The organism is Pedobacter hiemivivus (assembly GCF_004331685.1).
Classification (GTDB): domain Bacteria; phylum Bacteroidota; class Bacteroidia; order Sphingobacteriales; family Sphingobacteriaceae; genus Pedobacter; species Pedobacter hiemivivus.
This window is the reverse complement of record NZ_SJSM01000002.1, coordinates 576,713-634,383: the sequence shown is the minus strand read 5'-3', so window position 1 is coordinate 634,383 and position 57,671 is coordinate 576,713. Positions and strand designations below refer to the sequence as shown.

Genomic DNA, 57,671 nt, shown 5'->3' with positions numbered 1-57,671 from the left:
GTATCGATTCCCACCAGGATTATGATCTGTTGTATGGCCCTAATGGGGAGTATTCCGTAGTGATCAATCTGAATAACCCGGTACAGCAATATTCCGGGGCATCTGAAGCTTACGATGAATTCCACAGCATTTACAGCAATATTATAAAGATCCTGGGTGGCGGGTACCTGATCCAGAAGCAGGACATCATCAGTAAGTCTGCTTATCCCTACATTCCGGCAGAAGAATACCTGCAGGATAAATATAACCGGCATTTTGCAGGCAGGAAAGCCTTAAAGATCCGTACCTGTCTTTCCCTGACAAGACTGGTCAAAAACAGTTCCCTTTATGTCCATGATGCCGGGCAGCTCAGGGATTTCATGCAGAAAGTTGACAAGGTACTGGAGGTGCTCAGGTCCGCAGGAACCAGTCCGAAAGTACTGCCGGAAAAAGAGATCAATCACCTAATCAAGCAGATCCTGTCAATGGATTTTTCTGAAGGCCCGGTAGTACTCAACAACTATATGCCGACAGATACCCAGGTGAACATGGGCAGTGTTTCCATCCGAAGTCTCAACCTGATAGACATAGACAGTATTGACCTGCCCCAGAATTTGTCAACCCACCGGGAACTCAGCGACAACGAATCGGTTAAAGGATTCCCGATTGACCTGTTTTCCTTCTTGCTTAAAGTTCCTGAATTCCAGAGTATCCTGTTTAACCAGGTGATCGAGATTCCCAATCAGGCATATACATTAAGGAAGCTCGCGCTGAAAAGAAAGCGGCACTCGGGAATCCCCGATCCGGCCAATGACCTTTGTGTGGAGGACATCGACCTGCTGCTCAAAGATGTTGCACGCAACAACCAGGTGTTGGTCAATGCCCATTACAACATCATTATTGCGGCGGAAAAAGAGCAGCTCCAAAAATCCTGCAATTTTGTGGAAAGCGCATTGTTCCATCTTGGAATTACCCCCTGCAAAAGTGCTTACAACCAATTAGAACTGTTCAGGACAGCACTTCCCGGCAATGGGATAGAGCTTCAGGATTACGACTGGTTCCTGACCACATCTGACGCAGCGATCTGTCTGATGTTCAAAGAATCGCTCCCGGTAGATGATCCATCCGATTTCCTGATCCGCTTTACCGACCGGCAGGGCATTCCTCTTGGGATTGACCTGTCCGATTTGCCGCTGGCACAAAACCGCATGAGTAACCGTTCACGCTTTGTACTTGGAGGCTCAGGAACAGGAAAATCGTTCTTCATGAATTCGGTCATCGAGCAATACATGCTGTACAACATGGATGTTGTGATCATTGATACCGGGCACAGCTATTCAGGGCTTTGCAGTTATTACAATGGCAAATACATCACCTATTCGGAGAAGGAACCGATCACGATGAACCCTTTTGCCATTACGCCCGAAGAATACAACATCGAGAAGAAGGATTTCCTGGTTACACTCATCACCCTGCTCTGGAAGGGAACCGGGGGATCGGTCAGCCAGATTGAATCTGATGTCATCACACAACTGATTTCCACCTACTACACGCAGTATTTTTACGGAAGACCGCTGTTCGATGGCCATTCCGCAAAAGCAATCCCTGAACTCAGCTTCAACTCATTTTATGAGTATGCCCTGGCCACCATTCCGCTGATCAAAGAGGCCGAACAGATCCCTTTCAATCTGGAGGAATTCCGCTATGTACTGAAGAAATTTTATAAGGGCGGTGAATATGACCGGATGCTCAATCAAAACGTGGATCAATCGCTTTTCGACGAACCCTTTATTGTATTTGAAATTGACAACATCAAGGAGTCAAACCTGTTTCCCATCGTTACGCTGATCATTATGGACGTTTTCCTGCAGAAAATGCGGCACCGTTCAGACCGCAGAAAAGCCTTGATCTGTGAGGAAGCCTGGAAGGCTATCGCCAGCCCGATCATGGCCTCATACCTTCTTTATTTATATAAAACCGTTAGAAAGTTCTGGGGCGAGGCAATTGTGGTTACGCAGGAACTGGCTGACATCCTGGGCAATCCGATTGTAAAAGACAGCATCATCGGCAATTCCGGAACCATCTGCCTGCTGGATCAGAGCAACTTTAAGGACAACTATGATGAGATCGCCAAGCTGCTCTCTATAAGTGATACAGAGAGGAAAAAGATCTTTACGGTCAACCAGCTGGACAACAAGGAAGGCAGGTCCCGCTTCAAGGAAGTCTATATCCGCCGGGGCATGACCGGTGAAGTCTATGGCGTAGAAGTTTCCGCTGCGCAATACCTTACCTATACCACAGAAAAACCGGAAAAATCTGCCGTGGAACGGTACACCAGGCATTTTGGGACTTACCCGGCCGGTGTTGACGCATTTCTATCAGACCTGGACAAAAGCGGGCTCAGTCTTGGCCGTTTCGTCACACAGGTCAACAGTAAAGAAATATTCAATCTACAAAATTCTTAAACATGCTTAGAAAAACAATGTTTGTGATGCTGTTCCCGTGGTTCAGCAGCGCATACTCCCAGACTTTATACGTTGACCCCGTCACCTCGGCGGCAATGTACAGTTCGAGATCGGCACTGGACGGACAGCTGAACCGGACCAACAATAACCTGAGTTTGATCCAGCGCGGACAGCTTGCAGTCACAGGACAGCTGGTCATTGTAAACGATCTGCAGGACAGGATCTACAAGGGATTAAGTGAGGTATCGGGTGTGATCCATAGTTTAACTACCATCAAAGAGATCGCTGATGTCGGAACCGACATTATAGGTGATGTACAGGAAACGATCAGAATCGCCACTTCAAGCCCGGTACTGCTTCTTTTCGCTGAAGAAGGTGCCCGGGAATTCAAAACAAGGGCGACCAGTCTGGCGGTTGAGGTTGGCGCATTTGTACTTAAGGCCGGAAAAGACAACCTGATGGATTCGGGAGAAAGGGCAAAACTGCTGAACCATATCGCCAGCGAAATGCGCATCCTCAGGGGAATCGCCTACGGGATGCACAGGGCCATGTACTGGGCGAGAATGAACGGGATATGGAGCTCCCTGAATCCCTGGGACAGCTGGATCAGCATGGATGAAAAGATCGCAAATGATGTGCTCACCCAGGCTAAATACCTGAAGAAATGAAGCCGCTGATCATCACTTCCTTCCTCTGGCTGATGGCTCTCGCAGGGTTCAGTCAGCAGAAAGCGCTCAATATCCCCGGGATCCACCAGCTGGTTGCTGATTCCAAATCAGAAAATGAACTGCAAAAGTCAGCACGGGACAAACAGGCGGTCACCACTGCAAATGAACAGGCCAACCGGACCATGCTGGCCAGGCTGAAAGTCAAATACCGGCAGCTTCAGGATCGCTTTCACACCATCGGACTTATCATTGACGCCGCAAATATAGGCATACAGGCCAGTCCTATGGTTGACAGGATCATTCAGAACCAGGCCGGGATCTACAGGATAGCTGCAGAGCAGCCTTTATTCATCGGCATTGCCTACCAGACCGAACTCGAATTCGTATCAAAGTCCCGGGCACTGGTCAATTACCTGATCGGTCTTAGCGCAAGTATCGGGGCTGTGAACCAGATGAAAGCCTCGGACCGGAAGATTCTGTTTGATTATGTCCTTTTCCAGCTGAGTACCATTCAGGAACTTTCAACGGGTCTGTTCAATTCCATGCAATACAGCCAGGCAATCGGCTTGAAAAGATCATTGAATCCCTTCCAGGATTATATCGATCAGGATCAAGCCATCATCGGGGACATCTTCCAGAACGCTAAATATTAAAAACAATGAAATTTATGCAAACCTCTCTATATGTGCTGCTCATGGGTGCAGGCTTAATGAATGCAGCTGATGCCCAGCGGATCGTTCACGACCGCAAGCACCTGCAGGCCGTAGCGGAAAATGCCGTTGTCCGGCAGGCAGCAGAATTCAGCCATACCCAATACCTGGAGAAGATCGATCAGAACCTTCAAAACATCAACCTCAATATCGGCTCAGTGGTTATTGCCCAGAACATGATCTACAACGGGCTGGCCAATGTCAATTCAGCTTTAAAAAACGGGATTGCCGTCAGGGATATGGGACTGATCATCTCAGACCTGATCAGCTATAGCCGTCAGATGCTGGAAATGGCAAAAGGAGAACCTTACCTGCTGCTGTTCGCTGAAGATTTCGGTCAGCAGATGAAAGCCCGTTCTGCAAGGCTGGTTACAGATGTCTCTGCCTCCATCCTTAAAGAAGGGAACAATATGCTGGCAGATTACAACAGCCGTGACCAGCTGCTACGGACGGTGACCCAGGAACTCCAGCTGCTGTCATCACTGATTTACGGTGCATGGAAAGCAATGTTCTGGGCAAAGCAGCGCGGCATTTTCAGAAGTATCAACCCATTTGAGGCCTGGATCAGTAATGACCGCATCTATGTGGAAGACATCATCAGAAACGCAAAATATCTCAAATTATGAAAAAATTACTCATCGCATTTACCATGTGCTGCCTTATACAGGCAGCCTACGCCCAGAAACTTATTGTGGATGAAAGCATCCGTTACCAGCAGGAACGGATGGTCTTTAAGCAATGGGACAAAAACAAGTTTACCCCTACCAGTGGATTTTTGGGACTCAATCCCTATTACTGGCTGACCTGGGGGCTTCATCCCAATTATAAGAAAACAGACATCAGGCCGCTTTCCCCAGCAGGACCACAAACCCAGCGCTTAGCCCTGACGGCTGCAATGACAGCTGCTAGTAATGCCTACAGCCTGGAATCTGATACCCTGCGCAATACGTCCCTGCTTGAAATCGCAAACCAGAGCGGGGCCTTGTCGGCTGCTGACCCGCTCTGGCTACTGTATTATAAAAAAGAACTCAGTCCGGTATTGGAGTATTCAGATAATTCTATCCTGGCACCGCTTCCCCAAGCGGTTCGCAGCAAAGTAATATCGGAGGGATTGCTCAGCTGGTATAAAAATGAACTGTCCATGCTGAAAGAACGCATCGAAGGTGCGCGGAACGCAGATATGGACAGGGGCTCAAGAATTCTTACCTACCACAGGATGTTGCTGGAGTACCGGGCACTAGAAGCGACATGGGAGACCCGGACTGCTACAGCCAAGAAGAATATCAATAATTCCGGTGCACAGGAGAAAATAAAGTCCGATCCTGCCATGAGTAAAACCTGGACACCGGAAACAGATGAACAGATCGCCCGGGAAATTCTAAAAAACAGAAAATACTAACCTTATGAAAAAGAAAAATCTGATACTGCTGATCCTGGTATTTTGCAGTATCTCTGTATTTGCCCAGGCTCCGCCTATTAACCCCGATTACAAGAATTCCTTAGAATTCCTGCAAGGGAATGGCGTTTATGAATCGGGTATGATGGTATTCCTGAAAGGCCTGAAAGATTCCGTCTGGACACATTTCGCGATGTTCATCACTGATGCCAAGGCCCTGGCCGCAATTTTTATGATTATATTTTTTGCCATTAAATCTTATGAGATGATGGCCGGTGACAAGAAACTGGAGGTAATGCCTTTACTCAGACCCTTCGGACTAGTCATGGTCATTTTATGGTGGGGAGTATTTGTGAAGGTCATTGCCTTTCCGACTGATCTTGTTACTGTCAGAACCGAGGAGATGTTCAAAAGCGAGCAGACCAACGTCAATAACCTGCGTTACACCAGGGCAAATCTGATGATCCAGGTGGCCAATAGCCTTTACTCCCTGCAGGCTGAGACGGAGGTCGCACAAAAAGAATCCGAAACATGGTACGATCGTGCCTGGGATGCGATCCCCAGTTCAGTAAAAGAAGGGTTTACAACTGTAATTTCGCCCATTCTTGAATTAAAGAACAGGCTTTCCATTCAGCTGCAGCTGATGATGACACAGCTTCTGGAGCTCCTGGCCCTATGGTTACTGCGGATTGCCGTTTACGTCATATTTATCATCCAGATCATTTACTCCACCATCCTGATCATTCTTGGTCCCTTTGCGGTAGCGGCAAGTATCCTGCCCGCGTTCCGGGACAGCTTCAGTACATGGATCGCCCGGTTTGTAGCAGTTAACCTTTATACAGGCATTGCTTATCTGATCATGTATATCATGGCACTGATGCAAAAGTATGCCATGACCTCTGAGATCAGTAAGTACAAGGAACTTGTAGGTGCGGAAGGTGTTGCGCCCAATATGACGAAGTTTTTGCTGCTCAGCGGAAATGGAGTAATCTCCTTCGGAACGGTAATCATTGTATTTGTAATCGGTGCAGTATGCATGTTCACTGTTCCAAGTATTTCCACCTGGATCGTCTCAACATCCGGTATCAGTTCTGCTACTTCAAGCTTCGGCCGGGGTTCAGTCACCATGATGAACGCCGCAAGGAAGGTCTCGGGCAAATTATTCTAACCAATTACCCCAAATTTATGATTATCAAAAGTATTGAAGGAAAGATCCGGCTGGCTACTGTTGTAGCCATCGGAAGCCTGATCTGCTCCTTACTGATCTCTGCTGTGGTCAGCTTTTTCGCTTGGAAGCAGGTTGTGAATGCCCGGCAGAGCGTATACATCCTGGCTGGTAACATCCCGATCCTGGCCCGGCAGACTGATGTCCAGATGAACCGGCCAGCAGAATATAAGGCGCACATTGACCTGTTCCATTCTATTTTTTTCTCTGTTACCCCTGATGATAAATACATAGAATACCAGATGAAAAAGGCTATGTATCTGGTTGATGAATCGGGTATGCAGCAACTGAACAACCTCAAGGAGCGCGGCTATTTTACCTCCATCTTATCTTCCAGTTCAGTACTCACCCTTCAGACGGATTCCATTTTCATCGATCCGGAAAGACAGTACTTCAGGTATTACGGCAAGCTCAAGATAGACCGCAGGAGCAGTACAATTATGCGCTCGCTGATCACAGAAGGATACCTCAAAGATATACCCAGAAGTGAGAATAACCCACATGGCCTGCTCATCACGGGCTGGAAAACATTAGAAAATAAAGACCTCGAAAATGTTCAGAAAAATACATTCTAACAGGGATCCTTCGGTGACCCTGTTTGGCGAACTGCGAAAAGAATTCGCCATCTATTACAACAAAGGAATGGAAAAATTCCAATCGCTGTTAAAGGCGTATCCTTACCATTGCTATGTAGTTATGCTCATCCTCATCCCTTTGTCCTGTGTTTACGTCTTTATCCTGACTCCACAACCGCGTTCTGCCCATCCCCCTCGGCAAACGGTAAAAACCCAGCCGGTCTCAGACAGCTTCAGCGGGATGATGCGTGCGGGAAGTTCCCTTGCCAGGACAATTTCACTGAAAAAAGAAATTGAAGCTATAGTGGCCAAGGATTCCCTCACAGCCAAAGACGGGCTCAGGCTTGAATCTGCGTTGGCTGAACTTGAACAGATTGATCAATCCTTAAAACAAAAGCCATGAACATCAATTTCAAACAACCAAAATACGTAATCCCCTTACTCATCCTGCCCTTTCTGTTTCTTTTTTTTATGGTGTACAAGTCCAGCACAGAAGACAATCCCAAGGAAGTCAAGTCAGCAGCCGGAATGCAGGGAAACATTGGTGAAGCTTCTGCCGAAGTCCAAAAGGGCCATCTATCGAATAAACTCGATGCCTACCGCAACCAGTATAAAGAAGGTGACGGCAATACAGCCATCAACCCGATTGCTGAAGAACGCGGACTGGACTCCATAGATCAGGCGATGAGAAAACGCTTCCTCTCCGGCAATCCCGGAATGCCGGGATCAACAGTACCTCTAGTTTCCGGAGGAATGCCCTATGCCGACCAGGGAGTGCAAAAGACCGTCATGACCGATCAGGACAGGGCATTGGCTACTGCACTATCTAACCTGAACGGTTACCAGCAATCTACTTCTGTCAGGAATCCTGTTGTACAGCCGAAGGAAAAAGATCCTATGGAGATTTTTAAGGCTCAGATGTCTTACATGGACAGCATCAGTAAAGCTGCTGATCCCGAATACCAGCAGCAGAAGAAACAGACAGAAGAACTCCAGAAGTTAGAAATGCTTAAAAAGCAGCAGAAAAAACTAGAAGTTACCAAGGCTGATGATCCCTCCCTGATTTTCAATACAGTAATGCCACAGCGAAGGGAGAATTTTATAACTGCGATCATTGATGAGAACCTGACCGGATATGCCGGATCAAGAATTCGCTTACGTTTGCTCGAGGATATCAAAGCCGGAAACTTTCTGGTAAAAAAAGGCACTTACCTGTATGCAGAGATCAATGGCTTTGGTGGTCAACGGGTTACTTTAAGCATACAGTCTATCCTGTTCGGGGGTAAAATCCTGCCTGTTAACCTGGACCTGTACGATATGGACGGACTTAAAGGGCTTTATGTCCCTGAATCCGCATTCCGGGATTTCACTAAGGACCTGGGCGGCAATTCCATGCAGGGGGTCAATCTGCAGGGCTCCTCCCAGAATCAGAGCCAGTTCCTGATGAGCACGATTGACAAAATGTTCCAAAGCACCTCCTCTGCAATTGCCAGCCTGATCCGCAAAAACAAGGCAAAACTCAAATACAGCTCCTACCTGTACCTGATCGATTCCCAGGCATTGCAGGCGCAACAGCAAAATTATTAATCCTAACCCAATCCTCATGAGAACCTTCATCATTTCCATTGCCATACTACTCCTAAAGGCATTGACTGTCTCAGCGCAGCTCCCAATAGTTTACCTTCCTCCAAATGCCTCTGTCCATTTCAGGTCACCTGAACCTGTGCAATACGTAGACATCTCCTCCTGCAGCATTGCTGGTGACATCCCGTTAAAGAATGTTGTCAGGCTCAAATACATTCCGGACTCATTAAGCAAAGACAAAGCGGGTTTTCCAAAAAATGCAGTGGTGACCATTGCTGGCGAAAGTTTCCTGGCTCAGTACCTGATCGTATATATGCCAAATCCAGAAACACAAACACAAACCAATATTGAGATCCTTCCAGAACATACCACTCCCGTTGACATCGGTGGCATATCACTTTCTCAGCATAAATTAAAGGATTATGCCCTGCAGTTCATTGGTGATAAACCTAAGGGGCATTTTGCAAAAAGTAAAGCTTTTGGCCTGGAAGGCAGGGTCAGCCAGATAGCAACACTTGGGGATTATATCTTTCTCGACGTTTCATGGGCAAACCGCACCAATTTAAAATACGACATCGATGAGATCCGATTTAAGATCAGGGACAAAAAGGTAAACAAGGCCAGTAATGTTCAGGAAGTAGAGATCAGGCCAGAATTCTCTTTATATAAGTCCCCTGGCTTTCAAAAACACTATCGAAACGTCTTTGTCTTTAAGAAGTTTAGCTTTCCGGGTAACAAAATGCTGGATATAGAAATGACCGAGAAACAGATCTCTGGTAGGTACATCACACTTTCGCTCAAATACGCAGCAATCCTGAATGCGGATACCATGTGAGAATACATTGAATAATTAGCTGTATTTTTGTACAAACAATGCTGAAATATGGTTAACGACCTCAATATCAAAGAAATTCACGAAGTTTTGAATGAACTTAGGAATCTGGACCTAAAAAATATAAAAGCTGAATGGATAAAGGAATTGCTTGGAAAATTATACAAGCATATTGGCGTCCAGCATAAAGTCGAAAAGGGACGTTTTGTTCAGAGAACAGTATTGTTGGATGGTGAACAAGAAGATTTTTTCCCAAAAGATATACAGCGTATTTCTTATAATCCTAATGGCTCAGCAATGGGTCGCTGTAATTTTGACGGTGAATCGATCTTCTATGGTTGTATAGCGTCAGAAATAATTGAAGCCTATAATTGTTCTGGCATGGAAACCCTACCCCTGGGACTTGGAGGATTGCGTCAGCACCGTTTCGTTACTGGCAATTGGTTGCTTGCAGAGGATACAGAATTTCTATTTCTGGGAGGAGCCAAAAATCTGACATACCTTAGTAATGCAGGCAAAGACCGCCATAATACCTTCCACCGAATCCTTGGCAGTTATAAAGAGTATATTTTACCATTGTATGCAATTGACAATTTTATCTGCGAACAATTTAGTAAGGAGGTCCATGTTGATGAACCATGGCAGTACAATATATCTGCCGCTTATGTTCAGCTTTTAAAAGAATCCGGTGCTAAGGGCCTGATCTATCCTAGCGTGAAGTCCGGTGGAGCAGGGACAAATTTGATTCTTTTTAAGGATCAGGTGGATAATGGTTTGATTACTTTCGACAGTTGTGTTTATGGAATTTATTATATGAGAGATGACGAAACCGTAAATGAATATTTAATGAATGCAACAGAAATCGATGGAAAACTGGTTTGGAAAGATGTTTACATTGGCAGAATACCCAGAGTTGTTCGCGATTATTATCTTGGTCGGACTGATACCAACCCTTTAGCTGGAAGAGTGCCTATTATCGATTTCGGAAGTCCAAAAGTTTAAGCTACAATTGCAAAATCAATATCTTTAAATCATGAAAGCTAAGAACAATATTAAAGCCAAAACGTTTCCCGATGTAATGATGAAACGCTGGGAAAATTCCGATGGAATTGATTTTGCAATCGCCTTGGCGCGATTAACTGGCTGGATGTTACAAGTGGATTGGTTAACTACAGAACAACATGCTGATGTGGAGAATATGACACCTGTTCGGGTTTATGTTGAAACAAACAGGGATGTTGTATTTGATTTTACCGGCAAAAAAGGCATTATGGCTTTTAATAAGTATGTAATTCAGCCCATTGCTGGAAAACGTACAAGAACCCCTACAGCGTATATTGACACGCGTTGTTATAGCGAACAAGCTCTAAGAGAATTGCCATTGAGAGTTAAAGCAAACGATACTGAAATCGAAAAGGCTACCTCAGCGATATCGGCACATCCAACTTTTTTGGATACTATTCCAAAAAGGCAAAATCCAGAAATTCCGGCATATTTAGCCTCTAAGTTTTCTCACGGAAATTGTGTGCCGTTTGCCGATGCATTGATGAATCTTACAGGATTACCAGCAGCAGGTATTGATGTGATGAAGTATGCGGATGAATGTGGCAGTCGCTTAGGTTTTTGCCACGCAATAATCATTCATCCTGATGGCCAGGTCGAAGATGCATGGGGCAAGCAGCCGCTTTCTGAAGTCCTTGAACGATTTTACATAAAAGAATATACAATGTCTGCTACCATCTTCGAAGAACGTAAGGCAATTCAGTCCCGCGAATATCCTGACAGGTATCAGGACGCTTATAAATTGGCAATTTCATTTCTGAAAGATCATAGCTTGGTTTTAACAAATAAATAAATCCGCAATAGTGTTATATATAACAAAAGGCGTCACTCTGAACGCCTTTTGTTGTTTCAGCTTAAAAGAAGCCGCTGGAATTATTTTGTTCTTCGTCATAATTTAAATCATCAACAGGATAAATCTGCTCATATTCATGGTGTTGAACGCAGACCATGCGATACAAATCATTATCATTTGGGATAACATAGCCCATTTCCCATGTGGCTCTCACAACTACAAAATTTAACATTTGGAATTTTATCCAGATCGATCTTAATCTTCTACGATTTGCAGCGACTGCTACAACATAAATATAAGGAAGATCTGAATGCAAAGCAAATCACTGATCTTCTTAGCATTAAGAGCCAAAAACTACACAACAAGCTTTTATAGAATAACAATGCTTATGGATGAAACCAGGGAAATGCAAAAGCTGCACGGCTTTTTGCGCTGTACAATATATGGAATGGTCGCCTTAGAGGCGGCCATTTTTATTTACCGTGACCTTCCAATGTGGGGAATCTTTCATCCCGTAATTTATAAGCTCAGCACAATAGCTGTCTACAAAACTTTACTGAACAGCAAGCTGGCTACCCTAATCCTGATCTGCCTGGTGAGTATCGGGACGCTTGCCAGAAAGAAGACAAACCTTGATCCAAAAAAGCATATTATTTACCCGCTCAGCGCTGGATTACTCCTTTTCTTTGGAAGCATATTCCTGTTTGGCCGCCCATCCGGCTATGCATTCGCCAACACCACCTGGTTTAATTTCGGCTATATGTTCTGCTCCTTCCTCGGCACACTGACCATCAGTTTATCCCTGGACAATGTTTCCAAAATGATCCGTTCAGGACTGGGTAAAGACAAATGGAATACTGAAGGTGAAAGCTTCATGCAATCCCTTCAAAAGTTAACCGGAGATGGGGTAATTAATATCCCGATGCAGTTCTACTACAAAGCTAAGGTATGGAACGGATGGCTCAATCTGCCCAATTTAGCCAGATCATGCCTGATAGTCGGTGTACCCGGATCAGGTAAGACATTCGGGTTATTCAATCCCATCCTGAAGCAACTAATTGCCTTTGAACAAAGTCTTGCCGTATACGACCTGAAGCACCCGAATCTGGGTAAACTGGTGTACTTTCATTATCTTCTAGCCCGGCAGAATGGCAAGTACAAAAAACATAAGTTCCATGTACTGAACCTTGTAGAACCAGAAAAAAGCAGGAGGATCAATCCATTCCGGCCTGATTACCTGCGCACGCTTGCTGATGCCAGTGAAACCGCGGAAGCACTAGTAGAAGCGATGAAAAAAGGTGATCGCAGTGGCGGTAGTGACCAGTTTTTTACCCAATCCTCTATCAACTTCCTCGCTGCCTGTATCTATTTCTTCAGCAAGTTCCAGAAAGGCCGATATTCTACCCTGCCCCATGTACTGGCTTTTCTTAACTGTAGCTATGCGGAGATATTCAGGGCACTTTTCTCTGAACCCGAACTGGTTTCTCTGCTCGCCCCCTTCAAAAGTGCTTACCAGTTAAAAGCATTTGATCAGCTGGAGGGACAGATCGGTACATTGCGGGTCTATATAGGCAGACTAGCGACGAAGGAAACTTTCTGGGTCTTTTCAGGTGATGATTTTAACCTTAAGCTTTCAGACCCAAAAGATCCCGGGGTGCTTGTACTTGCAAATGACCCCTCCACACAGAACATTAATTCTGCCTGTTATGCCGTGGTACTTAACCGGATGACACGGCTGATGAACAGCATGGGCAACCTACCCAGTGCGCTGGTCGTAGATGAAGCTTCATCGGTTTACTTGCACAGGATTGAGTCTACGATCCAGAGTGCCCGTGAAATGAAATTTTCAGTAATTCTAGGATTGCAGGAAATCCCTATCCTCAAACAGCAGTATGGCAAGGATGCTGCCGCTGTGATCACCTCGATTGTTGGAAACGTACTTTCCGGCGCAGTCCGCAATAAGGAGACACTGGAATGGCTGGAACGTCTGTTCGGGAAGGTGAAGCAGATGAACGAAAGTCTTTCTATTGACAGGAACAAGACTTCGACCTCGCTTAGCGAGAAACTGGAACCTTTAATCCCGGCAGGCAAGATCGCCTCCCTAAAAGCAGGGGAAATTGTCGGCCTAGTGGCAGCGGAAACACGCCCCCAGTACACCGGGACTTATGAGACCACTGCTGTGAACTGCCGGATCAATTTAGACCTTAAAGCGATTAAAAAGGAGGAAGCACAATACCGGGACATGCCGCTATACTATGACTTTGAGGGCAAATCAGAAGAAGTGCTCCGCAACAACTTCCTCAGTATTATTAACGATGTACAGGAAATCGTAAACGAATTCAAAAACCAAATCCATACACCATGAACAGAAAACTTTTTAAGGCTGAAGCTTTACCATTACCCCTGCTGGAAAAAATAGGACTGGCATCCGACGGCAGGATACTATTAATTAAGGAAGACTTCCTGGCACTGCTCAGCGGCGTCAGAACGCAGGTGGTCAAGCTCCATGGGATCAGTGACGGGGGCCAGACCCTGGATGAAGTCCATGCTAAAATCTCCCTGCAAAAGACCAACGAGGGAGAACTGGACGTCATGTTCCATCCCATTTATAAACAGTCTGAGGATGTCCGTCCTCAATACGTTTCCAAAGAAGAGGCTGCACAGCTTCAAGATGGAACGGTCAATGTGATCTGGAAACAGGTAAATGATCCCATCATCGGAAAAAAGGAAGTAGTTATTGAATTTGATCAGGAAACCCATGAGTTTGTCACCACAGACACCAAGAAAATACTCGTTCCTGACCTGGTCAACAATGAAGAACTCACTCCTGCCCAAAAGGAAGCATACCGGAAAGGCAAGGAAGTTGAGCTTTCTGATGGCACAGTGTTCCGGTATACCGGGACTCAGCGCGAAGGAATATTATCCAACAGGGTAGCTATTATTGCTTCTATAATTCTCGATGGAGGAATAAGCTACTTGCTGTTCGAAGGGCTTAAATCTTTGTCCGGCAAGTTGCACACTTATAATGCTGAAAACAGAAAATTCAGCGAAGGTTATGACAACGCTTTGCAAGAACTAAAGGAACAGTACTCCAAACAGAATTTAGATGCCTCGCTGGATGACTCGATTGAACACCTGCAGAGGAAGAATAAAACTGGGTTGTCCAGGTAATGAATGATCAATTAATCAGGATCGGTATCAGACCTGAAGTGGTTTCATTCTTTGAGAATACATTTTCGGTAGATCAGCAAGGGAACCTGGTGTTTTCTTATGGAACCGATCAGGAATGTTTTGGTGACGATTTTCACATTACCCCCGTTAGTAAATCAATTTGGAGGGCAGGACAGGAAAATCCTGCCCTTATCAGGAAATTATTTGTTTGCCAGTCCGCAATGGAAGCCATATGCTTTCTTCATCTGAACTACACTGCTTTCCCTGAGCCGAATCTTTTACTCTTTCTTGCCATCGGCCACATACCCCATGACAGCCATATTGAAGTACTACGAGGGCTATCTAAGAGCAAGAAAATTGGCCTGTTAATGGGTTCAGGGATATTCGGCCACCTGGCAGACTTGAAAATGGCGACAGGAATTAAAGGCAGAACTTGTAACATCCAGTACATTGAACCGGAAACAATTCGTGTAAGCTACAGGGATAAAGTATATGAATTCCTCGGGACTAAAATCTCATTAAATGCTTTTGAAATAGCTTCCGGATTACGTTCAGGAATGCGTACTTATAAACCAAAATTATACGAAAGTTATACAGCCCAGATTTTGCAGGAGTGCAAATACTGAATTATCTGCGGTTATTGTATTGATTGCTGCGCATGTGTTGTTCGAACATTCTTTCGCGAAATTTCCGTTCAGCCATTTTTTTTGAATGCCTAGAGTAAGACCAGAAGAAAAGCACCCATACACCAAAAGCGACAACAAATCCCATCCATGGGCCGTCCTTTGCGTTCATTGCAGCAAACAAAGCTCCAGTGGAGATGATCATAGTAACAAGAAATCTTAATACAATTTTCATACCCTAAAAATACTAATAAAATTAGCCTAGAACAAAAAGATTATGGGGAAAAATTTAAAAAACAACCTTAAATTACGAAGGCAGGGGCAATCATTTAAAAATTACGTCGCACAAATCAAAGCCAAAAGAATGGCTGACAAAATGTATATCGATAATTTGATAATGCAACTAGCCCATGCTAAGGCAGTCTCTTTGCCACCATCTAATGATCTAATAGAGATTAAGGAAATGATGAAAACATTAACAGTGGATCTAAAACCCACGATCAAATTCTTTGCACAACCAGCTATCGAACCAAAACAGCGTATCAGTAAAAAGGAAAGGGAACGGTTAGATTTTGAGGCTTACGAAAAACGATTAGAGCTGAAGGCCCTTACTTATATAAAAAATGGGGGTAAATAACCCCCACTGTATTTAGAAGTTTGCCTTCTCTCGCTTCTCTTTGAATAATAAATTATGATTTCTTAAATAATTTTCTGTTTCGCTGAATGAACTGTGTCTAGCCTGTGCTTGCATTTTTAAGATAACTTCAGCAGGGGTTAAATCCTTTCTTTTAATTAGGGCATGAAAATATGCAGATAGTCCATTATGTTTAAGAGCATATATATTTTTCATGAACAAACCTTCATATTCTCTTCGTAGGTTACCCCTAAATGTATTCCAATGTGTATTAAAAGTATAATAATCAGTTGGTAGCCATGTTTTCAATTTGTGGGGAAATAGAAAACTTTCACCATTATAGCCATCAGGATAACGAGCATTAACCCATTTTTTTAATGAAGGTAGCAAAGAATCTGGCATATCAATATTTATCAATTCATTAGCATTTTTATATTTTCTAGCTGATTTGGTAAATTTTGCTGGGATTGAAAAGCATTCATTTTCAAAATCTACCATATTCATAGTTACCCTAAATAATTCAGATTTACGAATGGCACTGTAGTAGATACATTTACCAATGTTTGAAAAATACAAACGGTTTATATCATCTGAATCTGAAAAGAAAATATCCATTTCCTCTTGTGTCCAAAGTTCAAACACATCTTTTACTTCATCATCTTCATCTAAGATATTTTTTTCCGAATCGCTTTTAACTTTTACACCAAAACATGGGTTGACAGCTATAATATCTTTATCAACCAGAACACTAAACATAGATGACACACTAGCTTTTCCGCTTAAGCAAGATTTTGAAGACCATTCACCAAACATTGGTTTACCATCTTTGCGCACGTGCTCACCAGTGTAATTAAAATGTATATCAATCCAATATTTTATATCAGATTTTGTTACTGCTCTAATGTCTTTTTCTTTTCCGATTAATTGTAAGAAACGTCTGAAATTGTTTTTATATAAACTTAAATAGTGCGTGGCGGTTATCTCCTTCCCCTTTGCTATCCTTATCCCGCTATAACCTTTAGACTCTTTCAACAATTTTATCGCATCATCTAAACTAACTTTAGATTCTTCGACTTTCTTTGCTTCTTCAATTTTTGCTTTTTCTGCTGCAACGGTATGAGCGAATTTATATTTTGGGTCTATGCCTTCAGCTAAATCCTTATTGATTTTTTTTAAAAGGAGCTGTTCATTTCTTCGTTGATCATCTTCATCACCGCGGACCAAGGAAATATCATAGTTTTTTAAACCATTCTCCTTTCGATAGTGGCTTAACTTTCCTTCAAAAGGTTCATCAAAAGAGATTGCGTAATAAACATATTTTTTAATACCAATCTCTTTCTTGTCCTTATCTCTTACAATTTCTGTCTTAATTGATGGTTCTGTAATGACTTTGAATGTGGCCATGATATTTTCCCTTTTTTTTCCCTTTATTTCATAATACAGGTCTAATATAGGTTAAATCAAGAACATTACATAGTTATCCATAAGATTGTAATTGTTTGTTATTGTATACCAGCTTTACTTTACCGGTTAATTTTTTATTTAGTAGTGGCGAATTTGCCGACTTAGAAAAGTTGTTCTCTGAGTTATACAACCACTCCTCAGTGGCATTATAAAGGGTAAAATTAGCTTCTGCATCTTTTTCAATCACCGGAACAGCTAAACCTAGCAGGGTGCGCGGGTTTACTGAAAGTTTCTCGGCAATCTGCCCTGCATCCAGTCCTGCTTTAAGCAATAACGGCAATACAGTCTGCAAAGCAATAATGCCATAAGCAGCGATTTCAAACTCTACATCTTTAAACTCAATTTCATGTGGACGATGTTGTGAGCTTACCGCATCAATTGTTCCGTCTTTTAAACCACTTATTAAAGCTTTAATATCAGTTTTACCACGCAAAGGAGGTTTCACCTTATAATTGCTATCAAAATCGTTTAAGAGCTCTTCTGTAAACACCAGCTGATGTGCTGCCACATCGCAAGTGATTTTAACCCCGTCTTTTTTAGCTTTTTTAATTAGTGCAACAGAACCCGCAGTAGAAATATTGCTGATGTGTACTGGCGCATCGTGATAAGTTGCTAAAAATATATCTCTGCTGATGTGCATTTCTTCTGCCAAAGCAGGCAGACCTTTCATACCCAACAGCACACTGTTCTTACTTTCGTTGATTTGTGATTTACCAGCTATGGATTTGTTTTCAGGATATACCATCAGCAAACCATTTAGCCCTTTTGCATATTGCAGCGCACGACTCATAAAGCCATCATCGCTGATTGCTTTTGTACCATCAGAAAATGCAACTGCACCGGCCAGTTTCATGTCGTACATCTCGGCAAGTTCTTTGCCTTCCAAATCCTGACTCACCGCCCCCACCGGTAATACATCTACTAAATTACCTTTCGCCTTATTAATGATATAAGCAATTTCACCCTTAGATTGAACCACCGGTTTGGTATGTGGCAAAACAGCCAATCCAGTAAACCCTCCAGCAGCCGCAGCTGCTGTTGCGGTATAGATGTCTTCTTTAGTTTCAATTCCGGGGTCACCGATAGCACAGTTCAAATCAAAGAAACCCGGTGAAAGTACCGAGCCCGAACCATCAAAAATGGTTTCACCTTTCGTCGCTGTCAAGGTGCCCAATTTGCTTTCTACAGCAGTAATTTTGCCATGCTCTATACGTACATCACATTTCTGCTGGTTAAATTGACTGTTGGGATCGGCAATGGTTACGCCTGTGATGAGAAGATTCATGTTGTTTGTATATTTTTTGTAGGATTAAAAAATCTGATCAATAGGATTTCAATGGCTAAGAAAACAACAGCCAAAATTAGACAAAGTTTCCATAACTCGCTGCTGTTATTTTTCATCTCTATATTCATAGATAATGCGTCTTTCTTAGAATTATAAAACATTATATTTTGCTTGTTAAACAAGGCTTTAATTTCATTTTTGTCAGCATAATGCATATCGGACTCTGTCCTATCATCATTAAATGCCACAACAGATAATACAGAATCTGCCTTCTTCAACTCATAAAAGCCCGATTTCTTCACCTGGTCTGCCACATATAAAAGCGTTTTCCCCGGTGTTTGTCTAACCTCAGGGATCACCTCAAAGCCAGACGAAACCAGTTTTAAAGATTGGTTGCCAGTTAAATTGATCTTTGCGCTTTCCAGCACATTGCTTTTTCCAGTTACATAGTAAAATGGCTGCTCCCTGCTACTGGCAAAAGCTATTTTAAACATTAGTGGAACAAAAACGGGGTGTCTGGCCATGTTGCCATCCTTCGCATCTAGAGAACTTGCAGACAAATACACTTTGCCAGCCCCCAGATTATACCTTGCAAAAAGAAATTTATTAAGAGGCAGTTTAAGGATGTTCTCCTTGTTGCTGGTATTTTGCTCTGCGTAACTAAAATACCTGTTCACAACCGGCAAATCAATATTTTCTGGAACCTGCTCAAATACATCTTTAAATACAGAATTCTTAAGATCGATGGTACTGGCTATTGCCGGACCAACATTTAACTGCTGCACAGCGGGTAGTGACAAGCCAGTTAAAAATGGAGTATATATTGCAGCATTGGCGTCCAAATCAGGAAATACAATAACTGAACCACCATTTTCTATATACAGCTTTAGCTGCTGGGCCAATCCTGATGAAGGCTCTTTCAATCCATCCAATACAATCAGGCTATACTCAGGGAAAGCCGAATATCTGATATTAGACTCTGGCATTTCTGTAAGCTTAAAATAAGCATCGGCCGAAAAAAGCGAACGGATATATTTATCTGCGGGGTTACCACTAATGCTCAACACCTTCAAATCCTCCGCTACCTTGAAAGTAAAATTCAATTCATCATCAAAGGTCAACGGAAAATCCTTGATACTTAATGTGCCTTTTTGCCATCCGCCCTTAAGGCCGCTAAAAGATAGTGTGTCTTTTAAAGATTTCCCGGCTGGAATATTCACATTGCCAATCGCCTTTTGCTGCTTATTGATGCTTAACTTTAAAGGTACATCTACAGCATCCTCATCACCATAATTTTGAAGTTGCACCACAAATTGTTCTATTTGGTTGGGCAAATGAACTGGCGAGATGCTCCAAATGCTATCTGCTGATATGTTGGGCAGACTATTTGCATTTAACTTTATAAATGAATAGCTGATATCCTTATTCGTTTTAAGGGGCTGCGTACCCACAAAGTTTTTCTGAAAATCGGAAAGCAAATAAGCCTGCTCGTTTTTATTTGCAGCTTGATCAGTCTCCAAACGATTGATCACCTGTAGTAAAGATCTGCTGGTTGCCGAAATTTTTATGCCATCCAGCAAACTCATAAATTCTTCTTTATTTACTGCCCGCTGGTGCTTACCCTCAAAATCATTCGTTACCAGTTTAAACTGATCCGTCATCGCGTAAGCCCTTGCAATTTCCTTCGCTTTACGCTTGGCTTCTTCCAGTAGATTTCCTTCCTTATTCAGGCTTTCCATACTGTAAGAATTATCAATATAAATGCTGATCAGATTACCCGCCGCATTTATATTATTTAGATTTGATGAAGGGATAAAAGGTCTGGCAAAAGCCAACACCAGGAAAATAATGGCCAATACCCTGCATAGCAGAACCAGTAAATTCTTCAGCTTTTCTTTAGATGAATTTTGCTCCTGAACAGCCGTAAGAAACTGTACATTACTGAAATAGATCTTTTTAAATTTCCGGAAATTGAATAAATGAATTACAATAGGGATGGCTATTGCCAGTAGTGCTAAAAGAAAACCTGGGTATAGGAAATTCATTAAAAACCAAAGTTAATACTTTTACATGAATTTCTTCATAGCTGCATATAAAGTTTCGTCTAATCCGTAAACATCTTCCCTAAATTGTATGACTCCGTTTTGTGGCCATGCAGTAATGTAATTGATGATCAATGGTATCGGCTTTTTGGTTCCAAACCATTTAGGTTTTAACTTGAATATATTTAATGTATCAGCCTTCTTTGCCATTTTTTTATGGAACACCTCCATTTTTGTGGTATCAATTGGCGGCAAGTTTACTTCCATCCGCAGCTGATCGTACTGATATTTATCTTTAACCATCATTTCGGCAAACTCTAAAGGTTTTTCTACCCGCACACAACCATGACTAATAGCTCTATTGCCCCGAGAAAATCCACTTTTATTATTGGTGTCATGTAGGTAAATGCTCGACCCATTGTCGAATATAAATTTGAATTTACCTAAGGCATTCCCCTCACCTGATCCTTGTTTAAACTGATATGGCAACTTTTCTCTTGGGTACCTGCTCCATTGTATAGTATCCGGATCATTAACCTGCTTTCCTTTGTAATAAACCTTAATGTTGTTATTAGAAAGATAATACGGGTCTTTAACCGCTTGCCAGTAAATTTCATTCCTGGCAATACTTACCGGAATATTCCATATTGGGTTTACCTGAATAGAGTTTAGCTTACTGTACAATATTGGCGTTTCATGATTTTTTGGCTTATCATCCAGATTGCCAGATTTAGTATATAACTTTATTTTTTCAGCGTAGTCCTTTTCACGTGCTTCGCCCACACATACTTTCATGTGGCTTAACGTATCTTCCTTGCTAAACCAGGTCAAAGAAAAATCAGGAATATTCACTTCAACATACTCTTCCCCAAGATCGGGCAATTTCCACCTCAATCTTTCCATATTCACTTGTATGGTTTTTAAAGTCTGATTATCTTTATTCCCTTTTTTCTCCAGCTTTAACATTGCTTGCTGCAATTCGCGATACTTCTCCGAACTCGGCTGAATGGAAATAAGTAATTTTTGCAGGTCATCAGTACCCAGCACAGCCGTCATACTTGCACTATCAGGTCTTTTTACTGGCACATAATAGCGCGAAAGTAATTTACGTGGGTTTACACTGCCATAGTAAACAAAATTATTGTACTTAATCAGACTCTCTGCCGCGTTCAATTCTAAATCTGCAACGACAGGGTAAACCTCTGCAATGGAGTTAAACTTATTATCGGCCAACATTTCTAGTAGTGCTTTTAATTTCTTATATCCAAATACTTCTGGATTAAAACCGTGTTCTTCGCTTCTGCTGATATAATTTTGAAGGGAGTCTAATGCGCCACTCACAAAATACTTAGTAACCAGGCGTGGCTCACTATTATTACGGATGTAATACGTTTTAAGCGTATTCGGATTAGAAAAATTGCCCTGCAAAGAATCAAAATGTCTTTTAAAAACGACGTTATATTCAGCAGTATCAAATTTTTTATAGAGCTTATTGTCAAAATGCTTAGCCAGAACCAAACCGACTTCCGGTGTATCCTTAAACCAGTTACAGGCATTTAGTAATAAACAAATTGGGATTAGTAAAAATAGGGTTTTCTTCAAAATGGTGATATTGACTGCAAAAATAATGTTTATTTGCAATTACAATGCCATTAATCAAATTAAGCTACTTAATACCCTGCTTTTTCAGTTCCTTTTTAGTCAGTTCCTTTTTTAGTACTTCAACTGGCAGAGCAGCAATATATGTCTTTCTAGCTTCCAGAATAACATTTGGATCTTCCTGGGTAGAAAAGCGTGGCGTGATGAAGCCATATAGACTTTTGGAGTTTTGAAGGGTTCTTGTCCGATCAATTTCTTTTGATTTCAGATAGCTCAGCATAAGTGAAATATGGAAATCACTCTTTGGATTAGTTTTAGCATTCAGCCCAAGCACGGTGCCTGGAAAAACAGTCTGACCAACTTCGACCACAAAACTACCTTTTTTAAATCCTTTGTAGGTAGCAAGTGTACCATCAGCATGCTCTATAATCATACTGTTACTTTTACTACTGTAAACCAAATTACCAGAATTTTCACTTTCATGCAGATCCTTGATATCTACGACAACCCCTTTTCTTACCGCTGTCACGGTATCCTGAACCTTACTGTAAAAATTATAAACCTTCCAATCTGCAGGTGTCGTATTTCCAAAATATTTAGCACCTACAAACTCCGCCTCAGCAATCCTAATCTTAGTCCCCGATTTATAAGGCAAGACGTAAATAAAATTCACATCATATTTTGGCTCGAACTTGCCTCTGATGTAAGTCGAAGTATAAGAATATCCAATGCCTTGCTCTGCGTTTCGAGGTTTCAGGGTAAGTAAATTTCCGGAATACCCCTTGATGGTAACATCCTGCTCGTTTGAGCCATCAGCATTGGTCAGATCCCCAAAATTAACAAGAACGGTATAGGTACCAGGATCTTGTTTTTCAAAGGATATATCGACACTTCTATCCGTATTTATTTTAGATGAAATCTTAATGGGACTATCCTGTGCACTTACTTTTAATACACCAAGAGAGAAAGAAAAAACTAGAGCTGCTAATTTTATTTTACTGATCATTTGAAAGGGATAAATTCAATGCAAAGTACAAAAATTCCAACAAGTTACGTAAAAAATATATTGAATAAAGATAACTATTGAGAAAGCGGACAGATTAGCGTCCTAAAATTTTCCTTACAGTTAACTCTAAGCAACCGATCTGCGAGCGCTATATACCCGGACGTTACCCGGACATTACTCGGACATTACTCGGACACTACTTGGCTGGAGTCGAGTAGTGTCCGGTTAATGTCCGTTAATTAAGCGGGAAATAAGTTGCCATTAAGTAAACTCATCATGAATTCTTAGGCCATTCAGGAATAAACTCCGTAAAACTAAAAATCGATAGAGACCTTTAGAAATAGTGTTTTTATAATTTAATCTGGGGAAGTTCGCTGCAAGCAAGCAAAACACCAATGAAAGAAGGCAAGAGAAACACCGAAATAAAAAAAGGATTGCTTAGCGGCATACTTAAACAATCAGATATTAAAACAGATAAAAGATGAAGAAGCCAAAAGTAACGATGACAGTTATTAAAGAGGAAACTGGATTTAGTGCTAGTATCAACTTAAACAACTCCTTCATCGGAACACAAGCAGAAGATATAGAAGAATTAAAGGCTAATATTCTCGATGCACTTAATTTAACATTTACTGAGGAGGACTTCTCCTTTGAAATGGATGATATTATACTAAAGCCTGATCTGGCAAGTTTCTTTGAATTTTATAAGGTAATTAATGCTAAAGCATTAAGTGAACGCATCGGAATGAGCCAAAGCCTATTGTCTCAATATATTAATGGAATTAAAAAGCCATCAGAAAATCAAACCAAACGGATATTAAAAGGCGTGCAGAGATTAGGCAAAGAGCTAACCGCAATACAGTTTTTATTATAGCCCGCCCCTATTTCACTTTTTAACTACTAAAATTGTATAATTAATTTGGTATTGCCATTTCAATCCATATATTTGCAGCTCCTCATAATGCTAGTCATTGTTGATAAGGAACTTAAGATATTATATGAAACACCTTTTGAACCATCATTTACATTTGCACCATCGCCAATTGGCGATGTATATGTAATGTTTTGTACTTCAAAACTTGTTTCCGAAAATATTTTCTTGTTCAATCAATAATTCTAAAAGCATACAGTGAAAACACTTAAAATAGCTATCCAGAAATCGGGTAGATTAAACGAAAAATCAGTAGAGATCCTTAAAAATTGTGGTTTATCCTTCGAGAACTACAAAAGTTCACTAATATCAACTGTTACGAACTTCCCTTTAGAAATCCTTTTCCTAAGAGATGATGACATTCCTGAATATGTACAAGATGGAATTGCAGACCTGGGCATTGTTGGCGAAAACGTAATTGTTGAAGCTGGTGCCGAAGTTACCTACCTACAAAAACTAGGTTTTGGTAAATGTACTTTAAAAATTGCCATTCCTAACGAAAGTCAAATTACCGAGATTGCGCAATTAAGTGGTAAAGCCATCGCAACATCTTACCCGGTTATCCTTGAAAAATACCTAAAAGAAAATCATGTAAATGCAGAAGTTCGGACGATTTCCGGATCAGTTGAAATCGGTCCAGGACTTGGATTGAGTGATGCCATTTGCGACATCGTTTCTACAGGCGGAACTTTAAAAAGCAACGGACTAAAACCTTTCTCGGAAGTGATGAAATCTGAAGCGATTCTGATTGGAAAAGCAGGATCAGATTTACTACCTGAAGTTCAAGAATTGCTACAAAGAATCCGGTCGGTACTGCGTGCAAAAGAGACCAAATATGTGGTGCTTAACGTAGCAAAAACTAACCTTAAAAAAGTCGTGGATTTATTACCAGGTGTAAAAAGTCCGACCGTTGTTCCCTTGTTTGATGATGAATGGGTTGCTGTGCATTCGGTAATTGCTGAACACGATTTCTGGGAAAAGATCAATAGCCTGAAAGCCGCCGGTGCCCAAGGAATTGTAGTGATGCCTATTGAGAAAATCATTGCTTAAATGATAGCCTAAGGGCTAAAACAAGCATTAACTAATAGTTAAACCAAAAACATAAAACATTGAAAATCTATAGTTATAAAGATTTAACTAAACAGGAAGTTGAATCCATCTGTTTGCGACAGCTGGAAGATGATGTTACCATTCTTGAAAGGGTTGAAAGCATTGTTGACCGGGTTAAAACAGAAGGAGATCAAGCCTTGTTTGATTATGCACTGGCTTTCGACAAGGTGCAGCTTCAGCAGCTTTTTATAGAAAAAGAAGAGATCAACAGCATTGCCGCTACCATACCAACTGAGGCTAAAGCAGCAATAGACACGGCTTACAGAAACATCAAAGCCTTTCACGCTTCGCAGTCGTACAGGGAGGATAAAATAGAGACCATGCCAGGTGTTACCTGCTGGCGCGAAACCAGAGCAATAGAACGTGTGGGACTTTATATCCCTGGAGGAACAGCAGTTTTACCAAGCACTTTTTTAATGCTTGGGATACCTGCAATCCTTGCTGGCTGTAAAGAAATAGTGGTTTGTTCTCCGCCTCAAAAAGATGGTAAAACCAATTGTTATCTGGCTTATGTAGCCGTATTGCTGGGCATCGAAAAGATATACCTTGTAGGCGGAGCGCAAGCAGTTGCAGCTATGGCTTATGGAACAGAAAGCGTACCGAAGGTTTACAAGATCTTTGGACCGGGCAACCGCTATGTAACTCAAGCTAAGCAATTGGTACAATCTGCGGCTGGCACAGCTATCGATATGCCAGCGGGCCCCTCAGAGGTTTTAGTACTCGCGGATGAGACTGCCAATTCGTCATACATCGCTTCAGACCTACTTGCCCAAGCTGAGCATGGGGTTGATAGTCAGACCATTCTAGTAGCTACGTCAAGTAAAATCATAACCGATACATTAGCACAGATTGAATTGCAATTAAAGGAACTACCAAGGCAAGATATAGCTGCTCAGGCCATCGAAAATTCGTATGCAGTGCTGGTTGACAACCTTGAAGAAGGTCTGGCATTTAGCAATATCTACGCCCCTGAACACTTAATCCTTTCTACAGATAAGTTTGAACAACTTATTCCACTCATCAGCAATGCAGGCTCCGTTTTCCTCGGAAATTTAACCCCTGAAAGCGCTGGCGATTATGCCTCTGGAACGAATCACACCTTGCCTACGAGTGGCTTCGCAAAAGCTTATTCAGGCGTATCATTAGATTCCTTTGTGAAGAAAATCACCTTCCAGCACATTACGCCAAGGGGATTAAGGAACATCGGAAACACTGTGGAAGTTCTTGCTGAAGCAGAAGGACTAATTGCACACAAGAATGCCGTAAGCATTCGTTTAAAATCGCTTTAAAATGGATATCAATAAATTACAAAGAGAAAACATAAAAAACCTTCGCCCCTACTCTACCGCGAGGGACGAATATAAAGGTCAAGCCAACATATTTCTGGATGCTAACGAGAACAGTTATGGTTCGCCACTTTCAGAAAATTACAACCGTTACCCAGATCCGCTACAGCTGGATTTGAAAGATGCGATTAGCAAAATAAAGGGAGTACCGATTGAAAACACTTTTCTGGGAAATGGAAGCGATGAAGCCATCGATCTTTTGTTCAGAGCCTTTTGTGAACCCAAACAAGACAATGTGGTTATCCTGCCTCCTACCTATGGCATGTACGAGGTTTCAGCAGGTATCAACAACGTAGAAATACGCAAGGTAAACCTGCTTCCAAACTTTCAGTTAGACCTGGATGGCATTGCTGAAGCTGTTGACGAGAACACGAAACTCATCTTCATTTGCTCGCCAAATAACCCTACTGGAAATTCAATTGTACGCACTGATATTGAAACCGTATTGGCCAATTTTAAAGGCTTGGTGGTGATTGACGAGGCTTACATCAATTACGCCAAACAACGGACTTTTATTAAGGAACTAACAGAATATCCTAATCTGGTTGTGTTACAAACTTTTTCGAAAGCATGGGGACTAGCTGCACTTCGCTTAGGAATGGCCTTTGCTGCCCGCCCGGTAATTGATGTATTGAACAAAGTAAAACCACCTTACAACATCAACCAGGCTACACAAGACCTAGCGTTAAAAGCTTTGGAAAACATTGAGCAGGTAAACGAATGGATCAAAATTACTGTTGCAGAAAGAGAAAGCTTGAGTAAAGATCTAGCCGCACTTGCTATGGTTAAAAAGGTGTATCCTTCGGATGCTAATTTTATACTAATTGAAGTGGAGAATGCGTTAAATACGTACAACGCATTGGTAACTGAAGGCATCATCATCAGAGACCGCTCTAAAGTGACGCTGTGCGAAGGATGTCTGCGCATCACGATCGGAACACAGGAAGAAAACAAAACGCTCTTAGAAGCGCTTAAAAACATCAACTAAATCAACCAACCTAAACCATGAAGAAAGTATTATTTATAGATAGAGACGGAACCCTGATTACTGAACCTGAGGATGAGCAGATAGATTCCTTTGCCAAACTGGAGTTTTACCCTAAAGCCATTCAATACCTTGCGAAAATTGCAAAGGAATTGGATTATGATTTGGTGATGGTGACCAATCAGGATGGCTTAGGAACAAATTCACATCCTGAAGAAAACTTCTGGCCTGTCCATAACTTCATTTTAAAAACTCTTGCCAGTGAAGGTGTTGAATTTAGTGAGGTAATTATTGACAAGACTTTTGCCCATGAAAATGCCCCTACCCGTAAACCAAACACAGGTTTACTACAACATTTTTTAGCCGAAGGTTACGACCTTAAAAACTCTTTTGTAATTGGCGACCGCATCAATGACGTGATTCTGGCTAAGAACTTAGGTGCTAAAGCCATCTGGATCCGCAACAACGATCTATTGGGCGCCAATGAAGTATTAGACAAAGCGGATACCCTAGGTGATGTGATTGCATTGCAAACACAGGACTGGGTAGATATTTATACTTTTTTACGAGCCGGAAGTCGTGTAGTAGCACACGAGCGTAACACCAATGAAACCAAGATCAGCATCAATATTGATCTGGATGGAACTGGCAAGGCCGATATTCATACGGGATTAAACTTCTTTGACCATATGCTGGATCAGATTGCGCGTCATGGTAGTATTGATTTAAAAATCAAAACAGTAGGCGATTTGCATATCGATGAACATCATACCATTGAAGATACCGGAATCGCTTTAGGTGAGGCTTTTGCCAAGGCTATTGGCAACAAACTGGGCTTGGAACGTTATGGTTTTTGCTTACCGATGGACGATTGTCTGGCACAGGCAGCCATCGATTTTGGCGGTCGCGCCTGGATCGTTTGGGATGCTGAATTTAAACGTGAAAAAGTAGGTGATATGCCAACAGAAATGTTCTATCACTTTTTCAAATCGTTTAGCGATGCAGCCAAATGCAACTTGAACATTAAAGCCGAAGGTGATAACGAACATCATAAAATTGAAGCTATATTTAAAGCTTTTGCAAAAGCAATAAAGGTGGCGATTAAACGCGACCCGGATAAGTTAGTCTTACCAAGCACCAAAGGGATATTATAATGATTGGAATTGTAAATTATGGGGCTGGAAATATCTTTTCGCTGACATCAGCATTGGAAAGATTGAGCATTCCTTTTGGAATGGTGAATACAGAAGCTGATTTGGATCTGTACACACACATCATCATTCCCGGTGTAGGACATGCCGGCGCGGCCATGAAAAAGCTGGAACAAACCGGATTAGTTGCCCCCATTAAAGCACTAAAAAAACCAGTACTAGGCATCTGTGTTGGTATGCAACTCTTAACCGAACATTCGGAAGAGGGAAATGCCGACTTAATGGGCATCGTACCTATACAAACAAGGTTATTCGATAAGCATCAAGGGATTAAAATCCCACATATGGGCTGGAATAATATCAGCCATCAAAACAATTTACTATTTGAAGGTGTTGAAAGTGACACACAATTTTATTTCGTGCATTCGTACTTTATTGAATATAACGCTACTTTTGACATCGCAACTGCTGACTATGGGATGCCATTTTCGGCAGCAATACAAAAAAATAATTTCTACGGTGTTCAGTTCCACCCAGAGAAATCTGGTATCGCCGGAGAGCGTTTATTAATGAATTTTTCAAACTTAAAACAATAAAATGTACATTATTCCTGCAATTGATATTTTAGATGGAAAGGTTGTCCGACTAACAGAAGGCGACTACAATCAGAAAACAGTTTACGATGTTTCCATCGCTGAAATGATAGAGACCTACCGGTCTAATGGTACAGAATTTATACATATCATTGACTTAAATGGCGCTAAAGGTGACTTTAGTAACCAGGCTGCCTTATTTGAAGTGATTCAAAAAACTGATATGCGCGTGCAATATGGTGGCGGTATCCGTACCATTAAGCAAGTAACCGATTTATTGGACGCTGGTATTCACCGTGTAATTGTAGGTACTCAGGCCATTACCAATCCTGACTTTTTACAAGAACTAAGTACTGAAGTTGGCAAGAAATACGATTATGCAAACCGTATTGTTATTGCGATTGACGTACTTGATGAGGTGATCAAATATTCGGGATGGATGGAAAGCTCCCCTATAAAACTAATGGACTACGTTGATAAATGTCTGCAATTAGGCTTTTTCCGCTTCTTGTGTACCGACATCAATAAAGATGGCAAATTAGGTGGCGCAGCAATGGATTTATACAGAAAACTGTTGGATCATTCTCCATTCATTAAACTAATTGCCTCTGGTGGTGTAAGCTCTATGGCTGACATTGAAGAATTGGCAACCCTTGACATTCGCTCTGTAGTAGTTGGTAAAGCCATCTATGAAAACAGAATTTCCATTGATGAGATTAAACAGTGGAATTTAAAGCAAATGACTTCTTTATAACCCGATGCTGAGTAAACGTATTATTCCGTGTCTGGATGTAAAAGACGGGCGAACGGTTAAAGGAGTAAATTTTGTGGACCTAAAAGATGCTGGGGATCCAGTAGAACTGGCTTGGCAATATGCACAGCAAGGTGCCGACGAGCTGGTCTTTCTAGACATTACAGCTACCCACGAACGCAGAGGTACAACCATTGAAATGGTGAAATCTGTGGCCAGACAATTGAACATCCCTTTTACCATTGGAGGGGGGATTACCTCGGTTGCCGATGCCGAAGCGCTTTTAAACTCTGGTGCTGATAAAATCAGCATCAACTCGGCTGCAGTTAGAAATCCTCAATTAATTGAGGACTTAGCAAAAGCCTTTGGAGTGCAGTTTGTGGTGCTTGCAGTCGACACTAAGTTGGTTGATGGTCGTAACATGGTTCATCTAAATGGTGGCCGCTTAATTACCGAACTGGAAACGGAAGACTGGATCCTTAAAGCTGAAAGTCTGGGCGCTGGAGAGATATTATTAACTTCAATGGATCACGATGGGACAAAGAATGGCTTTGATTGTCTCCTGCTGGATAAAGTAGCCCGCGCTATCAACATTCCTGTTATCGCCTCTGGCGGTGCCGGAAAAGTTGAGCATTTTACAGAGGTATTTTTACAAACCGGCGTAGATGCTGCACTGGCGGCCTCAGTTTTTCACTTCGGTGAAATTCCTATCCCATTTTTAAAAGAAGAATTAAAAAAACACAACATACCGGTAAGGTTATGAAAATAGATTTCGAAAAAACACAGGGTTTGGTACCTGTAATTATACAGGACGAGCAAACACTGGAGGTTTTAATGCTAGGTTATATGAACCAGGAAGCTTGGGATAAAACCCAGGCCGAGGGTAAGGTGACCTTCTTTTCTCGCACTAAAAACCGACTGTGGACTAAAGGTGAAGAAAGTGGCAACTTCCTTTTTGTAAAGGAAACACATATTGATTGCGATAATGATACGATATTGATTAAAGCTACACCTGTTGGACCTACTTGTCATACTGGCTCCCGCAGCTGCTTTAAAACTAACTATAACCAGAACTTCATTTTTGAGCTCGAGCAGATCATTAAAGACAGGTACGAAAACCCTTCTGATGAATCTTATGTCAATACACTACGCAAAAAAGGGCTAAACAAAATAGCACAAAAAGTTGGCGAAGAAGGTGTAGAAACTGTTATTGCTGCACTAAATGAAACTGATGTTGATTTTGTAAATGAAAGCTCTGACCTGATTTTCCACCTCTTGGTATTGTTAAGGGAAAAAGGAAAAACCCTTGCAGATATTGGTTTAAATCTAGAAGGCAGACACAAGAAATAGTACCAATGATTACACACCTCCACACCCTTAGCGGACACCAGAACCCAATTTATGCCTTGGCCAACTCTAATCAGAAAGATACTTTCTTTAGTGCGGGTAATGATAAGGGAGTAGTGGAATGGTCGTTGAATACCATGTCCTTTGTAAAAGTAATCTTGCCGGTACAAAGCTCAGTATACGCTTTACATACCTATCAAGACTTACTGTTTGTTGCACAAAGAAGTGGGCTAATCCTGGTATTCGACCTGTTGGAGCAAAAAGTAATAGCCACATTAAGCCATCACCAAAAAGGTGTGTTTGATGTAAAAACCATTGCCCATAAAAACGAAATTATAAGTACCGGAGAAGATGGCACCGTGGCGGTATGGTCTTTAAAAGACTTTACGTTGCTGTACAATTTTCCGGTACTACAAAATACCGTGCGGACAATTGCCTTGAGCAATGATGCAAAAGAAGTAGCCTTGGGTTGTAAGGATGGCATCATCAGAATATATAACTCTGATGATTACACGCTTATTAAAGAGCTTGAAGGGCACAAATTTGCAGTAACCGCTTTACAGTACGCACCAAATGGCACTTACTTGATTTCGGGCAGCAGAGATGCTCAGCTGAAGATATGGAGCCTGCCTGACTATACACTCAGCAATAGTGTTCCGGCACATATGTTTAGCGTTTACTCCATCGTTTTCCACCCTACTCTACCCTATTTTGCTACCTGTAGTCAGGACAAGAGCATTAAACTATGGGACAGCGAGACTTTTAAACTCTATAAAATACTCAGTTTAGAGAAAAACACTCCAGGCCACTTTCACTCTATTAATAAAATGATCTGGAGTACTGATGGCAAATATCTGATTTCGACAGGTGATGACAGGCAAGTCATGATTTGGGAGTTTACTTTATAGTCACTCTTTTCATCCCTTCTCTTCCATAAAACACAGGAAAGTACATCATTTCGGCTTTAGCTGGATTTAGGATATAATTACCTGAATACCTTGGCATCAACTGTACGGTAAAAGTATAAGTACCTTTTTTCAATTTGGTACAGAAAATTGAGGTCTTGTGTTTAAAGTATTCTCTGTGTGTTTCTACTCCCCAAAAGCTTTGCACTTTATTCTCGTAAGAACAGCCAGCGGGGATAGGAATTTCAATCATGACATAATCTGCATCAGCACGCACATCCACATTAACTTTTAAAGTGGTTAAAGCACCTGCCTTTAGCTTTTGAACGGATTCTCCATTTTGCTCAAAATATGTTTTTACGGCAAAGTCTTTACTTACTTTTTCTGGTTTAGGATTATTGAATTGTTGATAAGCCGTGAAATAAACCGGAGCATCTCCTTTTTTACTCAATTTTAATGTCGCTGGATCAATCACCTTATGGAATGGAAAAACATTAACCTGCTCTGTTTGGTTCAAAACAATACTGGCTGGTTGAAACTTTTTGCCCGAAACATTAATCAACTCTGGCAATATGGTTTCTAATATTAAAGAGGACTCAAAAGTATTACGCCACTGCCCTGTTTTTCTCTGCTCCAGGAAATACCGGGTAATCCGATCTATCTCATCTCTGTAACTACCATTCGTTTTTAAAATCTGGTAGGCTAACAAAGTATTCTGAATGCTATTGTCCCAGAAATAACGCCCCTCTTCACCCCAATAGCAATTCCCAAACATCGTTTCCTTTTTCAAGCCCAACAGCCATTTCATATCAATAGGCATTCCAGTCTTTTGTTTCAATTGCATCAATTGAAGTTTTTCGTATAATGGTTGTTCAGCTAATTTTGGAACATCTGAATTTGCTTTTCTTTCCCGAACATTCTTTTCTTCCAGTTCAGCCCTCTGTTTTTCCATCGCTATGATCCAGTCATTGCTATAATACTTTTCATTCAACAAACTCAATAAGCGTATCCCGTAAATCTGATCAAAATAGTTCTCGTTAGCCATTTTATTAGTCAGGTAGTTGTATAATTTATCCTTATCCAATACCACAGGATAACCTTGCTTTTGGGCTTCCAATAAGGCTTCAACAACATGTAAGCTAATCCACAGTTCCTCACTACTGTTTTGCCACCATCCCCAGGTGCCTTCCGGGCGCTTGTTGTTTTGTAGTTTTTTAAGAATTTCTTTGATATTTTTTTCTTCCTTAAATGGTTCACTAAGGTACTTCCTAACAGTTTTTTCTAACAGTAAGGCCTTTAGCTTAGAAGCCAGCTGTTCATTGCACAAGTATTCATAACTGCGCAGTTTATCTATTTCATCTAATAGCGTAGGAAATAAAGAAGCTTCGGCCCTAAGTGTAACCTTACCTAAGGTCGCATCGAAGTTATAGTTAACCGTAGTATCGCGTGTAAATGCATTAAAATAGCCTTTAGTTTCCGTCACACCAGCTTGTAGCAATGGAATTTTACGAACCTCGCCATCAAAATAGCCATTGTCCTGCTTCATGGAGTATTCAAACCTCAAACTATCTACCACATTCACATGATCTGCATGAACTTTAAAGCCCCCACCTTTAGCAACGATACTCAGGGTATCAATCTTTGCATTTTTAAATGTTACTGCGCTGTTTAACACCTCAGCACCATTATAACTGAACTTTCTAGTTACGATTTCATCGGCATTGCTGTAATTCATCAATTTCCCGATTACCTTAATGCTATCACCTGCCAACGCAAATGAAGGAGATACAAAATTGGCGCTTAATGTTTTAAATGACTTGATATTTGTCTCGGCAATACCACTTTGTTTACGACCATTCATGGCGATTAACCTGGTTGTCCAATTGGTAATGTCATCCGGAAATTTAACGGTAAAGCTCGCTTTCCCTTCCTCATCCGTAACCAATTTTGGCTGCCAGATGGCATAATCAGAAAAATTAGTACGCATGGTTTGTTCCTGTTGCACCAATTCGCCCGCTGCATTGACAGCCGTATTCCCACCCTTTGTTTTGACAATAATTACTCCTCCGGCTGCTCTGGCACCATAAATTGCGGTTGCATCAGCATCTTTCAAAATATCTATAGATATAATTTCACTTGCATTCACAGTACTTAGCTCGCCGCTATAGGGTATACCATCTACAATAATTAATGGCTTTTGCTCGTCAAAATTGCCCAGTTGACCTATCCCTCTGATTGCGATCATCAATTCCTCCTTCGAAAACTTTTCACCAGGTTTTGTCCTAATATCCCTTAGAACTACACGATCATTACTACCAAAATTATAGACGCTAGCATCTCCAACAACAGAACTAATTGCCCCCGTCATATTTTGTTTTTTCTGTACACCATAGCCAACTACAACCACTTCACTTAAAGAGTTTAGACTTTCATCAAGTGTAATATCACCTGCATTTCCACTTTTTACTGGAACTTCTTGAGACTCATACCCAAGGGCAACTACAATGATTTTTCCACGTTCAGGCACTTTAATCTCAAAGCTCCCATCTGCTCTGGTAGTGGTTGTCGCATAATTTGAACCTTTTACCCTAATACTGACTCCTGGAATTGCTGCTTTAGTTGCAGCATCAATTACCCTTCCCAGCATTTTCCCAGTAAATATGGCTGGATCTAAATACTTATCATTGATTAGTCTAAGGATATTTTGTTGCACTTCTGATGTATTCCATCCTTTTTTACCAATGCCAACAGATTTAATTTGCAGATCTATTTGCGAGCTCAATTTATCCTCAGGCATCATTTTCACACCTTTCCACAAATAGTAGTTTATACCTCTTGCTTCAACCCTTACGTCCTTGGCAACGAAATAACGATTGTCTTTAAACAAATAAGTAACACGATACACTCCACTTTCGAGTGAAATAAGATCTCTTGCATTGCCGGGGTAAACCATTAAAAAATCTGGCTCATCATATTTACAAATGATGATACTCTTTAAATAAGGCATCCCCTTCATCACACTCGAATCAACCTTCATCAACAACCGACCATAATTTTTTCCGTAGTAATACCTGTTTCCAAACAATGTCATTGTGCTACTTCTTAAATCAAGATAATCACTCCAGATGCTATCCACTTCGCCCTTTTTAACAGGATATTGTTTATAATCTTCAGCACCATTAACCGAGGATAAAAGTCTATTTAAGCCATTAGGAGTTTCATATGATTTCTGCTTAAGTAACCCTGGTAGAAAAGTATAAGTGTAACCGGGTTCTTTAACAAACGTTTCGTAAAGTCCTCCCGATCTAAAATGTAAGTAATTTTGAGTGAAAGGACCTACCAGCAGGCTAGCTTTTTCAGCATTCCTTCCTCTCAACAACGAACTATATACATCGGTTGGAGTTGGATTAGAGTTGGAAAAATTCAATAAATATGGAATACTGTCCGTTGCAATTGTACTTTTCTCGCCTTCAAAATTATCCACTATCCGGATCATATACTGACTTATTTGAGTTGCTTCACCATCAGTAAGCTCCTTTGTAACCGCCGTAACTCCAGCCTTAATATTGTGTTCATCTGCAGCCACACTCAAAATTGTTTTTTTACCCTTTACAAATTCATAATCATTCAGTGAAACCACATGGCTTGCTGTACGCATACGAATGTTATGCTTACCTGGTTTAACAGAAAACGCATAACGCTTAAGCTGATTAGCCTGACTAAAATAAACAGGAACATCATCAATAAAAACAATATGTACAGGTTCAATAGCTCCATTTTTAACGACAAAAGGGGCTACTACAGCCATCAGCGAATCAACACCTTCTTCTGCTATAGCATATAGATCCTTAGTCTGACTAAATTTATAATATTCAATGGTATCCAAGTTCAACTCTTTACGCCATTTATCCCATGTAAGTCGCATTTGGCCTGTTAAACTCAATTCAGTCCCTATAAATTGGGAGTTTAATTTGCGCGCATGGAACACTTTCCCAAAACTCGGCAAAGCGACCCGATACCCATTCTTAAATTTAGAAGTATAAGCATAAGCTGTAACATCTGTAGCTGCAACTGGCCGATCGTTAAAATCGGTAACCTTAACTTGCATATTTACCGTTTGTCCCGGATAAACCAAAGCAGGCGATAAAAGCTTTACATTTAATCCATTTGGATTATAGAAAGTACTCGTTTCTGTACTCAACTCCCTGCCACCCCATAAATAGTTTAATTTTATATGAGCGGCTTTTGCACCGGAATGCCTTATAATGGTATCCAAATGAGTCGTAAATCCTTTTGAAAGAACTTTATCCTCAGAAAAAACAGTGTACCAAAACGGTATTTTATGAGGGTTATTCACAAAAACACGAACCGAATCCTTACCTTGATTAGCATTTGTACCGATTCCAGCGTTTAAACTCTGCAAATTGATATTATCATTAAATCCATTAGCGGTTTTCAATCGATACTCAGTCACCCGATAGTCCATTTTAATCGCTCCAGGAAGATTCACTTGAATAGAATCTCGCACATCAGTGTAAGGATACCAAAGGTAAACGGTTGCCTTTTGCGGAGTTGATTTCCCCTGCACAAGGTAGTCAAGATGCAAACTATCATTTTTCAAATCAAACTTTACATCTGAGCTATTTATGGTATATTTTAGATCCTTACGAGCAGTTCTGCGCTCATTATTGCTATTTAAGAAGCTGAATGACATGGAAAAATTAAAATCTGCTCGCGGGAAAATACTATCTGGCAATACCATTTTAGTTTCTCCAACCGGATCAAGTACTATATTCGTTTTCCATAAGGAATCTTTTAGAAAAACTCGGTCATCATAATAGTTAGTTGCATAGCTGCTCAACACAGCAACCTCCACTCTACCGTCAGGCACAGCCAGGTCATTTTCATCAACAGCTTTCAAAAATACGGTAACAGGGTTGCCGGGGCTGTATTCATTCTTATCCGATCTCACAGAAAAGTTAACAGATTTCAACTCATAATCTTCATAACGGAAATTACTTTGAAAAACTTCTATCCAGCCTTCTTTGGTCTCCTCCTTTAACACAATCTTATAATTCCTGTCCAACTTTAACTGCAGACTATCAGCCAATACAAAACTATACTCATAGCCACCTTCCCGATAAGGATTTAGTGTAGTAAGCACTGTTCCAGGCCCCTCCCATTCCTTATAAAGCTCGACTCTTAAAGGTTTATCTTTTAATGCTATCCCCTTGGCAGTTACCAGATACGCCTTAAATTTGACGGTATCCAGAGGTTTATACATGGGCTTATTAAACACCATATAACCGGTATATTTCGGTTTCTTTAGCTCAACTGTTCCATGTATTCCATTAACCGCATTATACAATCGCTTCTCCTTTGCTTGTTTTTGTGGCGAAATACGCGGCTTATAATTCCCTTCTTCCTTGTATGTAAAATAATTACTTATCCCATCATGGCGGACTGTAATTACAGGTAGCTTCTCTGCCTTACTGATATATAATCCCGCTTTATCATTATATTTTATCGTTTTACGTTTACCTACTTTTACCTGAGCATCCTTAATCACATTCCCCTTCAAATCGGTAATGACAAATTGGAAGTCCTTTCTATTGTTTATAAACTGGAGATTCACATTATTCTCTGGCATCAGCTTATAAAGCAATTCATTTTTCACGGGGTTAACCTGTACATAATTGCCATAAGGAAGCTTTTTCAGATAATTACTGTTTTTAACATTATAAAATGAATCGACGAGGGTATGTAAAAAGCCATCATTAAGCGCCTGATTGGTTACCGAGGCAAGGGAAAAGGCTTCCTTATCTGTTAATTTGTAGATGTAGGTGTAAGCCCCAGCAGTGCGGCTATTGGTTAATTTCTTCTGAGCGAAAAGAGATGTTGTAGCACAGATGATCAGGAAGGTAGAGCGTAAAAGATGCTTCATAATATAGTATTTGTAATATGGATGCAACAAATCGTTAATTCCATAAAACTAGTACAATTAAATTAGCAACACTATGTCACGAAAGTTAAACTAAGTTAAAAACAGCTTAAATAAAGCGCTTTACGATTCTTAGATTATGGGTATATCTGCCCAATTCGGCATTGTAAATTCCCTGATTGTCCATCGGATCTATCCGCACTTTTCCGGAAGCATGGATGATTTCGCCTGAATTTAGCATCATCCCGACATGAGTAATGCGTCCCTCGGCATTGTCAAAAAAAGCCAAATCTCCGGTCTTTACTTCCGGCAAAAAATCTACCACGGTGCCTTGTTCTGCTTGTTGCCATGCATCGCGGAATAACTTGATACCATTTAGTTTAAATACATTTTGGACAAAACCAGAGCAATCTACCCCAAATACGGTTCGGCCGCCCCATAAATAAGGTGCATTCTGAAAGAACAGGGCCGTATCGACAAGTTCATCAACAGAAGTATTGGATTTGATCAGCTTAGGCGAAAAGGAAATTTCGAATTTCTCATCTCCAAGATAGCAACATCCACCCGCATAAGCTGGTAAATTACTACCTGCCGCAAGGAAATACTTACTACCATCGGCTGCAACAACGGCATTAGCAAGCTGTGCAGGTGCCAGGTGATCACAGTCTTGATTTTTAACAAACTGCTCATGGTTAAGGCTACCGAGTTGTTTATAATCCATCCAACCTTCATAGCCATCGTAGCCATTGCGTACCAGCCACCACTTATCGGTTTTTTCAAGTATTTCGACATGGTCGCCAAACAATAGCTGAGATGCAATCTCGGCTTTATCCGAAGTCCCGGCTCTTAAAGGTGCTACAGCTACTCTGCAAATCCCAAACTCTTGTTCCATAATGATAAAATCAATGGCATAAATTTAAACTTTTATGGGGTTAATTTGTTATTTTCATACACATCATTTATTTTTTGTTGAAATGATTGATTCAAATGATGAGCTAATATTAACCTTTTAAGATAAACACCATGAACCTCAAAAAGATTTTAATTGCCGTAGATAATAGTACCTGCTCAGAAAAAGCAGCCAAGACGGGTTATGAGTTGGCAAAAACCTTTGGTGCAGAGGTTGCATTGGTCAACATCATAGAACCTATACCGGCAAACATTAATCCAGATTTAACGTTGGCTCCTGTATTTTTAGAAACCTACGACAACAGCGAAGAGAATAGCCATCTATTATTAAAAGAAATAGAAAACAAATTTAGTCATGGCGTATCAACCACGTATTTTAGTGTAATTGATAATGCTGCGCATGGGATTATTAAGCAGTCTGACGACTGGGGATCTGATCTAATTGTGATTGGAACTTACGGACGTACAGGCATCTATCATTTTTTAATGGGGAGCGTTGCGGAGCACGTAGCCAGAAAATCGGCCTGCCCAGTTTTGATCATTCCGAATAAATACGAAGAGAAGGACTAAGAGACAACCAGTCTATAATTCCGCGGGCCTTTCCGGGGCATTGCTGGGGTGTTGGTGGGGCCTTGCTGGGGCCATAGTCGCAGCAAAGCCCTAAGAACGATATAGCAACACATGCAAAGGGCCAACTCTTTATAGGAGTTGGCCCTTTTTATTAGCTTGTAGGCTTAGTTTTCCTGATGTAACCAGGCTTTTTTGGCCAAAAGTTCTTCTTCAGTTTCACGTACATCTTCATCATCAACACAACAGTCTACAGGGCATACCGCTGCGCACTGAGGCTCGTCATGAAAGCCTTTGCATTCTGTACATTTATCGGAAACGATATAATAAACTTCGTCAGATACTGCTTCTTGAGCACTCTCTGCGTCCATTTCTTTGCCTCCAAAATCAATAATACCATTTAAATTGGTACCATCTGAAAATCTCCAGGCTGTGCCTGCATCGTAAATTGCATTATTTGGGCATTCAGGCTCACATGCTCCGCAGTTAATGCATTCGTCTGTTATTTTAATAGCCATGTCTTCGTCTATATCTATTGCTAAGTTTACCTTTGCAACAGCAAATATAACACATAAACTTTAAAATCATTGGAATTATGCCAATCCTTAATAGCGAAAAATTAATTATTGCATTTAAAAAACTAAGTAACTTCATTGCTGAACCCAGCGAAGATTTCAAAAACCTGATCTTTTCGGCATCTAATCACAATGCGTGGTTTACTGAGGCGGAGGTACAAAGGGCTTTAAATTCATTACATCAGATGCTAAATCAGCAGGATTTGGAGACCTGGTTTAAGGACATTCGGGTAAGTGATACACCAAAAAAAGTTGGTTTAATTTTAGCTGGTAATATACCGATGGTGGGCTTTCAAGACGTGATTTCGGTGCTTGCTACAGGAAATATAGCCTTAATAAAACTCTCATCAGCTGATGATAAATTGCTACCTGCCTTACTTGCTCAACTGGTTAAGATCGAACCTTTACTTGCAGATCGGATTGTTTATGTAGATCGCTTGAAGGATTTTGATGCTGTAATTGCGACTGGTAGTAACAATACATCAAGATATTTTGAGTTTTATTTTGGCAAAGGACCAAACATCATCAGAAAAAATAGAAATAGTGCCGCCGTAATCACCGGGAATGAAAGCGCAGCGGAATTAGCGCTTCTGGGACATGATATATTCGATTATTTTGGCTTAGGATGCCGCAACGTGTCTAAACTGTATATTCCTGAAGGCTATGACATCAAAAACTTTTTTGAGCCTATCGAAGGATTTAAAGACATTATCAATCATTTTAAATACAACAACAACTATGATTATAACAAGTCTATTTACCTGGTGAACCTAAAACATCATTATGATAACGGCTTTTTATTGTTAACTGAAGGCGAAAGTCTTTCATCACCCTTGGCTGTTTTATATTATGAAACTTATACCAATGTTGAACAGCTGGAAGAACTGTTAAGCAGTAAAGCTGAGGATATTCAATGTGTAGTAAGTAATGCCGCATTAAAATTGGATACAGCAGTTTTGGGCTTTGGACAAAGTCAGACGCCTAAACTTTGGGATTATGCTGATAATGTAAATACGATAGAATTTTTAAACACAATTAATTAAATAGCATTATCTTTAGTTTTAAATAAAAAAGGTGATCTCTAAAACTAACGTTTTCTTGTTATTCCTACTTATTCTAACAATAGGTAATGCCAAATCTCAAACTTGTGCCGGTTCTATAGGAGATCCGGTAAGGAAGTATGACTTTGGTAGAGGCACCATTGATCGTGGACCTGCCATTCCGGATAAAACAAATTACGAGTACGACGACGTGGATTTCCCCGATGATGGACAGTATACAATTGTAAAGACAACGGCCGGTATGAGCCAGGTTTCACAAAGAAATTGGCTAGAAGTTAACAATCATACCCCCAACGACCCAGATGGGTATATGATGCTCATCAATGCCGATCAGCATCAAGCTGGAATATTTTACCAGGCGACTATACCAGATCTTTGTCCAGGTACAACCTATGATTTTGGAGCATGGATAATTAACGTTATGGCTAGACAGGGAATCCGGCCAAACCTTAAGTTCATTATTGAGACCACATCCGGAGTACTCATTAAGCAATTTGACACAGATCCAATTCCGGAAGGCAGCAGTACCGACTGGAAACGATATTCTACAACGTTTAAGACAGATGCAAGTGTTACCGAAGTAGTGGTAAAAATAATGAACAATGGCTTAGGCGGCGGTGGAAATGATTTCGCTCTAGACGACATCACCTTTAGTGTCTGCGGACCAGTAATTATCCCTTCCATTGACGGAGTAATTACACCAAATAAAAGCCTGTGCATTGGTGAAACCAAAAACTTTGACTTATCAGCAGAGCCAACCCCAGGAGTTTATACAAACCCGCAATACCTGTGGCAGGAAATGGATGCGAGCGGCGTATGGCAAGATATGCCTACACAAACCACAAACAAGTACACTAAGCCCTTTGTAAACGCACAAGTTGGCAGTTACAAATACAGACTTTTAGTAGCCGAAAATGGCAATATCAACTCGCCTAACTGTCGGGCAAACTCACCCACATTTGAGTTAAATGTAAGCCCCCCACCCGCCATCCCCATAGCTAATGACCCCATAACTGTTTGCGTTGGTGATCCTATTCAATTATCTGTAAGCAACGCCAGTTCTTACAAATGGACCTTCCCTGATGGCAGTAGCTCTAATCAACAATCTCCCATAATTAACAATGCTACAGCTAATATGGCAGGCACCTATACGGTTACGGTGACCAATGGCGCTGGATGCGAAGCCAGTACTTCGACTACTGTAACTTTATTACCAGAACCTATAGTTACAATAGATCTGGTTGCCCCGATTTGTAAAGGTTCATCCGTAAAGTTAAACGCTAATGGCGGCAGCACCTACCGCTGGGTACCGGCCACAGGTTTATCGGCAACTAACATTCCAGATCCGATGGCAAATCCAGCAAGAACCACTACTTATACAGTTTATGCTTCTAATGGTTTATGTGGATCAAGCGCTCAAATTACAGTCGAGGTTTATAAAGATCTAATCGCTGCAGCTGGCCCTGATCTAAAAATCCTTAAAGGAAACAAAACAGTTATTAATGGATCAGTATCAGGAGATAACGTAGGTCAGGTATTTTGGACTCCGACAGATTACCTGGATGATCCATTTAAATTAACCCCAACAGCAAAACCACCTGTTAGCACCACTTACACCTTAAATGTACTTTCGAGTACTGGCTGTACAAGTATTACCAGCGACGTTTTTATTGAAGTATATGAAAAACTGATTGTCCCAAATTCCTTTAGTCCTAATGGGGATGGAATCAATGACATCTGGAATATTATCGCCATTGACACCTATGCCAATCCGAGCGTAAAAATCATGAACCGTTATGGACAAATGATGTTTCAAAGTGATGGCTATGCAAAACCATGGGATGGGAAACACAGAAATGAAGACGTTCCGGCGGGTGTATATTATTATATGATCTATTTAGAACCAGGACTAAAACCACTCAGCGGATCATTGATGGTCATTAGATAAATTCATGATTTTGTATTCATTTCAATTGTAGTCTGAAAAATCATGATGGTTTCATTTTGAAATACTATTTTTGAGCGATGTATGTTATTAAAGTAAAAGGCATTGCCAAGATTCCGGATTATGTGCAATTAAGGGACGATAAATTCACCTTATTAGCTTATTTTAGAGTCGACAGGCCGGATAAATCACTAGAAAAACTTGGTTTAGGTGATAAACTACCATACATTATGAATTTTGTAAATGATTTGCCTTTCGGACAAATTGCTAAATTAGATATCTAAACATGACAGAGAACACAGTTATAAATTTAAAAAATGTAGATGTTTTTCAGCAAAAGCATCTGGTTTTGTCGAACGTAAACTTAAATATCGACAAGGGTGAATTCGTTTTTTTAATTGGTCAGACAGGTTCTGGAAAGAGTAGTTTGCTAAAGATCATTTATGGCGACCTTCACATTGGTAATGGAGATGGACAAATAGCCGGTTTCGATTTAAAAAAACTGGGTAATAAGGAAGTACCCTTTTTACGTAGAAAATTAGGTATTGTATTTCAGGATTTCCAATTATTGACCGACAGAACTGTTGAGAAGAACCTTGATTTTGTTCTTAAAGCTACTGGTTGGACAGATCAAAATCTGATTAGTGAGCGCATTAAAGATGTACTGGAAAAAGTTGGCTTGCGTTCTAAAATTAAAAAAATGCCGCATGAACTTTCAGGTGGTGAGCAGCAACGCGTAGTTATTGCACGTGCATTGTTAAACAATCCGGAAATTATTCTAGCCGATGAACCTACAGGAAATTTAGATCCGGATACTTCTGAAGAAATTGTGATGCTTTTGAAGCAGATCAGTCAGAGTGGAACTGCTGTTTTAATGGCTACACATGATTACCACATCATCAGAACATTCCCTTCAAGGATTATAAAATGTGAGAGTGGTGTTATTCATGAAGACGCCCAGATTGTTTAATACAATTTTCTGACAAAATTTTATTATTCGGACATTCTGTTCTAAGTTTTACAATTAAAACTGACAGCATGACGGATATTTCCCATTGGCAAACCTTTTGAGTTTATCTCCAAAAATTCTACTATACTATGTTTAGCAAGAAGAAAAAACACGATAATAAAGATACAACTATGCAAAATCAAGACCCTGCAGCAGAAACTCATGCTGAAGATCAATTGATAAATGATATTAAAGATGCGAATACTGTGACTACTGAAGAACAAGAAGTAGCTGAAGAAATCGTTCCTGAACTGACTGCTGAAGAAAAACTGCAACAAGAGAATGCTGCTTTAAACGACAAATATCTACGTTTATTTGCAGAGTTTGACAACTATAAACGCCGTACACAAAAAGAACGTGTAGAGCTGTTACAAACAGCAGGTAAAGATGTGATTATTTCCTTATTGCCTTTGCTGGATGATTTTGACAGGGCGAACAAAGCAATGGAAAATGCTACTGACATCAATGCCATCCGTGAAGGTGTAGATCTTGTGCATACCAAGTTAAAAAATACATTGGCCCAAAAAGGTCTTAAAGAAATGGAGAGTATGAATACTCCATTTAATACGGATCACCATGAAGCCATCACTAAAATCCCTGCACCAAATGAAGAGATGAAGGGAAAAGTAATGGATGAACTGGAAAAAGGATATACCTTAAATGACAAAGTTATTCGCTTTGCAAAAGTTGTAGTAGGTAGTTAATATTTTATGAGCAAGAGAGATTATTATGATGTGCTTGGCGTATCCAGAAACACATCAGCTGAAGAAATTAAAAAGGCTTACCGTAAACTAGCCATTAAGTTTCACCCGGACAAAAACCCGGATGATAAATCTGCCGAAGATAAATTTAAAGAAGCGGCTGAGGCTTATGAGATTTTAAGTAACCCTGAGAAAAAACAGCGTTATGACCATTATGGTCATGCCGGTGTTGGTGGTGCTTCAGGTGGCGGCGGATATGGCGGCGGCGGAATGAACATGGAAGATATCTTCAGCCAGTTTGGCGATATATTCGGTTCAGGTGCTGGCGGTGGTAGTCCTTTTGAAAGCTTCTTTGGTGGTGGCCAACAGTCACGCAGTGGCCGACGTGTATCAAAAGGTACCAACCTACGTATCAAAGTAAAACTTACGCTCGAAGAGATTGCCAATGGCACCGAGAAAAAGATAAAAGTAAACAAACAGATTGTCTGCAAAACCTGTGATGGTAGTGGTGCTAAAGACCGTTCGTCGGTAAGTACTTGTAATACCTGTGGTGGTAGCGGTGCTGTACGCAGAGTAACCAATACCATTTTGGGACAAATGCAAACTACTTCTACCTGCCCTACTTGTAATGGTAGTGGATCTCAAATTACTGCAAAATGCGGTTCTTGTCATGGTGAAGGTATTGTAAGGGGTGAAGAAACCATCAACATTAACATCCCTGCTGGAGTAAGTGATGGTATGCAATTGAGCATGAGTGGAAAAGGAAATGCGGCCCCTAATGGCGGTATTCCTGGAGATTTGATCATCCTGATTGAAGAAATCCCTCACGAAAGTCTAAAACGCGAAGGAAACAATGTGGTTTACGATTTACATGTTTCTATTGTTGATGCAGCTTTAGGCTACAGTGCCGAAGTACCGACTATTGATGGTAAAGCCAAAATCAAAATTGAACCAGGTACCCAAAGTGGAAAGCTATTGCGCTTAAAAGGAAAAGGTATTCCTGAAATCAACTCCTATCACCGTGGTGATGAAATCATCCACGTAAATATTTGGACACCTAAAATTTTAAGTGCCGAAGAAAGGAACATTTTAGAAAAGCTAAGAGACTCTCCAAACTTCAAACCTCAACCAGGTAAGAACGACAAGAGCTTCTTTGAGAAAATGAAAGAATATTTTGAATAATGAAAGGCCGCTTTAAGCGGCCTTTTTTACAACCTAAAATTTTATATGATTGCAGCTGTTATTGATCTTGGCACCAATACCTTTCACCTTATTATAGCCGAAATATCGGCTACTGAAGTAAAAGTGCTTCTTAAAACAAACGAACCGGTTAGGTTGGGTCAAGGACGTATTAATGAAAACATCATTATCCCCGAAGCTTTCGAAAGAGGTATTGCTACACTTAAGTTTTTTAAACAGGAAATCATAAAACACCAGGTTGATGTGGTTAAAGCTACTGCAACTTCGGCTGTACGTAGTGCGGACAATGGGGGCGACTTTGTTAACGCAGCTAAAACGGATGCCGGAATTGACATCGAAGTGATCAGTGGAGATCAGGAGGCAGCCTATATCTTTAAGGGTGTTAAAGCTACTGGAGCCATCCAGGCAACCTCATTGATTATGGATATCGGTGGTGGAAGTACGGAGTTTATTATAGCGGATGCTGATGGGATACTTTGGAAAGCAAGCTATAATATTGGCGCCGCCCGTTTAACCCAGGCTTATTTCCACTCTGATCCAATTATTCAGACAGACCAATTGGCTATTCTGGATCATTTAAAAGATACATTGCAGGAATTAGAAGCAGCCTGCGCCTTATATAAACCACAACACCTTGTAGGCTCTGCGGGCGCCTTCGAAAGCTTTACTGGGATGATTGACCCCAGTATTGATTTAAACAGTGTTAAATCAGCTCCTATCGACCTGAATGATTACCACAAGCTTGCAGCTTCATTAATTGCTTCTACGCACGCAGAGCGCGAAATTATGCCCAATCTAATTGCATTACGAGTTGACATGATCGTTATCGCAGCTTTAATCAGTAATTATGTAATCGCCAATTGCGGGATCAAAAGCATAAGCCTTTCTACTTACGATTTAAAGATGGGCGTTTTATACGGACTAGCTTCAGCTAAGCTAGAAGGATAAACAAACAATAAAAGCGACTCGATGGTCGCTTTTATTATTTTACATAACAGGAGGTGTAGTAACTGGTGGCGGAGTAACTGGCCTTTTTTCTTTCATGCCTTTTTTCATTTTCATGTGTTTTTTATTCTCCATTTTCCAAGCTTCGTATTTCTGTTTTTGAGGTTCGGTTAACTCCGCAGCAATCTTCGTGTCTGCTTCATTATGAATTCTCATCTTTTCCGCTTTTTTCGCTTCTTTATCTCCCGTTCCTTCTTTATCCGCTGTAGCCATCGCCATCGACTCTTCTAAATAGATATCCTCTATTTTCTTTTTCTGATCTGGATTCAAATCAAGTTTTTTGGCTAACCTTTCGGCACTCATTTTAGCCTTTTCTTCGGGGGTTGCCATTTTTTTCTGGCCTGTGCTTTGCGCCTGTGCGATTGTTATTATACTAAACAACAATCCGCAAACAATTAACAATTTTTTCATCTGATTTTAATTAGTTTTTGAAATCCATAGTATACTATATAACTATTTCAGGTTTCAAAACAGAGCAGCTTTTGTTTTGTTCTTTTTTTATTAAAAGAATCCTATCAAAAATTAATCAATCAGTTAAAGCGCAGATAAGGCTTTGTATAGTTTTTCTGTAGGCAGTCCCATTACATTGGTATAAGAACCAATGATCTTTTCAACAGCAACCAATCCAATCCATTCCTGAATACCGTAAGAACCCGCCTTATCATAAGGATTGTGGTTACTTACGTAATGTTCAATCTGGTCGGCAGATAGCGTATTGAAGACTACCTCTGTTAAATCATAAAAGGAATGCATTTTACCTGCATAGCTTAAACTCACCCCCGTATATACCTGATGTACGGAGCCGGAAAGTTTGTTCAGTACAGCAATTGCTTCAGCTTTGTCGGCCGGTTTACCTAAAATCTCCCCACCGTAAGCCACAATCGTATCCGCAGTAATCACAATGCTATCCGCACTGATATCTGTAAAAGCAGCGGCTTTCTTTTCGGCTATATAAACTGCAATTTCTGCTGGGCTCAAACTTTCAGGATAGCTTTCATCCACATCTTTCAATACCACTTTAAAGTCTAATCCCATTGCCTTAAGCAATTCTTGTCGACGGGGTGATTTTGAGGCTAGAATGATAGGAAGTTTTTGCTGAAACATAATGCGTATTTTTTTATCAGGTAATGGTAAGGTCCATTACAACTGGGCGAAAATAATAAAAGCGACCTTAAGTCGCCTTCATTATTTATAATATTTTAAAGATTACTGACCACCAGCACCGCCGCCGCCACCTTGACCTTTACCACCACCTTTCATCCGATTCATTCTTTCTTCTTTATAGGTAACGTAAGCTTTTTTCTGATCATCGTTTAATAAAGCATTGATTTTGGCATCATTTTCTTCCATGATAGTTTTCATTTTAGCCATCATTCCCGCACGATCACCTTTACTTTCTTCGCGCATTTTAACCGTAGCTTTTGCTTGATCTAAAAGGATAGCTTTCACTTTTGTTGTTTGATCTTCGGTAAGGGTTAACTTTTTCGTTAATTGAGCAGCACCTTTTTCCGCTCTTTCTTCAGGAGTTGGCATCTTACGATCGCCATCTTGTGCTTTTGCAAATGTCATTACACTGAATAACAATCCGCAGATAATCAATACTTTTTTCATCAGTTTATATTTTGTTTAATGGGTTATAAGCTATTGCAAGCTCAGTTGTTAGAGACAACAAAGGCCCAATAGGTTTAACCCACCTACGTAACATAATTGTTGCAATACAAAATACTGATTATTTGCCAGAATCGGCAGCAGATGGGTTCTCATCGAACCAATTTTTTTGTACCCTAAGTACTTTTTCTATGATGTCCCTTACGGCAGTTTTACCGCCTGTATAAGGAGAAATATATTGTGAGATTGCTTTAATCTCAGGGACAGCATCAGCCGGACAGGTTGCGATACCAACCAGCTGCATAATTTTAAGATCAGGGATATCATCTCCCATATAGAGTACTTCGGCAGCATTAAGGTTGTAGGAGGCGCAGAGACTATTGTAAACTGCAACCTTATCAGAAACACCTAAAAAGATATTGTTTATGCCAAGACCTTCAAATCGTTTCCGCATGGCCTCACCTTTGCCACCAGATATAATGCAAACGTGATAACCTCTTTTCACTGCAAGCTGAAGCGCATAACCATCTTTGATATTAAATGTGCGTAAAAACTCGCCAGAATCTGACGCGATGATATCACCGTTCGTTAATACACCATCAATATCAAAGATGAGTGTTGTAATGTGCTTTAGTTGCTCAAGAAACATCTGTTTATTTCTGGTTATCTCTCCATTCGTAAACCCAGGCCGACTGGATTTGCTCCAGATGTCCTTCATTACTTTCTTCTTTTGTACCTTTAAAATTAGGCAACGACAATATCCATTCTAATAACTCTGTAAAACGGATACGGTATATTTTGGCTTCATTAAAATCATCACCAAATTTCTCATATAATTCCTGAGCAATATCCTCATGGTCGTTCCAGTATATTGGGAGTGCAAACTTATCCTGCATGTTTATCTATTTAATTTTATAATTAATGGCCTAAAAACTCAGACTGATCTGGGATGGTCACTTCGATATCACCATCGATCACTACACACTGGCAGCCTAATCGGGAAGTGATTCTAGGACGAACTGCTCTGTCAATAAAATCTTCTTCTTTATCTGAAATTTCCTGGATATTATCCATTCCTTTATTCACATAAACATGGCAAGTACTGCAACCGCATACTCCGCCACAGTTATGTTGTAAATCTATTCCATGGTCATGGCAGACATCCAGAACAGACTCTCCGCCGGCAATAGGTAGTTCAACTGCTTCTTTCCCCTGTTCTTCAAAATTTATCTTTAACTTAAAAATACTCATAATCTGGTTCAAAAATAAGCACCAAAAACCGCAATTACGTTATCATTTCGATTTTTTAATGCTATTGCTTAAATTTTTATAGATCTCCTGCAAGTGTGGCGTTCTTTTCAGGAGTTCTTCGTGTTTTAATATTGTCTTTTTATCATTGCGAACTGCTGGTCCTGTCTGCACATCCTCTGGGAGTGCGTCCTGAACTTTCACTGCAGTTTCCATAATCAATGGCCTCAATAGTTCAAAATCAAGGTCATTCTTTTTAAGAATCTGGTGGCTCAACTGGTAAAGGTGATTTACAAAGTTATTGGCAAAAACACCTGCAACATGCAATACTTCCCTTTTTTTGGTCTCTACTTCGTAGATTAAAGGAGTAAGTTTCATCGCCATTAGCTGTAAAGCGCTCATGTTCTCTTCCGTATTCGCTTCCAAACATAAAGGAACATGAATAAAATCTATCGGTTGCTGCTTAGAGAAAGTTTGCAATGGATAAAAAACACCATAATTCTTAAATCCAGCTAACACTTCCATATCAGTTGCACCCGATGTATGAACCACTATACCATTTATTTCTTTTAGCTCTTTAGCCACCTTGGCAATAGCGTCGTCTTTTACAGCGATAAGGTATAAATCAGCATACTTATCTACTAGCTTCAAATCAGAAATAGCCTGGGCACCGATTTCATTGGCTAATGCTTGCGCATTTACCAGTTCCCGGCTCCATACCTGAACAATATCGGCGCCATTTTCTTCAAAGGCCTTAGCCATGTGAGTAGCTACATTACCAGAACCAATACAAACAATCTTCATAGGGACATCATTAATCGTTAACGGTTATAAAGCAAGCCTTAGCCTAGTAATTCTAAGTATATCATAGTTTTACTAAACGGTTTTTGCTTCTTTTTGTCTTCTAAATATAGAAATAAGAAAACCAATAACCATTACAATAGTACCTACCCAATAAAGATTAATGTAAGGGAACTCGATTGATTTAAATACAACCCAGTCTTTCGCCTGTTGCGGTTTTTCATAAACCTGTAGTTCAACTTTCTTTTGCTCAGGCAATACTTTGGTAAAGCGAACTCTTAAGCCCAGATCATCAATGTTACGTGCAAAATCGAAAGTATTATTTCCCTTGATCATGAATATAGGTTCAGCCTTGTAAATCTTACCATTCAAGTCAATTTCCAGCGGCAAACCTACAGCAAGATCGCCCGGGGCTAGCACTAAACTCTTTGCCTTAGGCTGGTTGTTTAAAGCTTTAACCGTTATGATACCGCTGCTTGTATGTAAAGTATCACCTTCAGCCACATTTACGATTCTTGGTGCTTTATAGTTCTCCTCCTCAGAATGTCCTTCATGATTGTGATCATGATCTTCTTTTTTCTCAGGAGCACTGGTGATGTGCGTATAAATATCATACGTAAGGTAATGCTTGGTATCAGGAGAAGCAATTAAGCCCATCTTTTCGTTCACCTGTACATGCGGATTCAACTCGAAATCCTCTTTTACCTCGCCTGTTTTCTCATCAATAACTTTAAAATTCAGCTTGTAAAAAGTATTAGGAGCAACTGTAGTATCACTGGTATAAGTTACCGTATACTTACCCATCTTTTTAGGCTCATTTTTATACAACACGATATTCTGACCTGGCTTTTCAACCTTCTCAAAATCTTTTACCGGAATAAAGTTAGATACGTTAAGTGAGATCGGTTTGTTTGTAGCCGCAGCCACTAGCGCTCCTAAAAGTAATAAAGCAAAACCGATATGTGCTACTGCAGCACCTACTAATTTACGTTTTCCGCCCAAGGCTTGTCCTAATATCCTTGCGTTCGATAAAATAGCGAAGATGCAGCTAAAGGTCAACAGAATGTACATCAGGTTATGGTAAACATCAGTGATGAATACAAACCCCGTTGTGATGACAATAGAAAATACCAAAGCGGAAATCAGGCTGCTGTAAAACTTACGCGGATCCGTTCTTTTGTATTTCATGAACTGTGCGAAGCCGGATATAATGGTAACCAAAATAGCAAAAGGAGCCTGCCATTGGTTATAATATTTTATGGCATCAATTGGTGGTGCAAACTTGGTTCCAAAAGCCTGGTTAAATACCGGAACAGAAGTAGAAAATATAACCTGGATACAAGCTACTGTAATTACCAATGCGCCAATAAACATCCAAAATTCTCTTGAATAAGTTTCTTCGTCTTTATTGGTAATTGGCAATTCTTTCCATCTGCAAATCAACAATCCAGTAGGAATGGCCAAGAATACCACATTATATAAGATAAGGTGCCAGAACATACCCAAGTCTGTAAATGAATGCACAGATGTTTCACCCAATACACCACTTCTGGTTAAGAAAGATGCGTAAAGCACCAATACAAAACTAATGAAGATCAATACAATTGCGGTAAAGAAGGCATGACCTGTATTCTTAAATGCAATCATTACGTGTACACCAGCAATTAAGGTTAACCATGGAATGATAGAAGCATTTTCTACTGGATCCCAAGCCCAGAAACCACCAAAGTTTAAGGCTTCATATGCCCAGAAAGAGCCCATGATAATCCCTGTTCCCAATATCATCACGGCAAATAGCGCCCAAGGCATAGCAGGTTTAACCCATTCTTTATATCGTTTTTGCCATAATCCTGTAATTGCATAAGCAAAAGGGACAATCATACTGGCAAAACCAAGGAACAAGGTTGGTGGATGTATCACCATCCAGTAATTCTGAAGAAGCGGATTTAATCCTTTTCCATCAGTAATAAATTTAAGGTAGTTTTTATAGTTTTCAGGGTCGGAGAATATCGGCACCATTGCTTTTAGGTCCATTGCATCTCTAAGCAGAATAAATGGAGAGCTACCAATACGCTCGCCGAAAATCTGTACGCCTAAGAGCATCGAAGTTAAAAACACTTGTGAGAAAGCTACGACCGTCATCACCCCATTTTCCCAGGATTTAGCTTTCCAGATCAGTACTCCGCCAAGCAAAGCTTGCCAGAATGCCCATAGCCAGAAACTACCCTCCTGCCCTTCCCAAAAAGCAGATACTATATAATATACCGGAAGTTCTTTAGAGGAGTGATTGTAAACGTAATAATACTCGTTATAGTGATTTAATATAAGGAAAAACAAGGTTGCGCCGATACCTATGATACTGGCCCAGTTGATGAAGAATGATATACGACCTAAACGTGTCCATGAATGATCTCCGATCTCTTTATTTCGTGTAGCAAAGAAATAAGCTATAGTTGAGAGTAAAGAAGCGGCAAATGCCAAAACAATAAAAAATTGGCCGATCTTACCGGGAAGGAGGTTCTCTCCAATAAATTGTATATCCATTAAAATTAATTGTATTTTTCTACTTTACCGTCCTGCTTTATTTCAGTACCATCCTGATTTTGTACCGTACCATCTTGCTTAACCTCTACAAGGTCGTTGTTGTATTTAGATGGGCATTTCATCAGTATCTTAGAGGCGTAAAAAGTATCGTCATTCATTTTTCCGATCAGTACTAATTTTTCTGAGCGTTCAAAATCCTGAGGTTTCGTTCCTGCGTATACTACTTTATTCACTTTACCTTTTTCGTCTTTCATGAAAAATTCAAAGCGATTTGCATCCTTCAGTGCATCATAGTGCATGCCTTTTTCTTTCTCCCAATAGCCCATTACATGGAATTCTTTTGGATCTTTTGCAGCTTCACTAAAGGTAGAATAGGTGTTTGTATCCGCATTAAGGCTTACTAAAAAACCTACACATAATGCTATCGTTATTAAACCAATAATTGCACTTTTTCTCATGGATGTAACAAATTTTTAAAGGAAACTTCACAAAGATAAAAAATATAAGTACCCAAAGACCGCTGTGGGTATTCAAAACGCTTTGATGACTGTTTATTGATAGTTCTCTGACAAATGCGCAAAAAAAATCCGCGACACGTTAAATTGTCGCGGATCAAATCAATTATAAATCAACCTTATGGCCAAACACCAAGGTTCATATAAGAAACAGCAATCTTATCGATTGAGCCCACAAAAGCAGCAGTTCTCAATGTTTTAATCGCTGGTTTGTGCATTAAAGTTTCTCTGATTTCATGGTACGAATGAATCATGGTATCTTCCAAACCAGAGTTAACCAATTCCAATTCAGAAGCACCTTTAACGATCATTAAACGGTTTTCTGCAGGAATTTTTTTACCAGTAAGGCTTTCCAAAGTATTGATCAGGTTAGCATTAGAGTTTTCAGCATAACGATTTTCCATACGACCAAAGGCTACGTGAGAAAGGTTTTTCAACCACTCAAAATAAGAAACTGTAACACCACCAGCGTTACAATACATATCAGGGATGATGATACCGCCCATTTCAGTAAAGATTTCTTCAGCTTCTGGTGTACATGGACCGTTAGCACCTTCAGCAATAATTTTTGCTTTGATGTTTCTGATGTTCTCTACTGTGATTTGGTTTTCAAGTGCAGCTGGAACTAGAATATCGCATGGTTGCTCTAAACCTTCCATAGAGTTTTTAAACTCAGTTGCTCCAGGGAAACCTAAAATAGATCCTGTTAACTTACGGTGAGCAAATACCTCATCGATATTTAAACCATTTGCATTGTAAATCGCACCTTCAAACTCGCAAAGACCTACGATAGTTGCACCAAACTCTGCCAAGAACTTAGCAGCATGGTAGCCCACATTACCTAAACCTTGTACAATTACGCGCTTGTCGCCCAAACCAGCCTTAAGACCAATTTTCGCCATATCTTCAGCTACAGTTACGCATTCTCTAACTGCATAAGCCACACCACGACCGGTAGCTTCCTTACGTCCGCGTATACCGTGTAATGCGATTGGCTTACCAGTAACACAACCCAAAGCATCCAACTGACCTGGATTCATGGTCATATAAGTATCGGCAATCCAGCTCATCTCACGTTCACCAGTTCCATAATCAGGAGCAGGAACATCGATACCAGGACCAATGAAATTCTTTTTAATTAATTCTGTAGTATAACGGCGGGTAATATTCTCCAACTCACCGATCGTATAATTCTTAGGATTTATACAGATTCCCCCCTTTGCACCCCCAAATGGTACATTTACAATCGCACACTTGTAAGTCATTAGTGCTGCAAGTGCCATTACCTCATCCTCATTTACCATATCGCTGTAACGGATACCGCCCTTTGTTGGGTTCATATGCTGGGAGTGCTCTACACGCCAGGCATCAATAACCTCGAAACCATTACCTCTACGAATAGGGAACTGGAAACGGTACACACTGTTACAAGCTTTAATTTGAGTTAATAAACCTTCCGGATGGGCGGTAAATTGCGCGGCACTGTCAAAATTCTTGCAGACATCTGCAAAGAAATTTGTCTCATTTGCTGTATTAGCCATTATTTGTTTTTTATGAATTTGAAATAAGTTCTCAGTTAGTAATGCAAAATTGCACTAAAAAAAGCGATTAATACAAATGAATAATAACTTAGTGTATGGGACACACCACGTCAAATTATAGGCAAAAACAGCGTTTAAACGATTTAAAATTAGTTTTTGGAAGAAGATTTTTGTTCTAATTTTTTTAATCTTTTTTCGATCGTGAATAGAAAAAAAAGTAAGCCGAACAAAATTAAGAGCACACAAGCAACAACAACATATATTTTACCTGAAGCATATACGCTTTCAGTAATTGATGAATCTCCATTTTGTGCAAATAATTGCATTGCAAACATCAACATTAAAAAGGTAACTGAAATTTTCTTCATGACTATAGGGTGTTGTTTTTTTCTAATGAGCGAACTCTGTATAAAATGGTATAGATCCAATATCCGATCAATATCCAACCCAGACAGGCAGGATAAAATACGGCGCGCATACGGCTATCTAAATCGTAAGAATTGAAACCTGGATTGCCTCCATTTCCAGGATGTAAAGAATCTGATAAACGTGGCAGCACAAAAAGTAAGACCACCATCATTGGAAAGGCAAATATGTTATAAATAGCAGATATTTTAGCTCGCTTTTGTTCTTCATCAATTGCGTTGCGCAATACCAGATAAGCGAAGTACAAGAGCAGGGCTATTGCCGCAAAGTTTTGTTTCACATCAAAGCTCCAGGCTTGTCCCCAGGTAAACTTGGCCCATATAGCACCAGTTATAATCCCAAGGATACCGTAAATTACACCAACATTAATGCTTTCGACAGCTTTAAGGTCATGATCCTGGTTGTTAGTGCTTAAATATTTAATGCTATGGTAAACAGATACACTAAATAATACGATCATTCCAAACCACATTGGTACGTGGAAATAAAGGTTTCTTATACTTTCATACAAAATAGGCAGCTCGGGTACGCTAGATAAAAATCCCGCGATTGTTGAGTAAGTCACCAACAATGCGCCTAATATTTTCCACCAATTCTTATACATTATATACGTTTAGTTCGGACAAAGGTAATAAAGCCGCCCTGTATTTTTATCATAAACTTGTAAATCAGATCCGGCAGCTAATTTCTCCATTATTTTGGCTCAGTACCGTCCTTAATTTCTTCAGATGCCGACTTTACCAATACAGATTTCGCTGTTAAAGGACCAAGTATTTCAATTTTATCCTTAAACTCTCTTCCTTTCTGCACTTTTGTTCTTACTGTCCTGTTATTTTCTACAGCAATCACAAAAACGCCTTCGCTTGAAGTCACCACCGCCGACTTAGGCACCACATAAGTACTATCTTTCGCATGAAGTGGCAATACGACTTCAGCAACCATGCCTGACAATAATTCGTTACCTGTATTGATCACATCCATCTCCACCCTTTCTGAACGGAGTTTAGTATCTAATGCGCCTGATTTACGGGCGATTTTGGCACTAAAGGTTTGTCCTAATGCAGACTTCACCGTAAAATGCATTTCATCACCCACATTCAAATATCCTGCATATTGTTCAGGCACAGACACAGATAAACGCAATTTCCGCTGTTCCTGAATGGTAAACAACGGAAGTTCCGAACCTTTTCCTGAAGGCCCTACATAAGCCCCGAGATTAACATTTCTCGCCGCAACTACTCCATCAAAAGGCGCACGGATCTGAAGATATCCAAGCATGGTCTGAACTTCCCTGTAACTTGCTTTCGCGGCCTGCAACTGTGCAAAATCCGCATTCTTTCTTGCCTCTGCCTGCTCCAGGTCATTCGTTGAAACCGTCCCCTCTACTTTACTGGTTTCCAGCAATCTCTTATAAGTGCTGTTACTTGCCGTATATACGGATTGCTGGGAATGCAGACGGGACTCGGCAGCACTCAGCTGTGAACTGGTTTCCGGTGCATCAAGGACAACGAGTAACTGCCCTTTCTTAACCTGCGCACCGATATCGACCTTTAACTCTTTCACAAAGCTGGCCACCTTTGCATATAAGTCTACCTGTTGGAATCCTACCAATTCAGCAGGCATGGTCAGCTCCGTAGATAGTTTTTCTTTTTTCACTTCAAAAGTCTCCATTTTCGGAGTTTCTTCAACAGGTGCACTTTCTTTTGGCTTCTCGGCACAACTCGATAAAAAAAGAACTGTGCTTAAAATAGTTGTGGTTATATATATAGGTTTCATTTATTGAATGTGTTTATGAACAAGTGTTTTTATGAATGTGGTAAAGTGGATATATAGTGTTTGCTTT

At 40.5% G+C, this 57,671-nt stretch carries 58 protein-coding genes (2 of these 58 running past the window's edge); 34 read left to right on the top strand and 24 right to left on the bottom strand.

Annotated elements, in window-relative coordinates; all coding sequences use genetic code 11:
- The 12 genes in view from EZ444_RS05785 to EZ444_RS05730 are tightly spaced (at most 48 nt apart) and all read left to right on the top strand, a layout consistent with a single transcriptional unit that may run on beyond the window.
- Positions 1-2,444, top strand: partial view of a TraG family conjugative transposon ATPase gene (locus EZ444_RS05785; protein WP_131607764.1) — the 3' portion only. The gene continues 37 nt to the left of window position 1, outside the view; the window shows 2,444 of its 2,481 coding nt (coding positions 38-2,481); its start codon lies beyond the left edge, outside the window; its stop codon occupies positions 2,442-2,444.
- Between the two features lie 26 nt (positions 2,445-2,470).
- Positions 2,471-3,112, top strand: coding sequence for a hypothetical protein (locus EZ444_RS05780; protein WP_225874649.1), 642 nt, complete (start codon positions 2,471-2,473; stop codon positions 3,110-3,112).
- On the top strand, positions 3,109-3,765 hold the full coding sequence (locus EZ444_RS05775; protein WP_131607763.1) for a hypothetical protein: 657 nt from the start codon (positions 3,109-3,111) through the stop codon (positions 3,763-3,765). Before EZ444_RS05780 ends, EZ444_RS05775 begins: the two co-directional genes overlap by 4 nt.
- Positions 3,766-3,770: 5 nt before the next feature.
- The gene (locus tag EZ444_RS05770) at positions 3,771-4,448 is read left to right on the top strand and encodes a hypothetical protein (protein WP_131607762.1); all 678 of its coding nucleotides are present in this window, start codon (positions 3,771-3,773) and stop codon (positions 4,446-4,448) included.
- Positions 4,445-5,221, top strand: coding sequence for a hypothetical protein (locus EZ444_RS05765; protein WP_131607761.1), 777 nt, complete (start codon positions 4,445-4,447; stop codon positions 5,219-5,221). The genes EZ444_RS05770 and EZ444_RS05765 overlap by 4 nt, the downstream gene beginning before the upstream one ends.
- Before the next feature lie 4 nt (positions 5,222-5,225).
- On the top strand, positions 5,226-6,386 hold the full coding sequence (locus EZ444_RS05760; protein ID WP_131607760.1) for a plasmid transfer protein: 1,161 nt from the start codon (positions 5,226-5,228) through the stop codon (positions 6,384-6,386).
- Positions 6,387-6,403: 17 nt separating this feature from the next.
- Complete coding sequence (gene traK / locus EZ444_RS05755; protein WP_131607759.1) at positions 6,404-7,018, top strand: conjugative transposon protein TraK; 615 nt, start codon at positions 6,404-6,406, stop codon at positions 7,016-7,018.
- Complete coding sequence (locus EZ444_RS05750) at positions 6,996-7,421, top strand: hypothetical protein (RefSeq protein ID WP_131607758.1); 426 nt, start codon at positions 6,996-6,998, stop codon at positions 7,419-7,421. Before traK ends, EZ444_RS05750 begins: the two co-directional genes overlap by 23 nt.
- Positions 7,418-8,605, top strand: coding sequence for a conjugative transposon protein TraM (traM, locus tag EZ444_RS05745; RefSeq protein ID WP_131607757.1), 1,188 nt, complete (start codon positions 7,418-7,420; stop codon positions 8,603-8,605). Before EZ444_RS05750 ends, traM begins: the two co-directional genes overlap by 4 nt.
- A gap of 16 nt (positions 8,606-8,621) precedes the next feature.
- Positions 8,622-9,437 (top strand): DUF4138 domain-containing protein, encoded by an 816-nt coding sequence (locus EZ444_RS05740; protein WP_131607756.1) that lies wholly within the window; start codon positions 8,622-8,624, stop codon positions 9,435-9,437.
- A 48-nt stretch (positions 9,438-9,485) separates the two neighbouring features.
- The gene (locus EZ444_RS05735; RefSeq protein ID WP_131607755.1) at positions 9,486-10,436 is read left to right on the top strand and encodes a hypothetical protein; all 951 of its coding nucleotides are present in this window, start codon (positions 9,486-9,488) and stop codon (positions 10,434-10,436) included.
- Between the two features lie 31 nt (positions 10,437-10,467).
- A complete protein-coding gene (locus EZ444_RS05730) occupies positions 10,468-11,289 on the top strand; it encodes a hypothetical protein (protein ID WP_131607754.1) in 822 nt (273 codons plus the stop codon).
- A 61-nt stretch (positions 11,290-11,350) separates the two neighbouring features.
- Here the strand turns inward: EZ444_RS05730 and EZ444_RS27140 are convergent, their stop codons facing one another.
- Positions 11,351-11,503 (bottom strand): hypothetical protein, encoded by a 153-nt coding sequence (locus EZ444_RS27140; protein ID WP_165503536.1) that lies wholly within the window; start codon positions 11,501-11,503, stop codon positions 11,351-11,353.
- A 96-nt stretch (positions 11,504-11,599) separates the two neighbouring features.
- On the opposite strand from EZ444_RS27140, the gene EZ444_RS05725 reads away from it, so the two are divergent.
- From EZ444_RS05725 to EZ444_RS05715, 3 genes are read left to right on the top strand one after another with little or no spacing between them, the layout of a single operon-like run.
- Complete coding sequence (locus tag EZ444_RS05725) at positions 11,600-13,654, top strand: type IV secretory system conjugative DNA transfer family protein (protein WP_225874646.1); 2,055 nt, start codon at positions 11,600-11,602, stop codon at positions 13,652-13,654.
- A complete protein-coding gene (locus EZ444_RS05720) occupies positions 13,651-14,460 on the top strand; it encodes a DUF4099 domain-containing protein (protein ID WP_131607753.1) in 810 nt (269 codons plus the stop codon). Before EZ444_RS05725 ends, EZ444_RS05720 begins: the two co-directional genes overlap by 4 nt.
- Positions 14,460-15,086: a hypothetical protein gene (locus EZ444_RS05715; RefSeq protein WP_131607752.1), complete on the top strand. Its 627-nt coding sequence runs from the start codon at positions 14,460-14,462 to the stop codon at positions 15,084-15,086. Before EZ444_RS05720 ends, EZ444_RS05715 begins: the two co-directional genes overlap by 1 nt.
- Position 15,087: 1 nt before the next feature.
- On the opposite strand, the gene EZ444_RS05710 is transcribed toward EZ444_RS05715, so the two are convergent.
- Complete coding sequence (locus tag EZ444_RS05710) at positions 15,088-15,288, bottom strand: hypothetical protein (RefSeq protein ID WP_131607751.1); 201 nt, start codon at positions 15,286-15,288, stop codon at positions 15,088-15,090.
- Between the two features lie 159 nt (positions 15,289-15,447).
- Here EZ444_RS05710 and EZ444_RS05705 point away from each other — a divergent pair, with 159 nt between their 5' ends.
- Entirely contained in the window at positions 15,448-15,720 is a 273-nt protein-coding gene (locus tag EZ444_RS05705; RefSeq protein WP_165503535.1) for a hypothetical protein, read from the top strand.
- 12 nt (positions 15,721-15,732) lie between these two features.
- Here EZ444_RS05705 and EZ444_RS05700 read toward each other — a convergent pair whose 3' ends face one another.
- The 5 genes from EZ444_RS05700 to EZ444_RS05680 form a co-directional block, all read right to left on the bottom strand.
- Positions 15,733-17,121 (bottom strand): site-specific integrase, encoded by a 1,389-nt coding sequence (locus EZ444_RS05700; protein WP_131607749.1) that lies wholly within the window; start codon positions 17,119-17,121, stop codon positions 15,733-15,735.
- Between the two features lie 73 nt (positions 17,122-17,194).
- Entirely contained in the window at positions 17,195-18,466 is a 1,272-nt protein-coding gene (locus EZ444_RS05695) for a dihydroorotase (protein ID WP_131607748.1), read from the bottom strand.
- Positions 18,463-20,511, bottom strand: a complete 2,049-nt coding sequence (locus EZ444_RS05690) for a BatA domain-containing protein (RefSeq protein WP_131607747.1) — start codon at positions 20,509-20,511, stop codon at positions 18,463-18,465. Before EZ444_RS05690 ends, EZ444_RS05695 begins: the two co-directional genes overlap by 4 nt.
- Before the next feature lie 21 nt (positions 20,512-20,532).
- A complete protein-coding gene (locus EZ444_RS05685; protein ID WP_131607746.1) occupies positions 20,533-22,110 on the bottom strand; it encodes a L,D-transpeptidase family protein in 1,578 nt (525 codons plus the stop codon).
- A 64-nt stretch (positions 22,111-22,174) separates the two neighbouring features.
- Complete coding sequence (locus EZ444_RS05680; protein WP_131607745.1) at positions 22,175-23,113, bottom strand: peptidoglycan DD-metalloendopeptidase family protein; 939 nt, start codon at positions 23,111-23,113, stop codon at positions 22,175-22,177.
- 481 nt (positions 23,114-23,594) lie between these two features.
- On the opposite strand from EZ444_RS05680, the gene EZ444_RS05675 reads away from it, so the two are divergent.
- The 10 genes from EZ444_RS05675 (at position 23,595) to EZ444_RS05630 (ending at position 32,235) form a co-directional block, all read left to right on the top strand.
- Complete coding sequence (locus EZ444_RS05675) at positions 23,595-23,987, top strand: helix-turn-helix domain-containing protein (RefSeq protein ID WP_131607744.1); 393 nt, start codon at positions 23,595-23,597, stop codon at positions 23,985-23,987.
- Between the two features lie 255 nt (positions 23,988-24,242).
- Complete coding sequence (gene hisG, locus EZ444_RS05670; RefSeq protein WP_131607743.1) at positions 24,243-25,094, top strand: ATP phosphoribosyltransferase; 852 nt, start codon at positions 24,243-24,245, stop codon at positions 25,092-25,094.
- A 59-nt stretch (positions 25,095-25,153) separates the two neighbouring features.
- Entirely contained in the window at positions 25,154-26,443 is a 1,290-nt protein-coding gene (gene hisD, locus EZ444_RS05665) for a histidinol dehydrogenase (protein WP_131607742.1), read from the top strand.
- Between the two features lies 1 nt (position 26,444).
- Positions 26,445-27,488, top strand: coding sequence for a histidinol-phosphate transaminase (gene hisC, locus EZ444_RS05660; RefSeq protein ID WP_131607741.1), 1,044 nt, complete (start codon positions 26,445-26,447; stop codon positions 27,486-27,488).
- 17 nt (positions 27,489-27,505) lie between these two features.
- On the top strand, positions 27,506-28,639 hold the full coding sequence (gene hisB / locus EZ444_RS05655; protein ID WP_131607740.1) for a bifunctional histidinol-phosphatase/imidazoleglycerol-phosphate dehydratase HisB: 1,134 nt from the start codon (positions 27,506-27,508) through the stop codon (positions 28,637-28,639).
- A complete protein-coding gene (hisH, locus tag EZ444_RS05650) occupies positions 28,639-29,232 on the top strand; it encodes an imidazole glycerol phosphate synthase subunit HisH (RefSeq protein ID WP_131607739.1) in 594 nt (197 codons plus the stop codon). The genes hisB and hisH overlap by 1 nt, the downstream gene beginning before the upstream one ends.
- A gap of 1 nt (position 29,233) precedes the next feature.
- The gene (hisA, locus tag EZ444_RS05645) at positions 29,234-29,983 is read left to right on the top strand and encodes a 1-(5-phosphoribosyl)-5-[(5-phosphoribosylamino)methylideneamino]imidazole-4-carboxamide isomerase (protein WP_131607738.1); all 750 of its coding nucleotides are present in this window, start codon (positions 29,234-29,236) and stop codon (positions 29,981-29,983) included.
- Positions 29,984-29,987: 4 nt separating this feature from the next.
- The gene (gene hisF / locus EZ444_RS05640) at positions 29,988-30,743 is read left to right on the top strand and encodes an imidazole glycerol phosphate synthase subunit HisF (RefSeq protein WP_090781515.1); all 756 of its coding nucleotides are present in this window, start codon (positions 29,988-29,990) and stop codon (positions 30,741-30,743) included.
- The gene (gene hisIE / locus EZ444_RS05635) at positions 30,740-31,330 is read left to right on the top strand and encodes a bifunctional phosphoribosyl-AMP cyclohydrolase/phosphoribosyl-ATP diphosphatase HisIE (RefSeq protein ID WP_131607737.1); all 591 of its coding nucleotides are present in this window, start codon (positions 30,740-30,742) and stop codon (positions 31,328-31,330) included. The genes hisF and hisIE overlap by 4 nt, the downstream gene beginning before the upstream one ends.
- Before the next feature lie 5 nt (positions 31,331-31,335).
- Positions 31,336-32,235 carry a WD40 repeat domain-containing protein gene (locus EZ444_RS05630; RefSeq protein ID WP_131607736.1) on the top strand — a complete coding sequence of 300 codons (900 nt, stop codon included), beginning with the start codon at positions 31,336-31,338 and terminating at the stop codon, positions 32,233-32,235.
- On the opposite strand, the gene EZ444_RS05625 is transcribed toward EZ444_RS05630, so the two are convergent.
- Together EZ444_RS05625 and EZ444_RS05620 are read right to left on the bottom strand one after the other, a co-directional pair.
- Positions 32,225-38,176: an alpha-2-macroglobulin family protein gene (locus EZ444_RS05625; RefSeq protein ID WP_131607735.1), complete on the bottom strand. Its 5,952-nt coding sequence runs from the start codon at positions 38,174-38,176 to the stop codon at positions 32,225-32,227. The genes EZ444_RS05630 and EZ444_RS05625 overlap by 11 nt on opposite strands.
- A gap of 106 nt (positions 38,177-38,282) precedes the next feature.
- Positions 38,283-39,065: a C40 family peptidase gene (locus EZ444_RS05620; protein WP_131607734.1), complete on the bottom strand. Its 783-nt coding sequence runs from the start codon at positions 39,063-39,065 to the stop codon at positions 38,283-38,285.
- Positions 39,066-39,196: 131 nt separating this feature from the next.
- On the opposite strand from EZ444_RS05620, the gene EZ444_RS05615 reads away from it, so the two are divergent.
- Complete coding sequence (locus EZ444_RS05615) at positions 39,197-39,652, top strand: universal stress protein (protein ID WP_131607733.1); 456 nt, start codon at positions 39,197-39,199, stop codon at positions 39,650-39,652.
- Between the two features lie 164 nt (positions 39,653-39,816).
- Here EZ444_RS05615 and EZ444_RS05610 read toward each other — a convergent pair whose 3' ends face one another.
- A complete protein-coding gene (locus EZ444_RS05610) occupies positions 39,817-40,167 on the bottom strand; it encodes a 4Fe-4S dicluster domain-containing protein (RefSeq protein ID WP_131607732.1) in 351 nt (116 codons plus the stop codon).
- A 77-nt stretch (positions 40,168-40,244) separates the two neighbouring features.
- Here EZ444_RS05610 and EZ444_RS05605 point away from each other — a divergent pair, with 77 nt between their 5' ends.
- The 7 genes from EZ444_RS05605 (at position 40,245) to EZ444_RS05575 (ending at position 47,088) form a co-directional block, all read left to right on the top strand.
- Positions 40,245-41,267, top strand: a complete 1,023-nt coding sequence (locus EZ444_RS05605; protein ID WP_131607731.1) for an acyl-CoA reductase — start codon at positions 40,245-40,247, stop codon at positions 41,265-41,267.
- A 55-nt stretch (positions 41,268-41,322) separates the two neighbouring features.
- Positions 41,323-43,233, top strand: a complete 1,911-nt coding sequence (locus tag EZ444_RS05600) for a T9SS type B sorting domain-containing protein (protein WP_131607730.1) — start codon at positions 41,323-41,325, stop codon at positions 43,231-43,233.
- 77 nt (positions 43,234-43,310) lie between these two features.
- Complete coding sequence (locus EZ444_RS05595; RefSeq protein ID WP_062547218.1) at positions 43,311-43,514, top strand: hypothetical protein; 204 nt, start codon at positions 43,311-43,313, stop codon at positions 43,512-43,514.
- A 2-nt stretch (positions 43,515-43,516) separates the two neighbouring features.
- The gene (locus tag EZ444_RS05590) at positions 43,517-44,200 is read left to right on the top strand and encodes a cell division ATP-binding protein FtsE (protein ID WP_131607729.1); all 684 of its coding nucleotides are present in this window, start codon (positions 43,517-43,519) and stop codon (positions 44,198-44,200) included.
- 128 nt (positions 44,201-44,328) lie between these two features.
- Positions 44,329-44,943: a nucleotide exchange factor GrpE gene (locus tag EZ444_RS05585; protein ID WP_131607728.1), complete on the top strand. Its 615-nt coding sequence runs from the start codon at positions 44,329-44,331 to the stop codon at positions 44,941-44,943.
- A gap of 6 nt (positions 44,944-44,949) precedes the next feature.
- Positions 44,950-46,122: a molecular chaperone DnaJ gene (gene dnaJ / locus EZ444_RS05580; RefSeq protein WP_131607727.1), complete on the top strand. Its 1,173-nt coding sequence runs from the start codon at positions 44,950-44,952 to the stop codon at positions 46,120-46,122.
- A gap of 45 nt (positions 46,123-46,167) precedes the next feature.
- On the top strand, positions 46,168-47,088 hold the full coding sequence (locus tag EZ444_RS05575; RefSeq protein ID WP_131607726.1) for a Ppx/GppA phosphatase family protein: 921 nt from the start codon (positions 46,168-46,170) through the stop codon (positions 47,086-47,088).
- A 39-nt stretch (positions 47,089-47,127) separates the two neighbouring features.
- Here the strand turns inward: EZ444_RS05575 and EZ444_RS05570 are convergent, their stop codons facing one another.
- The 14 genes from EZ444_RS05570 to EZ444_RS05505 form a co-directional block, all read right to left on the bottom strand.
- A complete protein-coding gene (locus tag EZ444_RS05570; RefSeq protein WP_131607725.1) occupies positions 47,128-47,556 on the bottom strand; it encodes a hypothetical protein in 429 nt (142 codons plus the stop codon).
- 123 nt (positions 47,557-47,679) lie between these two features.
- Positions 47,680-48,249, bottom strand: a complete 570-nt coding sequence (locus tag EZ444_RS05565) for a Maf family nucleotide pyrophosphatase (protein ID WP_131607724.1) — start codon at positions 48,247-48,249, stop codon at positions 47,680-47,682.
- Positions 48,250-48,351: 102 nt separating this feature from the next.
- Positions 48,352-48,756 (bottom strand): hypothetical protein, encoded by a 405-nt coding sequence (locus tag EZ444_RS05560; protein ID WP_131607723.1) that lies wholly within the window; start codon positions 48,754-48,756, stop codon positions 48,352-48,354.
- 118 nt (positions 48,757-48,874) lie between these two features.
- The gene (locus tag EZ444_RS05555; protein ID WP_317130112.1) at positions 48,875-49,471 is read right to left on the bottom strand and encodes a KdsC family phosphatase; all 597 of its coding nucleotides are present in this window, start codon (positions 49,469-49,471) and stop codon (positions 48,875-48,877) included.
- A complete protein-coding gene (iscX, locus tag EZ444_RS05550) occupies positions 49,407-49,649 on the bottom strand; it encodes a Fe-S cluster assembly protein IscX (RefSeq protein ID WP_090781548.1) in 243 nt (80 codons plus the stop codon). The genes EZ444_RS05555 and iscX overlap by 65 nt, the downstream gene beginning before the upstream one ends.
- A 22-nt stretch (positions 49,650-49,671) precedes the next feature.
- On the bottom strand, positions 49,672-50,004 hold the full coding sequence (locus EZ444_RS05545; protein ID WP_131607856.1) for a 2Fe-2S iron-sulfur cluster-binding protein: 333 nt from the start codon (positions 50,002-50,004) through the stop codon (positions 49,672-49,674).
- Between the two features lie 42 nt (positions 50,005-50,046).
- Positions 50,047-50,805, bottom strand: a complete 759-nt coding sequence (locus tag EZ444_RS05540; RefSeq protein ID WP_131607722.1) for a Rossmann-like and DUF2520 domain-containing protein — start codon at positions 50,803-50,805, stop codon at positions 50,047-50,049.
- Positions 50,806-50,877: 72 nt separating this feature from the next.
- Entirely contained in the window at positions 50,878-53,346 is a 2,469-nt protein-coding gene (locus tag EZ444_RS05535) for a heme lyase CcmF/NrfE family subunit (protein ID WP_131607721.1), read from the bottom strand.
- Between the two features lie 5 nt (positions 53,347-53,351).
- Positions 53,352-53,804 carry a cytochrome c maturation protein CcmE domain-containing protein gene (locus EZ444_RS05530; RefSeq protein WP_131607720.1) on the bottom strand — a complete coding sequence of 151 codons (453 nt, stop codon included), beginning with the start codon at positions 53,802-53,804 and terminating at the stop codon, positions 53,352-53,354.
- A 176-nt stretch (positions 53,805-53,980) separates the two neighbouring features.
- Positions 53,981-55,402 (bottom strand): Glu/Leu/Phe/Val family dehydrogenase, encoded by a 1,422-nt coding sequence (locus EZ444_RS05525; RefSeq protein ID WP_131607719.1) that lies wholly within the window; start codon positions 55,400-55,402, stop codon positions 53,981-53,983.
- A gap of 149 nt (positions 55,403-55,551) precedes the next feature.
- Positions 55,552-55,770: a CcmD family protein gene (locus EZ444_RS05520; RefSeq protein WP_225874645.1), complete on the bottom strand. Its 219-nt coding sequence runs from the start codon at positions 55,768-55,770 to the stop codon at positions 55,552-55,554.
- A 2-nt stretch (positions 55,771-55,772) separates the two neighbouring features.
- Positions 55,773-56,432 carry a cytochrome c biogenesis protein gene (gene ccsA / locus EZ444_RS05515; protein ID WP_131607718.1) on the bottom strand — a complete coding sequence of 220 codons (660 nt, stop codon included), beginning with the start codon at positions 56,430-56,432 and terminating at the stop codon, positions 55,773-55,775.
- 89 nt (positions 56,433-56,521) lie between these two features.
- The gene (locus EZ444_RS05510) at positions 56,522-57,604 is read right to left on the bottom strand and encodes an efflux RND transporter periplasmic adaptor subunit (protein WP_131607717.1); all 1,083 of its coding nucleotides are present in this window, start codon (positions 57,602-57,604) and stop codon (positions 56,522-56,524) included.
- Positions 57,605-57,633: 29 nt separating this feature from the next.
- Positions 57,634-57,671 carry the 3' portion of an efflux RND transporter permease subunit gene (locus EZ444_RS05505; protein ID WP_131607716.1) on the bottom strand. 3,235 nt of this gene lie beyond the right edge of the window, so the window shows 38 of its 3,273 coding nt (coding positions 3,236-3,273); the start codon falls outside the window, past its right edge; its stop codon occupies positions 57,634-57,636.

What these genes read in the sequence shown, in the direction of transcription:
- EZ444_RS05615 (WP_131607733.1), top strand. Translation starts at nt 39,197, where the DNA reads ATGAACCTCAAAAAGATTTTAATTGCCGTAGATAATAGTACCTGCTCA.
- EZ444_RS05770 (WP_131607762.1), top strand. Translation starts at nt 3,771, where the DNA reads ATGAAATTTATGCAAACCTCTCTATATGTGCTGCTCATGGGTGCAGGC.
- EZ444_RS05540 (WP_131607722.1), bottom strand. Translation starts at nt 50,805, where the DNA reads ATGAAGATTGTTTGTATTGGTTCTGGTAATGTAGCTACTCACATGGCT.
- EZ444_RS05595 (WP_062547218.1), top strand. Translation starts at nt 43,311, where the DNA reads ATGTATGTTATTAAAGTAAAAGGCATTGCCAAGATTCCGGATTATGTG.
- EZ444_RS05730 (WP_131607754.1), top strand. Translation starts at nt 10,468, where the DNA reads ATGAAAGCTAAGAACAATATTAAAGCCAAAACGTTTCCCGATGTAATG.
- EZ444_RS05585 (WP_131607728.1), top strand. Translation starts at nt 44,329, where the DNA reads ATGTTTAGCAAGAAGAAAAAACACGATAATAAAGATACAACTATGCAA.
- ccsA (WP_131607718.1), bottom strand. Translation starts at nt 56,432, where the DNA reads ATGTATAAGAATTGGTGGAAAATATTAGGCGCATTGTTGGTGACTTAC.
- EZ444_RS05525 (WP_131607719.1), bottom strand. Translation starts at nt 55,402, where the DNA reads ATGGCTAATACAGCAAATGAGACAAATTTCTTTGCAGATGTCTGCAAG.
- EZ444_RS05675 (WP_131607744.1), top strand. Translation starts at nt 23,595, where the DNA reads ATGAAGAAGCCAAAAGTAACGATGACAGTTATTAAAGAGGAAACTGGA.
- EZ444_RS05740 (WP_131607756.1), top strand. Translation starts at nt 8,622, where the DNA reads ATGAGAACCTTCATCATTTCCATTGCCATACTACTCCTAAAGGCATTG.
- EZ444_RS05690 (WP_131607747.1), bottom strand. Translation starts at nt 20,511, where the DNA reads ATGAATTTCCTATACCCAGGTTTTCTTTTAGCACTACTGGCAATAGCC.
- EZ444_RS05570 (WP_131607725.1), bottom strand. Translation starts at nt 47,556, where the DNA reads ATGAAAAAATTGTTAATTGTTTGCGGATTGTTGTTTAGTATAATAACA.
- EZ444_RS05575 (WP_131607726.1), top strand. Translation starts at nt 46,168, where the DNA reads ATGATTGCAGCTGTTATTGATCTTGGCACCAATACCTTTCACCTTATT.
- hisIE (WP_131607737.1), top strand. Translation starts at nt 30,740, where the DNA reads ATGAAAATAGATTTCGAAAAAACACAGGGTTTGGTACCTGTAATTATA.
- EZ444_RS05565 (WP_131607724.1), bottom strand. Translation starts at nt 48,249, where the DNA reads ATGTTTCAGCAAAAACTTCCTATCATTCTAGCCTCAAAATCACCCCGT.
- dnaJ (WP_131607727.1), top strand. Translation starts at nt 44,950, where the DNA reads ATGAGCAAGAGAGATTATTATGATGTGCTTGGCGTATCCAGAAACACA.
- iscX (WP_090781548.1), bottom strand. Translation starts at nt 49,649, where the DNA reads ATGCAGGATAAGTTTGCACTCCCAATATACTGGAACGACCATGAGGAT.
- EZ444_RS05725 (WP_225874646.1), top strand. Translation starts at nt 11,600, where the DNA reads ATGCAAAGCAAATCACTGATCTTCTTAGCATTAAGAGCCAAAAACTAC.
- EZ444_RS05605 (WP_131607731.1), top strand. Translation starts at nt 40,245, where the DNA reads ATGCCAATCCTTAATAGCGAAAAATTAATTATTGCATTTAAAAAACTA.
- hisF (WP_090781515.1), top strand. Translation starts at nt 29,988, where the DNA reads ATGCTGAGTAAACGTATTATTCCGTGTCTGGATGTAAAAGACGGGCGA.
- EZ444_RS05710 (WP_131607751.1), bottom strand. Translation starts at nt 15,288, where the DNA reads ATGATCATCTCCACTGGAGCTTTGTTTGCTGCAATGAACGCAAAGGAC.
- hisA (WP_131607738.1), top strand. Translation starts at nt 29,234, where the DNA reads ATGTACATTATTCCTGCAATTGATATTTTAGATGGAAAGGTTGTCCGA.
- EZ444_RS05705 (WP_165503535.1), top strand. Translation starts at nt 15,448, where the DNA reads ATGGCTGACAAAATGTATATCGATAATTTGATAATGCAACTAGCCCAT.
- EZ444_RS05510 (WP_131607717.1), bottom strand. Translation starts at nt 57,604, where the DNA reads ATGAAACCTATATATATAACCACAACTATTTTAAGCACAGTTCTTTTT.
- EZ444_RS05530 (WP_131607720.1), bottom strand. Translation starts at nt 53,804, where the DNA reads ATGAGAAAAAGTGCAATTATTGGTTTAATAACGATAGCATTATGTGTA.
- hisC (WP_131607741.1), top strand. Translation starts at nt 26,445, where the DNA reads ATGGATATCAATAAATTACAAAGAGAAAACATAAAAAACCTTCGCCCC.
- EZ444_RS05780 (WP_225874649.1), top strand. Translation starts at nt 2,471, where the DNA reads ATGCTGTTCCCGTGGTTCAGCAGCGCATACTCCCAGACTTTATACGTT.
- EZ444_RS05720 (WP_131607753.1), top strand. Translation starts at nt 13,651, where the DNA reads ATGAACAGAAAACTTTTTAAGGCTGAAGCTTTACCATTACCCCTGCTG.
- EZ444_RS05555 (WP_317130112.1), bottom strand. Translation starts at nt 49,471, where the DNA reads ATGAAGGACATCTGGAGCAAATCCAGTCGGCCTGGGTTTACGAATGGA.
- EZ444_RS05560 (WP_131607723.1), bottom strand. Translation starts at nt 48,756, where the DNA reads ATGAAAAAAGTATTGATTATCTGCGGATTGTTATTCAGTGTAATGACA.
- hisH (WP_131607739.1), top strand. Translation starts at nt 28,639, where the DNA reads ATGATTGGAATTGTAAATTATGGGGCTGGAAATATCTTTTCGCTGACA.
- traM (WP_131607757.1), top strand. Translation starts at nt 7,418, where the DNA reads ATGAACATCAATTTCAAACAACCAAAATACGTAATCCCCTTACTCATC.
- EZ444_RS05775 (WP_131607763.1), top strand. Translation starts at nt 3,109, where the DNA reads ATGAAGCCGCTGATCATCACTTCCTTCCTCTGGCTGATGGCTCTCGCA.
- EZ444_RS05625 (WP_131607735.1), bottom strand. Translation starts at nt 38,176, where the DNA reads ATGAAGCATCTTTTACGCTCTACCTTCCTGATCATCTGTGCTACAACA.
- EZ444_RS05715 (WP_131607752.1), top strand. Translation starts at nt 14,460, where the DNA reads ATGAATGATCAATTAATCAGGATCGGTATCAGACCTGAAGTGGTTTCA.
- EZ444_RS05695 (WP_131607748.1), bottom strand. Translation starts at nt 18,466, where the DNA reads ATGAATCTTCTCATCACAGGCGTAACCATTGCCGATCCCAACAGTCAA.
- EZ444_RS05680 (WP_131607745.1), bottom strand. Translation starts at nt 23,113, where the DNA reads ATGATCAGTAAAATAAAATTAGCAGCTCTAGTTTTTTCTTTCTCTCTT.
- EZ444_RS05590 (WP_131607729.1), top strand. Translation starts at nt 43,517, where the DNA reads ATGACAGAGAACACAGTTATAAATTTAAAAAATGTAGATGTTTTTCAG.
- EZ444_RS05610 (WP_131607732.1), bottom strand. Translation starts at nt 40,167, where the DNA reads ATGGCTATTAAAATAACAGACGAATGCATTAACTGCGGAGCATGTGAG.
- EZ444_RS05700 (WP_131607749.1), bottom strand. Translation starts at nt 17,121, where the DNA reads ATGGCCACATTCAAAGTCATTACAGAACCATCAATTAAGACAGAAATT.
- EZ444_RS05520 (WP_225874645.1), bottom strand. Translation starts at nt 55,770, where the DNA reads ATGAAGAAAATTTCAGTTACCTTTTTAATGTTGATGTTTGCAATGCAA.
- hisB (WP_131607740.1), top strand. Translation starts at nt 27,506, where the DNA reads ATGAAGAAAGTATTATTTATAGATAGAGACGGAACCCTGATTACTGAA.
- EZ444_RS05545 (WP_131607856.1), bottom strand. Translation starts at nt 50,004, where the DNA reads ATGAGTATTTTTAAGTTAAAGATAAATTTTGAAGAACAGGGGAAAGAA.
- EZ444_RS05535 (WP_131607721.1), bottom strand. Translation starts at nt 53,346, where the DNA reads ATGGATATACAATTTATTGGAGAGAACCTCCTTCCCGGTAAGATCGGC.
- EZ444_RS05760 (WP_131607760.1), top strand. Translation starts at nt 5,226, where the DNA reads ATGAAAAAGAAAAATCTGATACTGCTGATCCTGGTATTTTGCAGTATC.
- traK (WP_131607759.1), top strand. Translation starts at nt 6,404, where the DNA reads ATGATTATCAAAAGTATTGAAGGAAAGATCCGGCTGGCTACTGTTGTA.
- EZ444_RS05735 (WP_131607755.1), top strand. Translation starts at nt 9,486, where the DNA reads ATGGTTAACGACCTCAATATCAAAGAAATTCACGAAGTTTTGAATGAA.
- EZ444_RS05620 (WP_131607734.1), bottom strand. Translation starts at nt 39,065, where the DNA reads ATGGAACAAGAGTTTGGGATTTGCAGAGTAGCTGTAGCACCTTTAAGA.
- EZ444_RS05765 (WP_131607761.1), top strand. Translation starts at nt 4,445, where the DNA reads ATGAAAAAATTACTCATCGCATTTACCATGTGCTGCCTTATACAGGCA.
- EZ444_RS05630 (WP_131607736.1), top strand. Translation starts at nt 31,336, where the DNA reads ATGATTACACACCTCCACACCCTTAGCGGACACCAGAACCCAATTTAT.
- EZ444_RS05750 (WP_131607758.1), top strand. Translation starts at nt 6,996, where the DNA reads ATGTTCAGAAAAATACATTCTAACAGGGATCCTTCGGTGACCCTGTTT.